This is a genomic window from Chimaeribacter arupi, from assembly GCF_002858805.1.
GTDB lineage: Bacteria > Pseudomonadota > Gammaproteobacteria > Enterobacterales > Enterobacteriaceae > Chimaeribacter > Chimaeribacter arupi.
Genome location: NZ_PJZI01000011.1, coordinates 57,410 through 115,080, shown reverse-complemented (window position 1 = coordinate 115,080; position 57,671 = coordinate 57,410). Strand labels below are relative to the sequence as shown.

General features: G+C 59.7%; 50 protein-coding genes (2 of these 50 running past the window's edge). 21 read left to right on the top strand and 29 right to left on the bottom strand.

What is annotated here, in order from left to right:
• Both xthA and CYR52_RS08905 read left to right on the top strand, forming a co-directional pair.
• Positions 1–306: the 3' end of an exodeoxyribonuclease III gene (gene xthA / locus CYR52_RS08910; RefSeq protein WP_101828446.1), read on the top strand. It extends 501 nt beyond the left edge of the window; only the last 306 of its 807 coding nucleotides appear in the window; its start codon lies off the left edge, out of view; the stop codon is at positions 304–306.
• Positions 307–351: 45 nt separating this feature from the next.
• Positions 352–750: a pyrimidine (deoxy)nucleoside triphosphate diphosphatase gene (locus CYR52_RS08905; protein WP_101828445.1), complete on the top strand. Its 399-nt coding sequence runs from the start codon at positions 352–354 to the stop codon at positions 748–750.
• A gap of 15 nt (positions 751–765) precedes the next feature.
• Here the strand turns inward: CYR52_RS08905 and CYR52_RS08900 are convergent, their stop codons facing one another.
• From CYR52_RS08900 to CYR52_RS08890, 3 genes are all read right to left on the bottom strand, one after another.
• On the bottom strand, positions 766–1,005 hold the full coding sequence (locus CYR52_RS08900; protein WP_079205272.1) for a DUF1496 domain-containing protein: 240 nt from the start codon (positions 1,003–1,005) through the stop codon (positions 766–768).
• 77 nt (positions 1,006–1,082) lie between these two features.
• Positions 1,083–3,011 carry a DNA topoisomerase III gene (locus CYR52_RS08895; RefSeq protein ID WP_072929852.1) on the bottom strand — a complete coding sequence of 643 codons (1,929 nt, stop codon included), beginning with the start codon at positions 3,009–3,011 and terminating at the stop codon, positions 1,083–1,085.
• A gap of 224 nt (positions 3,012–3,235) precedes the next feature.
• Entirely contained in the window at positions 3,236–3,787 is a 552-nt protein-coding gene (locus CYR52_RS08890; RefSeq protein ID WP_101828443.1) for an NAD(P)H nitroreductase, read from the bottom strand.
• A 172-nt stretch (positions 3,788–3,959) separates the two neighbouring features.
• Here CYR52_RS08890 and sppA point away from each other — a divergent pair, with 172 nt between their 5' ends.
• The 3 genes from sppA (at position 3,960) to pncA (ending at position 7,639) form a co-directional block, all read left to right on the top strand.
• Positions 3,960–5,816 (top strand): signal peptide peptidase SppA, encoded by a 1,857-nt coding sequence (gene sppA / locus CYR52_RS08885; protein ID WP_072929856.1) that lies wholly within the window; start codon positions 3,960–3,962, stop codon positions 5,814–5,816.
• Positions 5,817–5,917: 101 nt separating this feature from the next.
• On the top strand, positions 5,918–6,934 hold the full coding sequence (gene ansA / locus CYR52_RS08880; RefSeq protein WP_072929859.1) for an asparaginase: 1,017 nt from the start codon (positions 5,918–5,920) through the stop codon (positions 6,932–6,934).
• A 66-nt stretch (positions 6,935–7,000) separates the two neighbouring features.
• Positions 7,001–7,639 carry a bifunctional nicotinamidase/pyrazinamidase gene (gene pncA, locus CYR52_RS08875; protein ID WP_072929861.1) on the top strand — a complete coding sequence of 213 codons (639 nt, stop codon included), beginning with the start codon at positions 7,001–7,003 and terminating at the stop codon, positions 7,637–7,639.
• Between the two features lie 80 nt (positions 7,640–7,719).
• Here the strand turns inward: pncA and CYR52_RS08870 are convergent, their stop codons facing one another.
• Both CYR52_RS08870 and msrB read right to left on the bottom strand, forming a co-directional pair.
• Positions 7,720–7,995 carry a YeaC family protein gene (locus CYR52_RS08870; RefSeq protein ID WP_072929863.1) on the bottom strand — a complete coding sequence of 92 codons (276 nt, stop codon included), beginning with the start codon at positions 7,993–7,995 and terminating at the stop codon, positions 7,720–7,722.
• A gap of 70 nt (positions 7,996–8,065) precedes the next feature.
• Positions 8,066–8,479, bottom strand: a complete 414-nt coding sequence (msrB, locus tag CYR52_RS08865; protein WP_072929865.1) for a peptide-methionine (R)-S-oxide reductase MsrB — start codon at positions 8,477–8,479, stop codon at positions 8,066–8,068.
• A 347-nt stretch (positions 8,480–8,826) separates the two neighbouring features.
• Here msrB and gapA point away from each other — a divergent pair, with 347 nt between their 5' ends.
• Both gapA and CYR52_RS08855 read left to right on the top strand, forming a co-directional pair.
• On the top strand, positions 8,827–9,822 hold the full coding sequence (gene gapA, locus CYR52_RS08860; RefSeq protein ID WP_072929868.1) for a glyceraldehyde-3-phosphate dehydrogenase: 996 nt from the start codon (positions 8,827–8,829) through the stop codon (positions 9,820–9,822).
• A 100-nt stretch (positions 9,823–9,922) separates the two neighbouring features.
• A complete protein-coding gene (locus CYR52_RS08855) occupies positions 9,923–10,804 on the top strand; it encodes a D-hexose-6-phosphate mutarotase (RefSeq protein ID WP_101828441.1) in 882 nt (293 codons plus the stop codon).
• 62 nt (positions 10,805–10,866) lie between these two features.
• Here the strand turns inward: CYR52_RS08855 and CYR52_RS08850 are convergent, their stop codons facing one another.
• A complete protein-coding gene (locus tag CYR52_RS08850; RefSeq protein ID WP_072929872.1) occupies positions 10,867–11,718 on the bottom strand; it encodes an aldo/keto reductase in 852 nt (283 codons plus the stop codon).
• A gap of 124 nt (positions 11,719–11,842) precedes the next feature.
• Positions 11,843–12,556, bottom strand: a complete 714-nt coding sequence (locus CYR52_RS08845; protein WP_072929874.1) for a MipA/OmpV family protein — start codon at positions 12,554–12,556, stop codon at positions 11,843–11,845.
• Positions 12,557–13,198: 642 nt separating this feature from the next.
• Here CYR52_RS08845 and yeaG point away from each other — a divergent pair.
• Both yeaG and CYR52_RS08835 read left to right on the top strand, forming a co-directional pair.
• Complete coding sequence (gene yeaG, locus CYR52_RS08840) at positions 13,199–15,133, top strand: protein kinase YeaG (RefSeq protein ID WP_072929876.1); 1,935 nt, start codon at positions 13,199–13,201, stop codon at positions 15,131–15,133.
• Positions 15,134–15,186: 53 nt separating this feature from the next.
• The gene (locus CYR52_RS08835; protein ID WP_072929878.1) at positions 15,187–16,464 is read left to right on the top strand and encodes a YeaH/YhbH family protein; all 1,278 of its coding nucleotides are present in this window, start codon (positions 15,187–15,189) and stop codon (positions 16,462–16,464) included.
• Positions 16,465–16,634: 170 nt separating this feature from the next.
• Here the strand turns inward: CYR52_RS08835 and CYR52_RS08830 are convergent, their stop codons facing one another.
• Both CYR52_RS08830 and CYR52_RS08825 read right to left on the bottom strand, forming a co-directional pair.
• The gene (locus CYR52_RS08830; RefSeq protein WP_072930056.1) at positions 16,635–17,402 is read right to left on the bottom strand and encodes a DUF481 domain-containing protein; all 768 of its coding nucleotides are present in this window, start codon (positions 17,400–17,402) and stop codon (positions 16,635–16,637) included.
• 321 nt (positions 17,403–17,723) lie between these two features.
• Positions 17,724–26,300, bottom strand: a complete 8,577-nt coding sequence (locus CYR52_RS08825; RefSeq protein WP_206605016.1) for a glycoside hydrolase family 94 protein — start codon at positions 26,298–26,300, stop codon at positions 17,724–17,726.
• 74 nt (positions 26,301–26,374) lie between these two features.
• Here CYR52_RS08825 and CYR52_RS23005 point away from each other — a divergent pair, with 74 nt between their 5' ends.
• The 3 genes from CYR52_RS23005 (at position 26,375) to CYR52_RS08815 (ending at position 29,838) form a co-directional block, all read left to right on the top strand.
• Positions 26,375–26,503, top strand: coding sequence for a hypothetical protein (locus CYR52_RS23005; protein WP_276327358.1), 129 nt, complete (start codon positions 26,375–26,377; stop codon positions 26,501–26,503).
• A 153-nt stretch (positions 26,504–26,656) separates the two neighbouring features.
• Entirely contained in the window at positions 26,657–28,933 is a 2,277-nt protein-coding gene (gene katE, locus CYR52_RS08820) for a catalase HPII (protein ID WP_072929880.1), read from the top strand.
• 50 nt (positions 28,934–28,983) lie between these two features.
• A complete protein-coding gene (locus CYR52_RS08815; RefSeq protein ID WP_072929882.1) occupies positions 28,984–29,838 on the top strand; it encodes an SDR family oxidoreductase in 855 nt (284 codons plus the stop codon).
• A 67-nt stretch (positions 29,839–29,905) separates the two neighbouring features.
• Here the strand turns inward: CYR52_RS08815 and CYR52_RS08810 are convergent, their stop codons facing one another.
• Entirely contained in the window at positions 29,906–30,712 is an 807-nt protein-coding gene (locus CYR52_RS08810; protein WP_072929884.1) for a hypothetical protein, read from the bottom strand.
• 392 nt (positions 30,713–31,104) lie between these two features.
• Between CYR52_RS08810 and nadE the strand changes: the two genes are divergently transcribed.
• Both nadE and CYR52_RS08800 read left to right on the top strand, forming a co-directional pair.
• Entirely contained in the window at positions 31,105–31,935 is an 831-nt protein-coding gene (nadE, locus tag CYR52_RS08805) for an ammonia-dependent NAD(+) synthetase (protein ID WP_072929886.1), read from the top strand.
• A gap of 117 nt (positions 31,936–32,052) precedes the next feature.
• Positions 32,053–33,273: a multidrug effflux MFS transporter gene (locus CYR52_RS08800; RefSeq protein WP_101828440.1), complete on the top strand. Its 1,221-nt coding sequence runs from the start codon at positions 32,053–32,055 to the stop codon at positions 33,271–33,273.
• A gap of 30 nt (positions 33,274–33,303) precedes the next feature.
• Here the strand turns inward: CYR52_RS08800 and dadX are convergent, their stop codons facing one another.
• From dadX to CYR52_RS22385, 3 genes are all read right to left on the bottom strand, one after another.
• On the bottom strand, positions 33,304–34,377 hold the full coding sequence (gene dadX, locus CYR52_RS08795) for a catabolic alanine racemase DadX (protein ID WP_101828439.1): 1,074 nt from the start codon (positions 34,375–34,377) through the stop codon (positions 33,304–33,306).
• An 81-nt stretch (positions 34,378–34,458) separates the two neighbouring features.
• Complete coding sequence (locus tag CYR52_RS08790; RefSeq protein ID WP_072929891.1) at positions 34,459–35,763, bottom strand: D-amino acid dehydrogenase; 1,305 nt, start codon at positions 35,761–35,763, stop codon at positions 34,459–34,461.
• 103 nt (positions 35,764–35,866) lie between these two features.
• Positions 35,867–36,235: a hypothetical protein gene (locus CYR52_RS22385; protein ID WP_146001339.1), complete on the bottom strand. Its 369-nt coding sequence runs from the start codon at positions 36,233–36,235 to the stop codon at positions 35,867–35,869.
• Between the two features lie 109 nt (positions 36,236–36,344).
• On the opposite strand from CYR52_RS22385, the gene CYR52_RS08785 reads away from it, so the two are divergent.
• Complete coding sequence (locus CYR52_RS08785; RefSeq protein WP_394853970.1) at positions 36,345–37,874, top strand: SpoVR family protein; 1,530 nt, start codon at positions 36,345–36,347, stop codon at positions 37,872–37,874.
• A gap of 69 nt (positions 37,875–37,943) precedes the next feature.
• Here CYR52_RS08785 and fadR read toward each other — a convergent pair whose 3' ends face one another.
• The gene (gene fadR, locus CYR52_RS08780) at positions 37,944–38,666 is read right to left on the bottom strand and encodes a fatty acid metabolism transcriptional regulator FadR (RefSeq protein WP_072929897.1); all 723 of its coding nucleotides are present in this window, start codon (positions 38,664–38,666) and stop codon (positions 37,944–37,946) included.
• Positions 38,667–38,947: 281 nt separating this feature from the next.
• Between fadR and dsbB the strand changes: the two genes are divergently transcribed.
• The 3 genes from dsbB (at position 38,948) to CYR52_RS08765 (ending at position 42,818) form a co-directional block, all read left to right on the top strand.
• Positions 38,948–39,478: a disulfide bond formation protein DsbB gene (dsbB, locus tag CYR52_RS08775; RefSeq protein WP_072929899.1), complete on the top strand. Its 531-nt coding sequence runs from the start codon at positions 38,948–38,950 to the stop codon at positions 39,476–39,478.
• A gap of 919 nt (positions 39,479–40,397) precedes the next feature.
• On the top strand, positions 40,398–42,356 hold the full coding sequence (locus CYR52_RS08770) for a methyl-accepting chemotaxis protein (protein ID WP_101828451.1): 1,959 nt from the start codon (positions 40,398–40,400) through the stop codon (positions 42,354–42,356).
• Positions 42,357–42,569: 213 nt separating this feature from the next.
• Entirely contained in the window at positions 42,570–42,818 is a 249-nt protein-coding gene (locus CYR52_RS08765; RefSeq protein WP_072929903.1) for a hypothetical protein, read from the top strand.
• A gap of 63 nt (positions 42,819–42,881) precedes the next feature.
• Here CYR52_RS08765 and CYR52_RS08760 read toward each other — a convergent pair whose 3' ends face one another.
• From CYR52_RS08760 to CYR52_RS08715, 11 genes are all read right to left on the bottom strand, one after another.
• The gene (locus tag CYR52_RS08760) at positions 42,882–43,313 is read right to left on the bottom strand and encodes an OsmC family protein (RefSeq protein ID WP_101828438.1); all 432 of its coding nucleotides are present in this window, start codon (positions 43,311–43,313) and stop codon (positions 42,882–42,884) included.
• A gap of 401 nt (positions 43,314–43,714) precedes the next feature.
• A complete protein-coding gene (locus CYR52_RS08755) occupies positions 43,715–44,572 on the bottom strand; it encodes a manganese catalase family protein (RefSeq protein WP_072929907.1) in 858 nt (285 codons plus the stop codon).
• 300 nt (positions 44,573–44,872) lie between these two features.
• Positions 44,873–45,037, bottom strand: coding sequence for a hypothetical protein (locus CYR52_RS22635; protein WP_165698441.1), 165 nt, complete (start codon positions 45,035–45,037; stop codon positions 44,873–44,875).
• Between the two features lie 277 nt (positions 45,038–45,314).
• Positions 45,315–45,545 carry a YebO family protein gene (locus CYR52_RS08750; protein WP_101828437.1) on the bottom strand — a complete coding sequence of 77 codons (231 nt, stop codon included), beginning with the start codon at positions 45,543–45,545 and terminating at the stop codon, positions 45,315–45,317.
• A gap of 192 nt (positions 45,546–45,737) precedes the next feature.
• Positions 45,738–46,253, bottom strand: a complete 516-nt coding sequence (locus tag CYR52_RS08745; RefSeq protein WP_072929911.1) for a hypothetical protein — start codon at positions 46,251–46,253, stop codon at positions 45,738–45,740.
• Positions 46,254–46,605: 352 nt separating this feature from the next.
• A complete protein-coding gene (locus CYR52_RS08740; protein ID WP_101828436.1) occupies positions 46,606–47,382 on the bottom strand; it encodes a glycosyl hydrolase in 777 nt (258 codons plus the stop codon).
• A gap of 485 nt (positions 47,383–47,867) precedes the next feature.
• Positions 47,868–48,356 carry a hypothetical protein gene (locus tag CYR52_RS08735; RefSeq protein ID WP_101828435.1) on the bottom strand — a complete coding sequence of 163 codons (489 nt, stop codon included), beginning with the start codon at positions 48,354–48,356 and terminating at the stop codon, positions 47,868–47,870.
• Positions 48,357–48,786: 430 nt separating this feature from the next.
• The gene (locus CYR52_RS08730) at positions 48,787–49,233 is read right to left on the bottom strand and encodes a YcgN family cysteine cluster protein (RefSeq protein ID WP_072930017.1); all 447 of its coding nucleotides are present in this window, start codon (positions 49,231–49,233) and stop codon (positions 48,787–48,789) included.
• A 92-nt stretch (positions 49,234–49,325) separates the two neighbouring features.
• Complete coding sequence (locus CYR52_RS08725; RefSeq protein ID WP_072930019.1) at positions 49,326–49,982, bottom strand: fumarylacetoacetate hydrolase family protein; 657 nt, start codon at positions 49,980–49,982, stop codon at positions 49,326–49,328.
• A 67-nt stretch (positions 49,983–50,049) separates the two neighbouring features.
• Complete coding sequence (locus tag CYR52_RS08720; protein ID WP_101828434.1) at positions 50,050–51,141, bottom strand: lytic murein transglycosylase; 1,092 nt, start codon at positions 51,139–51,141, stop codon at positions 50,050–50,052.
• Between the two features lie 140 nt (positions 51,142–51,281).
• Positions 51,282–51,554, bottom strand: a complete 273-nt coding sequence (locus tag CYR52_RS08715) for a YcgL domain-containing protein (protein WP_072930023.1) — start codon at positions 51,552–51,554, stop codon at positions 51,282–51,284.
• Between the two features lie 135 nt (positions 51,555–51,689).
• On the opposite strand from CYR52_RS08715, the gene minC reads away from it, so the two are divergent.
• Genes minC through minE form a run of 3 tightly spaced genes read left to right on the top strand, consistent with a single transcriptional unit; the run spans position 51,690 to position 53,485 of the window.
• The gene (gene minC / locus CYR52_RS08710) at positions 51,690–52,376 is read left to right on the top strand and encodes a septum site-determining protein MinC (RefSeq protein ID WP_072930025.1); all 687 of its coding nucleotides are present in this window, start codon (positions 51,690–51,692) and stop codon (positions 52,374–52,376) included.
• Between the two features lie 23 nt (positions 52,377–52,399).
• Positions 52,400–53,212 carry a septum site-determining protein MinD gene (minD, locus tag CYR52_RS08705; protein ID WP_072930027.1) on the top strand — a complete coding sequence of 271 codons (813 nt, stop codon included), beginning with the start codon at positions 52,400–52,402 and terminating at the stop codon, positions 53,210–53,212.
• A 3-nt stretch (positions 53,213–53,215) separates the two neighbouring features.
• Positions 53,216–53,485, top strand: coding sequence for a cell division topological specificity factor MinE (gene minE / locus CYR52_RS08700; protein WP_072930029.1), 270 nt, complete (start codon positions 53,216–53,218; stop codon positions 53,483–53,485).
• Positions 53,486–53,756: 271 nt separating this feature from the next.
• On the opposite strand, the gene rnd is transcribed toward minE, so the two are convergent.
• The 4 genes from rnd to tsaB form a co-directional block, all read right to left on the bottom strand.
• Positions 53,757–54,878, bottom strand: coding sequence for a ribonuclease D (gene rnd, locus CYR52_RS08695; protein WP_101828433.1), 1,122 nt, complete (start codon positions 54,876–54,878; stop codon positions 53,757–53,759).
• 81 nt (positions 54,879–54,959) lie between these two features.
• Entirely contained in the window at positions 54,960–56,648 is a 1,689-nt protein-coding gene (gene fadD / locus CYR52_RS08690) for a long-chain-fatty-acid--CoA ligase FadD (protein WP_101828432.1), read from the bottom strand.
• 188 nt (positions 56,649–56,836) lie between these two features.
• Positions 56,837–57,442, bottom strand: coding sequence for a Slp family lipoprotein (locus CYR52_RS08685; protein WP_101828431.1), 606 nt, complete (start codon positions 57,440–57,442; stop codon positions 56,837–56,839).
• 62 nt (positions 57,443–57,504) lie between these two features.
• Positions 57,505–57,671 carry the 3' portion of a tRNA (adenosine(37)-N6)-threonylcarbamoyltransferase complex dimerization subunit type 1 TsaB gene (gene tsaB, locus CYR52_RS08680; RefSeq protein WP_072931049.1) on the bottom strand. 532 nt of this gene lie beyond the right edge of the window, so the window shows 167 of its 699 coding nt (coding positions 533–699); the start codon falls outside the window, past its right edge; the stop codon is at positions 57,505–57,507.

Here is a 57,671-nt window from a genome sequence, read left to right as displayed (position 1 = left end):
CGCAAACGCTGGCTGCGCACCGGCAAGTGCTCTTTCCTGCCGGAAGAGCGCGAATGGCTGGGCCGCCTGCACGGCTGGGGGCTGGTGGACACCTTCCGTGCCGCCAACCCGGAGGTGAACGATCGCTTCTCCTGGTTCGATTACCGCTCACGCGGCTTTGACGAAAACCGCGGCCTGCGCATCGACCTGGTGATGGCCAACGCGCCGCTGGCTGCGTGCTGCACCGACACCGGCATCGATTATGAGATCCGTGCGATGGAAAAACCCTCCGACCACGCGCCGGTCTGGGCCACCTTTGACCTCTGATCCTGCCTGCTGCCCCGCCGGTGCGGGGCTTTCCCGGAGAGCACCATGACGCCGATTGATGTGGTAGCCGCGATCATTGAACGTGACGGCACCATTTTGCTGGCACAGCGGGATGACTCGCGCGATCAGGCCGGGCTGTGGGAGTTCCCCGGCGGCAAGGTGGAAGCCGGTGAAAGCCAGCCGCAGGCGCTGGCGCGTGAGCTGGCAGAAGAGCTGGGTATTGTGGCCGACATCGGCGGCTTCGTCGCGAGCCAGAGCTGGCAGAGTGGTGAGCGGCTGATCCGGCTGCACGCCTGGCGCGTGCCGCAGTTTTGCGGCGAGCTGCGCCCGACCTGCCACCAGGCGCTGGTGTGGGTGACACCGGAGGCCGCCGCCGGTTACGCCCTGCCGCCGGCGGACCTGCCGCTGCTGGCCGCCTACCGGGCGCAACGCGGCATGAAATGACTCAGGCGCGGGGGGCTATTTCACCCGCAGCCAGATCAGGTCATTGGTGCCGACCACTTGCGGGTCACGGGTGCACTGCAGGGTGCCGCCGTCCACTTTCAGCAACGCCCCTTCCGAGTAGTTCTCATTCTGGTAAATGCAGCAGCGGCGGCATGGCGGCGCAGTATCGCGGCCTGCCCCGCTCCAGCCATCCAACGAAACCATCGCGTCCACATTGCCGCCGCTGGGCTGGGTCTCCGGCACCGGCTCATGCATCCGGTGGGCCTGAACCGGCAGGGCCAACGCGGCACTGACGGCGATACAGAAGGCAAGAGACTGCCGGCTGAGGTTTTTCATGATCTCTCCTTGGGTTTGGCGGGCTTGGCCGCCCGCCGCTTACGGGCCTTCCCGGCGGACGGTGCCGGTGACAGGCCGCGAAACGCCGGTGATGCCCCATTCTGTTTGGCCTGCTGGATCAATGCGTGCAAGGTCGATTCCAGCGGCTGCATAAACTCCTGGTAACGGCAGCTCTTCTCACTGATTTTGGTCAGCGTCGCTTCCCAGTTGGCCGTCATATCCGGCCGCGCGGCGATGTCCGGCAGCGAGTGGATCAGCGCCCGCCCGGTCTCGGTGGCGTGGATGTTACGCCCCTTCTTGACCAGGAACGCCCGCTTGAACAGCAATTCAATGATGCCGGCGCGGGTGGCTTCGGTGCCCAGCCCGTCGGTGGCGCGCAGGATTTTCTTGAGGCTTTTGTCCTGCACGAAACGTGCGATGCCGGTCATGGCTGAAAGCAGGGTCGCGTCAGTGAACGGCCGCGGCGGCTGGGTCTGGCGTTCGACCACCTCACCCCGTTCGCACAGCAAACTGTCCCCTTTTGCCACTACCGGCAACGGCGCGCCCTCGTTCTCATCGTCACGCTCTTTCGCCCCCAGCAGCGCCCGCCAGCCCGCCTCGGCCAGGAAACGCGCCTTGGCGATAAAGTTGCCGCCGGCAATCTCCAGCTCAATCACGCATTTGCGGTAGACCGCATCGGCGCAGAACTGCATCAGGTACTGGCGCGCCACCAGGCTGTAAACCCGGCTCTCATCCTGGCTCAGCGACACGGCGCTGCTGCGCGCGGTCGGGATGATGGCGTGGTGGGCATCCACCTTTTTGTCATCCCAGCAGCGGTTGCGGCGGTTGCTGTCCACTGCCGGCTGCGGCAGCAGATCCGCCGCATGCACGCCAATCGCTTTCAACACCGCCTGACGGCCGGAGAAGTGCTCCTCAGGCAGGTATCGGCAATCTGAGCGCGGATACGTAATCAATTTGTGCGTTTCATACAATCGCTGGCAGGCATCCAGCACATTCTGGGCGCTCATGCCGAAGCGGCGTGCCGCCTCAATCTGCAACGTGGAGAGCGAAAACGGCAGCGGCGCAGTTTCGGCTTCGCGTTTGTCGCTGTAACCGGTGACGTTGGCCGGCTGGCCGCCGATGCGTTTCACCACATGCTCCGCCAGCGGCCGGTGCAGCAGCCGCCCCTCTTCGTCCTGATAGGGCTCGCAGGCGTCACTGGGTTGCCACAGGGCGGTGAAGCGCTCGTCGGCCGGGGTCACCACATGGGCTTTCACCTCGAAGAAATCTTTCGGCACGAAGTGCTCAATCTCTTCATCACGCCGCACCACCAGCCCCAGCACCGGTGTCTGCACCCGGCCCACTGACAGCACGCCGTCATAACCGGCATTGCGCCCCAGCAGCGTATAGGCGCGGGTCATGTTGATGCCGTAAAGCCAGTCGGCCCGCGAGCGCGCCAGCGCCGAGACGCAGAGCGGCACGAACTCCTGGTTGTCACGCAGCCGCTCCACTGCCCGCGTTACCGCCTGCGGGTTGAGGTCGTTGATCAGGCAGCGGCGCACCGCGCGACGTTTGTCCGGGGCCAGCGCCAGATAGTCGAGCACCTCATCCACCAGCAATTGCCCCTCGCGGTCCGGGTCACCGGCGTGGATCACTTCATCCGCCTGTTTCAGCAGCCCTTTGATCACATTGAGCTGCTTGCTTACCGACGGTCGCGGCTGCAACAGCCACTTCTGCGGGATGATCGGCAAATCCGCCAGCGACCAGCGCGCGTAGCGGCCGTCATAGGCATCCGGCTGCGCCTGCTCCAGCAGGTGGCCGACGCACCAGGTCACTACCTGATCGTTACCGCAGGCAATATAGCCGTCACCGCGGCGGTGCGGTTTCGGCAGGACATCAGCAATGGCGCGCGCCAGGCTGGGTTTTTCAGCAATAAACAGCCGCATCAGGCACCTGCGACTCGGCAGGACGCCGCCTTCAACGGCAGGCTCAGGGCAGACAGGGTCATCGAAGCTCCTTCAGGATCGGTCACTTGGCCGTTATGGTAACGGCTGTCAGGCGGGTTGGTAAGGGGCAAGCCGGAAGCACGGGACAGGTCGCTCATTTCGCCAGCGGAAACCCCTGCTTATCAGAGGTTTTACCGCCGGCGACAGGGCCAGGACGGGCAGGATCAGAAATAGCTGACGAACAGGCTGCTGTCCGGCGCGACGACCTGGGTCGCTGATTTCAGCTGCGGGGTGCCGAGATAAAGGAACCCGACGATTTCATCTTCCTCTTCACAGCCAAAGGCCGCGCGCACGCCCTCATCTTCCGTCCACGGGCCGGAGCGCCAGATGCCGTTGAAGCCCTGCGCCAGAGCGGCCATCTGCATCGCCTGCACCGCACAGCCGGCGGAAACCACCTGTTCCCATTTCGGCACTTTCTGGCTCTCTTTGCAGTGGGCCACCACCGTGATGATCATCGGCGCGCGGAACGGCGCCTGGGTAGCCTTCTCAATCCCTTTCTCATCCAGGTTTTCCGCCACGGCGGCAGCGCGCAGTACCTGGCTGAAGCGGCCCAGCCCCTCATTTTCCACAATCACAAAACGCCAGGGTTGCAGTGCCCCGTGGTCCGGCGCACGCAGCCCGGCTTTAATGATATTTTCCAGCACCTCACCGGCCGGGGCCGGGGCCGCCAGCCGGGACGCCGAGCGGCGGTTCAACAGCAGATCTAAAGCATCCATGGGTTTCTCCTGATAACCATTTGCAGGAGTGTCACGTTAACATAGGTTATAAGCGTGTTGCCACCGGTCACCGGTTCGCTGCACCCCTGCAACAGGAAGAGATGATTTAAAGCTGACTTTTCTCCGGCGGGTCATTAGGATAGCAACACTTTTTCCCCTTTTTGGAGTTCCCATGCGCACATTGTGGCGAATTATCGCCGGTTTGTTCCGGTGGACCTGGCGCCTGCTCAATTTTATCCGGGAATGTATTCTGAACCTGTTCCTGATCCTGCTGATCGTGGTCGCAGTGGGCATCTACTTCCAGCTCCAGCCGAAACCGGCAGAGACCGCCGCCAAAGGCGCGCTGCTGGTTGACCTCAGCGGCACGGTGGTGGACAAGCCGTCCGTGAACAACAAGCTGCGCCAGTGGGGGCGCGAACTGCTCGGTTCAAACAGCAGCCGTTTGCAGGAGAACTCGCTGTTTGACCTGGTGGAGACGCTGCGCCGCGCCAAAAGTGACCCCAACATCACCGGCATCGTGCTGTCGCTGAATGATTTCACCGGCACCGACCAGACCTCACTGAACTACATCGGCAAAGCGTTGCAGGAGTTCCGTGACGCCGGGAAGCCGATCTACGCCGTGGGCGACAGCTATAACCAGATCCAGTACTACCTGGCGAGCTACGCCACCAAAATTTTCCTCTCGCCGCAAGGCACGGTGGATCTGCACGGCTTTGCCACCAATACGCTCTACTATAAGACGCTGCTGGAGAAGCTGAAGGTCTCTACCCATATCTTCCGCGTCGGCACCTATAAGTCTGCCGTGGAACCGATGATCCGCGATGATATGTCCCCTGCCGCGCGCGAGGCGGACAGCCGCTGGGTCGGCGGGCTGTGGCAGAACTACCTGAGCACCGTGGCCGCCAACCGCCGCCTGACGCCGGAACAGCTGTTCCCCGGCGCACCAGGGGTGTTGCAGGGGTTGCAGGCCGTGAACGGTGACACCGCCGAATACGCGCTGAAAAACAAACTGGTGGATGCACTGGCCTCACGCCCGCAGGTGGAAGCGGAGCTGAGCAAGGCGTTCGGCTGGAACAAGCAGGACAACGATTTCAACTCCGTCAGCATCTATGACTACGAACCGGCCGCCAAACCCACCAACCAGAACCCGCAGATTGCGGTGATCTTCGCCAACGGTGCCATCATCGACGGCCCGGAAGAGCCGGGTTCGGTCGGCGGTGACACCACGGCGGCGCAGATCCGCCAGGCGCGCCTCGATCCGAAGATCAAAGCCGTGGTGCTGCGGGTTAACAGCCCCGGCGGCAGCGTCAGCGCCTCTGAGGTGATCCGCGAGGAGCTGGCCGCCGTACGCGCAGCCGGCAAACCGGTAGTGGTATCGATGGGCGGCATGGCAGCCTCCGGCGGTTACTGGATCTCCACCCCGGCCAACTACATTGTGGCAAGCCCCAGCACCCTGACCGGCTCCATCGGCATCTTCGGCGTGGTGAACACTTATGAGAACTCGCTGGACAGCATCGGCGTGCACACCGACGGCGTGGCGACCTCCCCGCTGGCCGATCTGGCAGTGACCAAGGCGCTGCCGCCGGAGTTCGCGCAGATGATGCAGCTGAACATTGAGAACGGTTACCGCACCTTCCTGGGCCTGGTGGCGCAGTCACGCCACAAAACCCCGGAGCAGATTGACCAGATAGCCCAGGGCCATGTCTGGCTCGGCCTGGATGCCAAAAGCAACGGGCTGGTGGACGAGCTGGGTGATTTCGATGACGCGGTGAAGAAAGCGGCGGAGCTGGCGAAACTGCCGGCCTGGCAGCTTAACTGGTTTGTGGAAGACCCCAGCGTCAGCGATCTGCTGTTCTCCCAGATGAGTGCCTCGGTGCAGGCGGCGTTGCCGCAGGCGTTGCAGGCATGGGTGCCCGCCCCACTGACCCGGCTGGCCGAGTCGATGAAAGATCAGCCGGGCCTGTTCGGCACCCTGAACGACCCGCAAAACCGCTATGCGCTCTGCCTGACCTGCGGTGAGGTGAAATAGCGGCGTTTTCCTGCTGCATAAGCCCGGGCAACCGGGCTTTTTTTCGCAGCCCGGTTCCCTATACTTGGGTTCATTCCCGTAAGCGTAATAAAGATTGCCCTATGAATAAAAAATCGATTTACGTCGCCTATACCGGCGGCACCATTGGTATGCAGCGCTCTGAACAGGGCTATATCCCGGTCTCCGGCCACCTGCAACGGCTGCTGGCCGCGATGCCGGAGTTCCACCGCCCGGAAATGCCGGATTTCACCATCCAGGAGTATGCGCCGCTGATGGACTCCTCCGACATGACGCCGGAAGACTGGCAGCATATCGCCGATGACATCCGCGCCCATTACGATGAGTATGACGGCTTCGTGATCCTGCACGGCACCGACACCATGGCGTTCACCGCCTCCGCGCTCTCATTTATGCTGGAGAACCTGGACAAGCCGGTGATTGTCACCGGTTCGCAGATCCCGCTGGAAGCGCTGCGCTCTGACGGCCAGCCCAACCTGCTGAACTCGCTCTATCTGGCCGCCAACTACCCGGTCAAAGAGGTCTGCCTGTTCTTCAATAACAAGCTCTACCGCGGCAACCGCAGCACCAAAGCCCATGCTGACGGCTTTGACGCCTTCGCCTCGCCGAACCTGCCGCCGCTGCTGGAAGCGGGCATCCATATCCGCCGTTTGCCGACGCCGTCACTGCCGGTGCCGACCGCCCCGCTGGTGGTCCACCGCATCACGCCGCAACCGGTGGGCGTGCTGACCCTCTACCCCGGCATTTCCGGCGAGGTGGTCGGCAACTTCCTGCGCCAGCCAGTGAAAGCGCTGATCCTGCGCTCTTACGGCGTCGGCAACGCACCGCAGAAACCGGCCCTGCTGGAAGCGCTGCGCCAGGCGTCTGAGCGCGGTATTGTGGTGGTCAACCTGACCCAGTGCATCTCCGGCCGGGTCGATATGGGCGGCTACGCCACCGGCAACGCGCTGGCCCACGCCGGGGTGATCAGCGGCTTTGACATGACGGTGGAGGCGGCGCTGACCAAGCTGCACTTCCTGCTGAGCCTGTCGCTTTCTGCCGATGAAATCCGCGTGCAGATGCAACAGAACCTGCGCGGTGAACTCACCGATATGCCGTAACCCCTGTTACCGGGGCAGAGGCTGCCCCGGCCCCTTTCCGCTGTGCTGAATCATCAAGGAGAGCCCATGAGTACCGCCCTGTTACTGATTGACTTACAAAATGACTTCTGCCCCGGTGGCGCGCTGGCCGTCCAGGAAGGCGATCAGGTGATCGCCGTGGCCAATCAGGCGATCGCCGTGTGCCGCCGCCGCGGCTGGCCGGTCGTCGCGAGCCAGGACTGGCACCCCGCCGCCCACCGCAGTTTTGCCGTGAATTCCGGCCAGGCGCCGGGCACGCTGGGCGAACTGAACGGCCTGCCGCAGGTGTGGTGGCCGGTGCACTGTGTGCAGGAGCAGCCGGGCGCCGCATTCCACCCGGATCTGGCGCAGGACGGCATTGATGAGGTGTTCCGCAAAGGGCAAAACCCGGACGTTGACAGCTACAGCGCCTTCTTTGATAACGGCCGCCGCACTGAGACGGAGCTCGACAGCTGGCTGAAAGGGCGCGGCATCACCACGCTGGTGGTGATGGGGCTGGCCACGGACTACTGCGTGAAATACAGCGTGCTGGATGCGCTGGCGCTGGGCTATACCACGTCAGTGATCACCGACGGGTGCCGCGGGGTGAATTTGCAGGAAGATGACAGCCTGGCTGCGTTTGAAGAGATGCAGCAGCATGGCGCACACCTGATCGCCCTGAAGACCTTTGAAATGGGCGCACACTGAGCCACTGCCGGACGCAATAAAAAAGCGCGCCCTTTCCGGTCGCGCTTTTTTTATGTCAGCCTGCTTCAGCAACCCACAGATTACTGCGGCTTCAGGGTCACCAGCGGCGAGGTAATGCCGAATTCCTGCTTCAGCTCCTGCTTGCTTTTCATCACCATCTGGCCCTGGGTATTGATGGTCATATGCTGGGCGTCATGGTTGTGACGCGCCTGATAGAGCATGACTGCCTGTAAACTGTGCGCTTTTTGTGCCTCGGTCAGGGCCACGCCGTCCGGCCATTTGCCGGTCTCCACCGCCTGCTGCAGACGCTGGTAAATTTCCGGGGTCATTACCGCGATCAGCTCATCTATTTCCACAGGATTATTCCTCTTTTTGCTGCGCCAATGAATAATTTGCTGAATCGATTCTATAACCGCAATTTATCAATTAACCTGCGGTTTTTTCGCCGTTTTCACCGTCAATAAAGCTGAGTGAGGCAGAATTGACACAATAGCGCTCACCGGTGGGTTGCGGGCCGTCCGGAAAAACGTGGCCGAGGTGGGCATCACACTGCGCACAACGGATTTCTATCCGGTGCATATTGTGGGAGTAATCATCAATATATTTTATTGAATCATCCCGCACCGGCTCGTAAAAACTCGGCCAGCCACAACCGGAATCATATTTGGAATCGGAGTAAAACAGCGGGGCATTACAGCACAGGCAGTGGTAAATCCCTTCGCGTTTATTGTGCAGCAATTTACCGGTGTAAGGGGCCTCGGTGCCGCGCTCCTGGGTGACGTAGCGCTGTATCTCGTTGAGTTGTACAGGATTTTCTGCGCGTTCAATCTCTTTCGTCATGGTCATGGGTCTCGCGTTGGCGACGTTACAAAATAAATAACGTTTAATTATAACAAAAAATTAACAACCATGCGGATTATTTTGGCCTAAACTTGATGCCATAAAGGCCGCGCTTGACTATTGTGTGACAGCGATCACATATATAGCCCAGGTGGGGTTTAGACAGGGGTTCACCGCCCCCATGTGACCAGAGAGACGGCAGAAAACGGAATGGGTAATAAGCGTACAATTGGTGTTGGCAGCTTTGACTTATAGCAACAATTGACACGATTCCGCTTGACGCTTGATAAGGTTTTTGTAATTTTACAACCAACCTTTTATTCACTAACAAATAGCTGGTGGAATATATGACTATCAAAGTAGGTATCAACGGTTTTGGCCGTATCGGCCGCATTGTTTTCCGTGCTGCTCAGGAACGTTCTGATGTTGAGATCGTCGCAATCAACGACCTGTTGGATGCAGAGTACATGGCTTACATGCTGAAGTATGACTCTACTCATGGTCGTTTCAACGGGACTGTAGAAGTAAAAGACGGTCACCTGGTTGTGAACGGCAAAACCATTCGTTGTACCTCTGAAAAAGATCCGGCTAACCTGAAGTGGGACGAAGTCAACGTCGACGTGGTGGCTGAAGCAACCGGTATCTTCCTGACTGACGAAACCGCGCGTAAACACATCACCGCCGGTGCCAAGAAAGTCGTGCTGACCGGCCCGTCCAAAGACAACACCCCGATGTTCGTGATGGGCGTGAACCACAAGTCTTACGAAGGTCAGGACATCGTTTCCAACGCATCCTGCACCACCAACTGCCTGGCACCGCTGGCGAAAGTCATCAACGACAACTTCGGTATCGTTGAAGCGCTGATGACCACCGTTCACGCGACCACCGCCACCCAGAAAACCGTTGACGGCCCGTCCCACAAAGACTGGCGCGGCGGCCGCGGCGCATCTCAGAACATCATCCCATCCTCTACCGGTGCAGCTAAAGCGGTAGGTAAAGTGATCCCTGAGCTGAACGGCAAACTGACCGGTATGGCGTTCCGCGTTCCGACCACCAACGTGTCTGTGGTTGACCTGACTGCCCGTCTGGAAAAACCAGCGACCTATCAGCAAATCTGTGACGCGATCAAAGCGGCTGCAGAAGGCGAGCTGAAAGGCGTTCTGGGTTACACCGAAGACGAAGTGGTGTCCACTGACTTCAACGGCGAAAAACTGACTTCCGTGTTCGACGCGAAAGCCGGTATCGCCCTGAACGACAACTTTGTGAAACTGGTTTCCTGGTACGACAACGAAACCGGCTACTCCAACAAAGTTCTGGACCTGATTGCCCACATCTCTAAATAAGTGCGCATCAGAGCAGAGTAAGAAAAGGCGACGCTGAGTCGCCTTTTTTATTGGGTGCAGTTTCCACACCGGGCATTTTCCTGTTAAGAAGGCCACGATCATGAATGAGAATATTTTTACCCTTCCCGTGACACAACAGATTACCCCTACCCTCAGCGAACGCCAGATTGGCCAGTTACCGGTCATTGTGGTGGATCACCCGGCCTGCCGTGCCGCCATTACCCTGCAGGGCGCACACCTGCTGGCGTGGCAGCCTGCCGGGGAACAGCCGGTCATCTGGCTCAGCGGCAACACCGCGTATGACCCAGGCACCGCCATCCGCGGGGGGGTGCCGATCTGCTGGCCGTGGTTCGGCCCGGCGGGTACGCCGTCGCATGGTTTTGCGCGCAATATTCCGTGGGAATTGAGCGGCCACACTGAAAATGACGAAGGCGTGACGCTGACCTTTACCCTGACGGATAACCCACAAACCCAGGCGCTCTGGCCGCACGCCTTTACCCTGGTGGCGCGCTTCACGCTGGGCGTGGAGTGCCATATTGAGCTGGAGTCCACCGGTGATTTCACCACCACCGCCGCCCTGCACAGCTACTTCCAGATCGGTGACATCGACACCGTGGCGGTGCGCGGGTTGGGCAGCCACTACGTGGATAAAGTGCTGGATGGCGCAAAAGGCGAGCATCAGGGCGAGTTGGTGTTTACCGGCCGTACTGACCGCGTCTATACCCAGCCACAGGCGGTCAGCACCATTGTTGACCCGACCCTGAACCGTGAGATTGAGGTTGAGCACCATCACCACAGCGATGTGATCGCCTGGAACCCCGGTGTGGCGCTCTCCACCAGCATGGGTGACATGACGGATGACGGCTATAAAACCATGGTTTGTGTTGAAACCGGCTGCGTCAGCACGCCGCAGGTCAGCAAACCGGGTGCACCGGCACGCCTTGCCACCACGCTGCGGGTACGCGCCCTGAATCAGGCGTAATGGCGTTATTGATAAGCCTTACACCCGTCTGAAAAAAGGAGCCGCCCGGCTCCTTTTTTATGTCACACGATATCCAAAGGCTGTTTGCGCGACGGCGGCGGAAACGCCTGATCGAGCGCCGCCAGGTCATCCGGCGAGAGCGTCAGCGTCAATGCGCGCGCATTCTGCGCCACATGCTGCGGATGCACCGCTTTGGGAATCGCAATCACCCCGCCGCTGCGGGTCACCCATGCCAGCGCAATCTCCGCATTGCTGACGCCATGTTCAGCGGCCAGCCGGGCGACAGTGCTGTCGTCGAGCAGGTGATGCCGCAGTTTTCCGGCCTGGGCCAGCGGGCAGTACGCCATCACCGGCAGGGCGTGCGCCCGGCACCACGGCAGCAGGTCATATTCAATCCCGCGTGAGGCCGCATGGTAAAGCACCTGATTGGTCTGGCACTGGTCGCCGCCCGGCAGTTGCCATAACTCCTCCATGTCGGCGGTATCGAGATTAGAGACGCCCCAGCGCGCAATTTTGCCGCTGCGTTGCAGGGTTTCCATCGCCTCAATGGTCTCATCCAGCCCAAAGCCGCCGCGCCAGTGCAACAGGTAGAGATCGATCTGCTCCGTGCCCAGCCGTTTCAGGCTGTTTTCACAGGCAGTGACCGCTTTTTTGCCGCCCGCGTGGTGCGGGTAGACTTTCGACACCAGAAACACCTGGTTGCGCCGCCCGGCGATGGCCTCGCCCACCACCTGCTCTGCCCCGCCGTCGGCGTACATTTCCGCAGTATCAATCAGCGTCATGCCGGCATCCAGCCCCTGTTGCAGGGCGCGGACCTCGGCGGCACGTTGCGCCGGGTCTTCGCCCATATACCAGGTGCCCTGCCCGATAGCCGGGACGCGGGTGCCGTCCGGGAATAACACGTGCTCTGCCATAGCCTCTTCTCCATGTTCAGCGTAGTTGCCCGGCCACCGCCTGCGGCCGATAAAAGGTGAAGCGTAGCAATAAAAAACGGGGCCTGCGCCCCGTTTGCTGTGCTGCTGAGGATGCCGTCCTGCATCAGAAGGTGTAAGTGGCCCCTGCCCAGAGCACGCCGGTCCAGGATTTATCCACCATCGGGCTGTTTTTGACTTCGTCTGCCAGGCGCACATAGCGCGCCATCGCAAAGGCATTCCACTGCGGCGCGAACTGATAGTTGGCAGAGAGTTCAGCATACGGGGCGAAACTGTCATCCGGGTGGTAGCTGTCCAGCCCGCTGCGGCGGGCTTCCGCATTGCTGACGCCGTAGTAGTAACGGTTCTGGTTTTTGCTGTTCCAGGTCACGCCTACGCCTGGGGTCAGGCTCCAGTTGTCCTGCTTGAGGCGGTAGAGGTACGCGACGTCCCCTACCAGGCCGTTGCTGTTGTCCAGCACATCGCCGGAGAACAGGGTACGGATGCTGCCCCACTGCGCGTTGTAGGTGTAGCCGAGTCCGGCCATCACGGTGCTGCGGCGCTTGTTCAAACGCTCCATCTCTTCATTGTCGCTGTCATCCGGGGAGAAATGCAGCGGCGAGTAGAAGGCGTTGACACTGAGCTGGTGGGTATCATCTTTCCACAGGTAGTAACCGGCCATCAGGCTGCGGAAGAAGAAATTCTCTCCCTCGTAGTTGATTACCGGCACCGGGGTTACGCGGTCCTGTTCACTGCGGTAAGGATCAGGGCTGACCAGCGCACCGGCACCGAGGGAGAAAGTACCGGCGGTCGCCATCTGGCTGCACAAGAGGCCGGTCATCAGGGGTAACAAGGCTAAACGAGTAATTTTCACACTTCATCCATTAATGTTATCAATAAATCCTTGAGGATTTTAAGCCAAACTGAATGAGTGTGCGAACAGAGGATGCCCTTCACGGCACCCTTTACTAAAAAAACGTGATGGGCCGGTGCAAAAAAGCAGTAAAAACGGTGTCATCAGGTTGTCACCCGGCTGTTATAGCCTGCACCCTGCCGGTAAACCGGTCATCCGCAGAACGCGGTATGCCTGAAGCCCTTGTGCCGCTTGGCTTGGCCCGGATAAGCGGAACGCGGGCCTAAGAAGAATCCTAAACGGAAGCACTGCAAACCGGGTGTGATGGAGGCCGCTAAACTGGTGTCCGGGGAAAAATTTACGTAGGAAAAAATCTTTCGATTGGTCAGCGTATTTCCATAAATAAGGATGATATTACGGAGCTATTCTCTGAAACCCTGCCACATTGCAGCTTTATTGACCATTTTTTGCTGATTTAATCGGCAACACGCCTACTTTATCGCCAGAAAAGCCACTTGCTCTTTAGCCGATAGCCGTCCATAACAATAAGGTAAGAGTTTCATTATTTTACTCAAAAAAGAGAAGCTCTTAATTTTTGTTCCCAACCAAAACAACAGGACGGGCATCGCTATGAACATATTTGACCACTACCGTCAGCGCTATGAAGCTGCCAAGGACGAAGAGTTCACACTGCAGGAATTTCTTACCATTTGCCGGCAAGATCGCAGTGCTTATGCCAACGCGGCGGAACGCCTGCTCATGGCCATCGGTGAACCAGTCATGGTAGACACCGCGCTTGAGTCACGCTTATCCCGCCTGTTCTCCAACCGTGTGATTGCGCGATACCCGGCGTTTGAAGAGTTCTACGGAATGGAAGAGGCGATTGAGCAAATCGTTTCTTACCTCAAACACGCCGCACAGGGTCTGGAAGAGAAAAAACAGATCCTCTACTTATTGGGGCCGGTGGGTGGCGGTAAATCGTCACTGGCTGAGCGTCTGAAAGCGTTGATGCAACGGGTTCCTATTTATGCGCTCAGTGCCAATGGCGAGCGCAGCCCGGTCAACGACCATCCCCTGTGTCTGTTTAACCCACAGGAAGATGCCAATATTCTGGAAAAAGAGTACAACATCCCGACCCGCTACCTCGGCACCATCATGTCGCCGTGGGCCGCGAAGCGCCTGCATGAGTTTGGCGGTGACATCACCAAATTCAAGGTGGTAAAAGTCTGGCCGTCCATTCTGGAGCAGATCGCCATCGCCAAGACGGAACCGGGCGATGAGAACAACCAGGACATTTCCGCGCTGGTGGGGAAAGTGGACATCCGCAAACTGGAAAACCACGCCCAGAACGACCCTGATGCCTATGGCTATTCCGGTGCGCTCTGCCGTGCCAACCAGGGCATCATGGAGTTCGTGGAGATGTTCAAGGCCCCGATCAAGGTGCTGCACCCGTTGCTGACCGCCACCCAGGAAGGGAACTACAACGGTACGGAGGGGATCTCCGCCCTGCCGTTCAACGGCATTATCCTGGCGCACTCCAACGAATCGGAGTGGGTACAGTTCCGCAACAACAAGAACAACGAAGCCTTCCTCGACCGCGTCTATATCGTTAAGGTGCCCTACTGCCTGCGCGTCTCGGAAGAGATCAAAATCTACGACAAGCTGCTTAACCACAGTGAGCTGACCCACGCGCCGTGCGCGCCGGGCACCCTGGAGACGCTGGCACGCTTCTCGATCCTGTCGCGCCTGAAAGAGCCGGAAAACTCCAGCCTCTACTCCAAAATGCGTGTCTATGACGGCGAAAGCCTGAAAGACACCGATCCCAAAGCCAAGTCGTACCAGGAGTACCGCGACTACGCCGGGGTGGATGAAGGGATGAACGGCCTCTCGACCCGTTTCGCCTTTAAGATCCTTTCGCGGGTCTTCAACTTTGACCATGCGGAAGTGGCGGCCAACCCGGTGCACCTGTTCTATGTGCTGGAGCAGCAGATCGAACGCGAGCAGTTCCCGCAGGATCAGTCCGAGAAATACCTGGAGCACCTGAAAGGCTACCTGATCCCGAAATATGCTGAGTTCATCGGCAAAGAGATCCAGACCGCGTACCTGGAGTCCTACTCTGAGTACGGCCAGAACATCTTTGACCGCTATGTCACCTATGCTGATTTCTGGATCCAGGACCAGGAGTACCGTGACCCGGATACCGGCCAGTTGTTTGACCGCGAATCCCTCAATGCCGAACTGGAGAAAATTGAAAAACCGGCGGGCATCAGCAACCCGAAAGACTTCCGCAATGAGATCGTCAATTTTGTGCTGCGCGCCCGCGCCAACAACAGCGGCCGCAACCCGAACTGGACCAGCTATGAAAAATTGCGCACGGTTATCGAGAAAAAAATGTTCTCGAATACTGAGGAGTTACTGCCGGTTATCTCGTTCAATGCCAAAACCTCGACCGATGAGCAGAAAAAACACGATGACTTTGTCGACCGGATGATGGAGAAAGGGTATACGCGCAAACAGGTGCGTCTGCTGTGCGAATGGTATCTGCGGGTCAGGAAGTCATCATAACCGCAGCGGCCGCTTCATCGTGAAGAGGCAGGGCAACGTCGTTTGGGGGAGCTATGGGCTACTTTATTGACCGACGGCTGAACGGCAAGAACAAGAGTATGGTGAACCGCCAGCGCTTTTTACGCCGCTATAAGTCGCAAATCAAACAGTCGATTGCCGAAGCCATCAACAAGCGTTCGGTAACCGACGTGGAGAGTGGGGAGTCCGTCTCGATCCCCACGGATGATATCAACGAGCCGATGTTCCATCAGGGACGGGGTGGCCGCCGCCACCGCGTCCACCCTGGGAACGATCACTTTGTACAGAATGACCGCATCGAACGCCCGCAGGGAGGCGGGGGTGGCGGCGGCAGCGGCCAGGGCAATGCCAGCCAGGACGGCGAAGGCCAGGATGAGTTCGTTTTCCAGATCTCCAAAGATGAGTACCTCGATCTGCTGTTTGAGGATCTGGCCCTGCCGAACCTGAAGAAAAATCAGTATAAGCAGCTGAATGAATTCAAAACCCACCGTGCGGGCTTCACCTCCAACGGGGTGCCGGCCAACATCAGCGTGGTGCGTTCGTTACAGAACTCACTGGCGCGCCGCACCGCCATGACGGCCGGCAAACGCCGTGAACTGAAGGCGCTGGAATCCGATCTCAGCGAGCTGGAAAACCAGGAGCCGGTACAGCTGCTGGAGGAGGAGCGGCTGCGTAAGGAGATCGCGGAGCTGCGCCAGAAGATCGAGCGGGTGCCGTTTATCGACACCTTCGATCTGCGCTACAAAAACTACGAAAAACGGCCGGAACCCTCCAGCCAGGCAGTGATGTTCTGCCTGATGGACGTCTCCGGTTCAATGGACCAGGCCACCAAGGACATGGCAAAACGCTTTTATATCCTGCTCTATCTGTTCCTGAGCCGGACGTATAAAAACGTGGATGTGGTTTACATCCGCCACCATACCCAGGCCAAAGAGGTGGATGAACAGGAGTTCTTCTACTCACAGGAAACCGGCGGCACCATTGTCTCCAGCGCCCTGAAACTCATGGATGATGTGGTGCAGGAGCGTTACGACCCGGCCCAGTGGAATATCTATGCGGCGCAGGCGTCAGACGGCGATAACTGGGCCGATGACTCCCCGCTCTGCCATGAATTGCTGGCGAAGAAAATATTGCCGATGGTGCGTTATTACAGCTATATCGAAATAACCCGCCGCGCCCACCAGACGTTATGGCGGGAATATGAGGCATTGCAGGCGAAGTTTGATAATTTCGCCATGCAGCACATCCGTGAGCAGTCCGATATTTACCCGGTGTTCCGTGAATTGTTCCACCGCCAGACGGTCGATAATTGATTTTTACCGCCCGGCCAACGGGTTAGCCATTAAAAACCGGCGCACAAACGCCGGTTTTTTTATTTTTTGCGGGCCATCCGGCGGCGGCTATTTTGCTGAATGGCGGTGAGCGGCCATAAAAAAACCGCCGGTGTTGCGCGGCGGTTTGTCCGGTCATCCCCTGACGGGCATTACAGGTTATACACCAGCGATACCGTGGTGGTGGTGTCGGTTTTTTCCGGGGCGCTGGCCGGCGGCTCGGTGTTGTAGGTGACGTTATACGCCAGCTTCAGCGCGAACGATTTGTTGATCGCCACGTTCAGCGCCGTTTCGGAGTTGAACGTGGTTTCGTCGTTCGCCAGCACTGACAGGGCCTGGGTGAACTTGGCGTTGTCAGAGAGCTGGTAGTCATAAGTCAGCGCGCCGTAGGCCAGTGCGCGCGTCTGGTTGCCGCCCTGCTGGAATTCGTCATGGCGCACACCCGGACCGGCTTCCATACGCAGCGTATGGATCGGGCCGTTCAGGATCTGGCGGCCGTAACCCAGGGTCGCCACACTGCGGGAACGGTAGCCGTTGTAACGGTCGCTCAGCCAGCTCGCCTGGCCAAACAGGTAGTTGTCGGCGGACAGGTTATAGCGGGTACGGCCGCCAATCTGGTATTTCTCGGAGGAGCGCTCATCATTGGAGGAGGCGTTACGCGCCGAACCCCACAGGCTGTAGGCGGTGTCCGGGTGGAACCAGGTCATGGTGGTGTCCGCACTGAGCACGGAGTTTTTGGTGTTGCCGGTCTGGGCGCTGTAGCCCGCCTGCACGTTGCCTTCAAAGCTCTTTTTCGCGGTGGAGGGATCGTCCAGCGCCGTAAAGAGTGTGTTGTCCGCAAAGCTGTTAACGCTGAACAGTGTGGCACCACACACTAAGGCGTAGCGTGGTAATGCACGTAAAACCCGACTGGCAATCATGTCTTCCCCAATAAAAAAACGCAGTATCAAAATATATTTGCAGGCCCGGCCTGCGCGGCGCGTATTTTCAAATTTTCGCCCCGATAAAGTCAATGGCGGAATATAGCGCAGATTAGACCGAATAATGTAAATAACGGTTCTTTTTAGATTAATCTTAATTAACCGCCTTTTCCTGGGCCAAATTTGACTTAATTTTTACACGCCCTGCTCTTGACTGGTTAAATAACAAACACACTTACCGGTTGCCTGCCCAATAATAAAGGGCAGCGGGACGATATTCCCCCTGCCCTTTCTACGGTAATTCACGCCTGCCTTAGCGGGTTACAGAAAAACCTCCACCTGGTGATCGCCGTCAGTCAGCGGGATCAGCAGTTTTTCTCCGGCGGGCCAGGCCAGCAGCCCCCCATCCAGCGTGGCATGGTGCTGCCCATGCCGCTGGTTATGCAGCGTGATCCGGCAATGCCGCCCGCCAAGCATCACCATCAGCGTGGCCCCCGGCCAGGCCACGGGCAGGCAAGGGGCGAGAACCAGCGTATCCCCTGCCCGCGTCAGCCCGAGAATGCCCTCCAGCCCCGCCCGGTACATCCAGCCTGCCGAGCCGGTATACCATGTCCAGCCGCCCCGCCCCTGATGCGGTGCCACCGAGTACACATCGGCCGCCATCACATACGGCTCGGTCTGATAGGTGGCGACCTGTTGCGCGGTGGCGCTGTGGTGGATCGGGTTAAGCAGGGAGAACAGGGAGGCCGCGCGCTGGCTGTCGCCCAGCGCCGCATAAGCCAGGATATTCCACATTGCGGCGTGGGTATATTGCCCGCCATTTTCCCGCAGGCCGGGCGGATACCCTTTGATGTAACCGGGGTCGTGCGCCGTCTGGTCAAACGGCGGGGTAAACAGCAATGACAGGCCCGCATCCGGCAGGATCAGCTGTTGCGACAGCGACGCCATCGCGCGGCGCATCCGCGCCGGGTCAGCCTTGCCGGAGAGCACCGCCCAGCTCTGGGCAATGGCATCGATGCGGCACTCCTCACTCTGCCGGCTGCCCAGCCAGGTGCCGTCATCAAAGGTGGCACGGCGGTACCACTCGCCGTCCCAGGCATGGGTTTCAATCGCCTGCAGCACCGCCTGCGCATGGGCCTCCCAACGCGCCACGCGCGGGGCATCGTAACGGCGGGCATAAGGCGCAAACAGCGCGACAGCCCGGATAAACAGCCACCCCAGCCAGACGCTCTCCCCTTTGCCCTGCTCGCCCACGCGGTTCATGCCGTCGTTCCAGTCACCGGTGCCGATCAGCGGCAGGCCGTGTTGGCCGGTCAGCGTGATGCACTGGTCCAGCCCGCGGGCGCAATGTTCAAACAGCGACGCCTGTTCAGCCGAGAGGCCGGGTTGCAGGAAGGCGTCATGCTGGCCCTCCGCCAGCGGCGGCCCGTCGAGGAACGGCAGGCGTTCATCCAGGATCGCCTCATCCTGCGTCACGCCCAGATAGGTGGCGGTGGCAAAGGCCAGCCAGACCCGGTCATCAGAGATGCGGGTGCGCACCCCCTGGCCGGAATGCGGCAGCCACCAGTGCTGCACATCCCCTTCCGGGAACTGCCGCCCGGCCGCGCGCAGAATGTGCGACCGGGTCTCCTGCGGCCGTGTCAGGGTCAGCGCCATGCCGTCCTGCAACTGGTCGCGGAAGCCGTAGGCCCCGCTGGTCTGGTAGAAGCCGCAGCGTGCCTGGATGCGGCAGGCACGCGTCTGGTAGAGCAGCCAGCCGTTGAGCAGAATATCCATGGCCCGGTCGGGGGTCTGCACATGCACAGCCTGGGTGACCTCCAGCCAGTGTGCGGTGACCTCCCGCAGTACTGCATCCAGATCGGTTTTCCGGTAATAGGCAATCAGCCGCTGGGCGTCCTCCTCATTGCTGCCCTGGCCGAGCAGGAACACCACCTCCGCACTGCCGCCCGGCGGCAGATCCAGCGAGTGCTGCAAGGCACAGCAGGGATCGGTGCGCGCGCCGGTAAACCCGGAGAGCGGCGTGCCGCTGATTAACGCCAGCGGCTCACCGGTATGGCCGTTCCGGCCGAGAAACTCCCGGCGGCTGGCGGTCGAGGCCTCTGCCGGTTCACGCAGGCAGCCGAATGCCACCCGGCCGGGGAACTGCATCCCCCACAGGTTGCGGGCGCGGATGGCCCCGCTGTGGGCATCCCGGTCGGTTATCACAAACGGCGCGGTGGCCCCCCGCTGGCTGCCCAGCACCCATTCCGCATAAGCCGTGACCTGGATGACACGCCGCCGCTGGCTGAGGTTGCGCACCGTCAGCCGCGAAATTTTCACCGCATCCGCCAGCGGCACATAGTGCAACAGCGTGGTTTCAATCTGGTTGGCGCGGTGGCGGAAGCTGCTGTACCCCCAGCCGTGGCGCGACTCATAACGCCCGCCGTCATCAATCGGCTGTGCGGTCGGGCTCCACAAGGCCCCGCTTTCGCGGTCAAACAGATAGAAGGCCTCGCCGGACGGATCGCAGACCGCATCGTTGCTCCAGGGGGTGAGCTGGTTATCCCGGCTGTTTTCCGCCCAGGTGTAGCCGCTGCCGCGTGCCGACACCTGGAAGCCAAAGGCGGGGTTGGCCACCACATTGATCCAGGGTAACGGCGTCATCTTGCGGCCCTCCAGCCGGCAGACGTACTCCCGCCCCTGGTTGGCAAAACCGCCGATGCCGTTGAAAAACTCCAGGGCTTCCTCCTCCGGCAGGGGATCAGGCTGGCCGTGGTACGTCCCGGTTTCTGCATACGCCTCTGTGGCAAGGGGCGGCATAAAGGCCAGCTGGCGCTCCAGCGGCCCGTTACGGGCATGCAATACCACCCGCGCCGCCGAGGCCAGCAGCGCATGGGCCGTACTGCTCATCAGATCGGCCCGCAGCGTATAGACCTGCCCCTGCACCACCGCCCCCAACCGCGGCCGTGACTGGCTGCTGCGCACCGCGGTATCAATGGCGATTTGCAGATCCTGGATATAGGAGGAGGCGCGGTCGTTGACGATCACCAGATCAACGCTCAACAACTTCAGCCGCCAGTATTCATGCGCGCGCAGCAGCTGTTTGACCTGGGCAATATCCGCCGCGTCATCAATACGCAGCAGCACGATCGGCAGATCGCCGGAGATGGCGAGCGGCCACAAGTCAGACTGCGGCCCGGCCCCGCGGATGATCTCCGCCGGCGGCGCGCCAAAGCGCGGATCGGCATACAGCAGCGGCGCGGTCAGCCGCTGGAAATCGGCCGCCTCGCTGTGTTTCACCGCCAGGTGGCGTAATTGCACCTGCGCCTGCGTCCAGGCCAGGGTTTTGGCGCGGTCAAAGGCGTGGCGGTCATGGTGCTTGTCAATCAGGCTGATCAGGGCGTCGCGGGAACCGGCGACCACCGTCCAGAACGCCACCCGCACGGTTTTCCCGGCCCCGATCCTCACCTTGCGCCGCAGGGAAAAGATCGGATCAAGCACCGTGCCGGTGGTGCCGGAGAGCGCCTGATCCGGCTGCATCGCCTGCGCCTCAAACACCGAAAAGCCGTTGCCGATAAAGCGTGCGCGGTCGCTCTCATAGCCAATCTCATGCTGCGTATCGCCCTCCACCACCACAAAATGCCCGGCCCAAATCACCGGTTCATCCGGCGTGCGGCGGCGGCGGGTGGCGATCAGCGCGCCATACTCCGGCAGGAACGCCGTCTGCACAAACATCCTGGCAAAGGCGGTATGGGCATTGTCAGTGGCGGCCTGGGTCAGCACCAGCTCCATATAGGAGGTAAAGTCCAGCTCACGCAGCCGGCGCCCGCGGTTGGTCAGGGTGATGCGCCGCACCTCACTGTCATCCTCACCGGACACCAGCATCTCCAGCCGCGACGTCAGCCGCTGCTCGTGGCGGGTAAAGGCCGCATGATCCTCCCCAAACAGCACCGCATGGTGTTTATCCGGCTGTTGCGTCCGGCGTGACGGCGTCAGCACACGCGCCGGGCGGCCGCCCTCCCGCTGCGCCTCTTCCGGGGATTGCAGGGCTGCACAGGCTGACCAGATGCGGCCGCTGCGCAGATCGCGCAGCAGGATCAGCGATCCCCAGTTGTCACGGGTGCTGTCCTCACGCCAGCGGGTGACGGCGATGTCGTGCCAGCGGCTGTAACCGCCGCCGGTGGCGGAGATCATCACCGCATAGTTACCGTTGGAGAGCAGATGGGTGACGGGTGCGCCCGGCGGCGTGCCGGTAAAGTGGCGATACGCCCCGCTCTCTTCCTCATTGCTGCCTGCGGACGCGCGCACTTCATCCGCCAGCGGCCGGACGAGTGCCGGTGCCTGCGGCAGGCGCTCCTGCAGCAGCAGCGCCACGGACTGGATGGCCGGTTCCCGGTGGAAGCGTTCCCGCATCAGCCCGTTGTGCAGCACGTTGGCCAGTGCCACCAGCGTCATGCCCTGGTGGTGGGCCATGTAGTTATAGACGACGGCGACGCGCTCCCCACGCGGCAGGCGGCTCGGGGTGAAGTCGAGCGCCTCATAAAAGCCGTAGCGGCCATAAGCGCCCAGCCGCGCCATGCGCCGGTAGTTCTCCGCGGCCCCGGCCGGGTCGACCATCGATGCCAGCCCGCTGGCATAGGGGGCGATCACGGTGTTTTCCGCCAGCCCGCGTTTCAGCCCCAGCCCCGGCACGCCGAAGTTGGAGTATTGGTAAGTAAACTCGAGATCCCGTGCATTATAGGCGGATTCAGAGATGCCCCAGGGAATGCCCAGGCGGCGGCCATAGGCCTGTTGCTGGGCCACCACCAGGCGGTTTGTTTCCGCCAGCAGGCTCTCTTCCGGCGCACGCAGCACCAGTGACGGCATCAGATACTCAAACATCGACCCGGACCACGAGAGCAGCGCCGCCTGGTGCTGCAACCGCACGGTGTTGCGCCCCAGCCGGAACCAGTGGCGGGTGGCAATATCCCCCTTGGCGATGGCAAACAAACTGGCCAGCCGCGCCTCGGAGGCCAGCAGGTCATAACAACTGCCGTCTAGCTGGTTATCCGCCACGGAAAAACCGATGGACAACAGCTGGCGTTCGGGGTTGACCAGGAAACGGAAATCCATGCCATAGGCCAGATCGCGCGCCTGTTGCGCCAGGCGCAGCAAACGCGGGGCCAGCCAGCCTGGGCCGTCCTGATGGCGGCGATCGTAGTCGTGTTCCTGGAGCATGTCATGCAGCGCCCGGCAGGCAAACAGCAATGCCGGCTCCTCACCGTCCGGCGTGCCGGGGGCGGCCTGGCGCGCCGACTGCAGCAGCGGTTCGCTTAACGGCAGCAACGCCGCCAACAGCGCCGGCCACGGCTGTGCCAGCGCCACATCGGCGCGCAGCTCCGCCAGCCGGGAATGGAACGTCTCCGCCGGGCTGCCGGCAGGCAGCGGGGCCGCCGCCAACGCCTGTTCCATTAACCGCAGGTGGTCGTCAACCGCACTGTACGGGTCTTGCACCTCATTCTGGTGGCACCAGGCCTCACAGGCTGCCGCCACCACCAGCAGATGCCCGGCCAGGTTGCCGCTGTCCACGGCGGAGACATACGCCGGTTGCAGCACCTGTAAATCACGGGTGCCGTACCAGTTAAGGAAGTGGCCGTTATGGCGCGGCATCTGCACCAGTGTGCCGAAGGTCTCTTCCAGCCGCGCAACGGTGCGCGCCAGCCCGGTCCAGCCGAAATCACGGGCGGCCAGGGTGGAGAGCAGATAGAGGCCGATATTGGTGGGTGAGGTCCGGTGGGCGATCACCGGCTTAGGCTGCTCCTGAAAATTATCCGGCGGCAGCCAGTGCTCTGCGGCCGTGACATAGGTTTCAAAGTAGCGCCAGGTCTGGCGGGCAATCAGGCGCAGCGCGTGGCGGTCAGGCGCGCTGAGGGCCTGCCGCCGGGCCTGCGCCGGTTCACGGCTGACCCAGCAGGCCACCGCCGGGGCGGCCAGCCACAGCGCACCAAACAGCAGAACCAGCCCGCTGTTCCAGGGGGCGGTAAGACCGGCCAGCAGGCAGAGCGCCAGCGCCAGCAGGGTGCCGGGCATCATCAGCCGGTAAAAACCGGCAAAGGTGGGTGACGGGTTGGCGGCCAGTTGCGCGGCCGGCACCCACTCCAGCAGGTGTTTGCGTGACACTGTCACGCGATAAAGGGTGCGCACAATCGCATCCAGCATCCGCCAGGCATTATCCGGCAACAAACAGAGGGTCAGTAACGCCTGCTGGCAGGAGAGGCGCCCCTCCTGCTTCATTAACCGCAGGTTATCCGCTGCGGATAACGCCGGCCGGCGGCTGCGCAACAGCGCCTCCCACCACGGCGGGACAATGGAGGTTAACAGCAGGGTAGCCAGCAGCGATAAGGTCACCAGCCAGGCCGCCGCCGCCGGCAGTGTCCAGCCCGCGGCCAGGGCCAGCAGCAAGGCCGGGCTGACCAGCGAACGCCGCAGGTTGTCGGTCATCTTCCAGCGGCCGACCGCATCCAGCCCGCCCCGGCCGTCAGGTGTCTCTGCCCCGGCCGGGCCGTTACCCACCAGCCACGGCAACAACTGCCAGTCACCGCGCGTCCAGCGGTGCTGGCGGCGGGCAATCACGTCATAGCGCGCAGGCGGTGCCTCGACCAGCTCAACATCTGAGGCCAGCCCGGCGCGGGCGCACGCCCCTTCGAACAGGTCATGGCTCAGCAGGGTGTTTTCCGGGATCCGCCCGTGCAGGGCCTGCTCAAAGGCATCCACGTCATAAATGCCTTTCCCGGTGTAGGAGCCTTCGCCAAACAGATCCTGGTAAACATCGGACACGGCCGCCGCATAGGGATCAATGCCGCCCTGCCCTGAGAAAATACGCTGGTAAGGTGATCCCTCCCGGCCCATCGGCAGCGCCATGGTGACGCGGGGTTGCAGGATCGCATAGCCGGAGACGAGCCAGGTGTTCCCGGCGTCCCAGCGCGGCTGGTTCAGCGGGTGGGCCATTTTGCCAATCAGTTTTTGCGCCACATCACGCGGCAGGTGGGTATCTGCGTCCAGGGTGATGACGTAGCGGACATCCGGCGGCACCCAGGGGGCCTGCCCCTCTTCTGCCATAAAATGGGTGTCTGTGGCACCGCGCAGCAGCCGGTTCAGCTCATGCAGTTTGCCGCGTTTGCGCTCCCAGCCCATCCACACCCCTTCAGCCGGGTTGTAATGGCGGCGGCGGTGCAACAGCAGGAAACGCGGCCCGTGGCTGCCCGGCCCGTAACGTGCATTCAGCGCCGCCATCGCCTGGCGGGCGCCCGCCAGCAGCTCGGCATCCTGTTGGGTGGTTTCGGTCGCGGCGTCTATGCCGTCGGTCAGCAGGGCGAAAGTCAGATCGCCGGAGACACCGGTCAGGTAGTGCACTTCCAGCTGTTCAATCTGCTCATTGATGTCCTCTGCCCGCGTCAGCAGGGTCGGCACCACCACCATGCTGCGCAGCGCGGCGGGTACCCCCTGCTCCAGCGACATCGCCGGCAACGGTTTGGCGGCAAACAGGCTGTTGATCGTCCGGTTGACCAGCACCGCCGCCAGCCCGCTCAGGGGGAACAGGCTCAGCAACAGGGCCGCCCAGCCCGCCGCGCCGACACCGCCGGGCATCAGCGCGGCCAGCCCGGCCCAGAGGGCAGCGGCCCCGGCCAGGGTGACCGCCAGTTGCGCCAGCAGGTAGCCGGTCAGCCCGACCCGCCGGAAGCCGCGCTGCAGCCGCAGCGTCAGGGAAGGGGTAAAGCCGATCCGGGTTTCAAGCTGATGGCGCCCGTGGTCAATCAGGTAGTAACCCGGCTCGTTCTGCTGCGGCAAGCGCGCGTCGCCGGGCGCGGTGGCCAGCGCCACTGCCTCAGCCGCCACTTCCCCCTCCGGCCGGCCGGCACCGCGGGCCAGCTGTTCAATCGCACCGCGGTAGCGGTTGCGGGTCGGGAAATCCATCGCGGCAAACGCCCCGGCCTGCCGCAGGGTGCGGTCGACCAGGCTCACGCTCTCAAACATCACGGCCCAGTCGAGATCGGAGATCATCCGCATACTGGTTATCACATTGCGCACCGACACGTTCGATGCCCCCAGCCGCTGTTGGGCATGCAGCACCACCTCATCCGGGGTGGTGCCCTGCTGTTGCAGGCGGCGCGCCAGCCAGCTCAGCGCCGGGGTGGTTTCCGGGTCCTGGCCGCGCAGGTTTTTCACCAGTTGCGCGGCGTATATCTCCGGCAACGGGGCATTGCCCAGGGCGGCAGAGGCCGATGCCAGCGCCATCAGCGCATCCTCCTGGGTCATCAATTGGGCGGTCAGCCGGTCGGCCTCATTACGCGCCTGGCGGCCCTGGGTTATCTGTTCCGCCAGCCGCCGCAGGTTCTCAATCAACACGATACGCAGCGTGATCGCCACGGCCCACAGTTCCCCAATGGTCAGGGGTTGAACCTGCTGATAGGCATTGATAAAGCGGCGCAGGGTTTCCGGGTCAACATGGCTGTCAGTGTGCGTCACATAGGCCCAGGCCAGCCCGAAGACCCTGGGGTAACCGGTAAACGGGCCATCTGCCAGTTTCGGCAGTTGCCGGTAATAGCCAGGCGGCAGATGGCGGTGAATGTCGGTGATTTGCGCCGCGACCAGGTGGTAGTTGTCCAGCAGCCATTCCGCCGCCGGCACGACCTGACGCCCCTGCGCCAGCTCTTGTGCATTGGACCGGTACGCCGACAGCAGGATGGCGGCGTTCTGGTCGAGCCGGGCCTGTAATGACCTGACGGACGGCGGGCGGGCGGCCACCGGCTGCGCGGCGGCCAGCGAGGCGGCGTGCTGCTCCAGCCGTTCAATGCCGAACATCTCGCCGCGCACCGGACGGAGATCGTCCCAGGGCCCGCGGCTTTCGCGGCCGGCGAACAGTAATCCGGATAACATCATACTTTCTCCTTTCAGGATGCGCCGGGCCGTAACCACAGGCCGGGAAAAGACGCGCGCCGCGCAAGGTGGCGGCCATGAAACAGGTGAAGAGCGGGCATCTGGCCCTGAAGGAACCCGGCAATACTGCCGGTCAGCGGCGTATCGGGGGGAGCGGCGTGAAAAAAGGTGAACGGTCAGAAAGCAGGCCGGGCGAGCCGGGATAAGGGTGATTAAAAATTAACCATACCTATAAGATAACATGATTTGTCCGAGAATTCCGGTTAAGTGGGCATGATGTCCTATAGTTAGTGGTTGCACCATCTGAAGGTCACCCAAAAGCTCAATGATAAGAGCGTCGCCCCGAGGAGTATTGCTCAATGTCGAAAATAACAGGTCATCAGACAACCCTGAAAACCGCCTCTCACCCGGCCCCGGCCACGGACGGCAAAGCTGCCCAGCCCGGCCTGGGAGATCTTGCCCCGGCAGATAATTCGCATCAGCCCTCCCCTGCACCGACACCGCCCGGCAAGGAACCGACTGCCCCCGGCAGCCAGAAAAGCCCGGACATCCACAACGCCAAGATCGATGCGCTGGAGATTCACCGCAAGCAAGGGGCCAACCAGCCGCTGACCACCGATCACGGCACCAAAATTGCCAACGACCAGAACTCCCTGCGCGCCGGCGTCCGCGGCCCGACGCTGCTCGAAGATTTCATTATGCGGGAGAAGATCACCCACTTTGACCACGAGCGTATCCCGGAGCGCATCGTGCATGCGCGCGGCTCGGCGGCCCACGGTTACTTCCAGCCCTACCGCTCAATGAGTGACGTCACCAAAGCCGCCTTTTTGCAGGACCCGGCGAAACAGACCCCGGTTTATGTGCGCTTCTCCACGGTGCAGGGGTCACGCGGTTCGGCCGATACCGTGCGTGACATCCGCGGCTTTGCCACCAAGTTTTATACCGACGAGGGCAACTACGACCTGGTCGGCAACAATACCCCGGTGTTCTTTATCCAGGACGCCCATAAATTCCCGGACTTTGTCCACGCGGTGAAACCGGAACCGCACAATGAGATGCCGCAGGGTGCCAGCGCCCACGACACCTTCTGGGATTACGTCTCGCTCCAGCCGGAGACGCTGCATAACGTCTTCTGGGCGATGTCTGACCGCGGCATCCCGCGCAGCTACCGCACCATGGAAGGGTTCGGCATCCACACCTTCCGCTTTATCAATGCCGAGGGGAAATCGACCTTCGTGCGTTTCCACTGGAAACCGCTGGCGGGCAAAGCCTCGCTGCTGTGGGATGAGGCGCAGAAACTGGCCGGTAAAGACAGCGATTTCCACCGCCGTGACCTGTGGGAGTCGATTGAGGCCGGGGACTACCCGGAATATGAGCTGGGCGTGCAGCTGATCCCGGAAGAGGATGAGTTCAAGTTCGATTTCGACCTGCTCGACGCCACCAAATTGATCCCTGAGGCGCTGGTGCCGGTGGAGATCATCGGCAAGATGGTGCTGAACCGTAACCCGGACAACTTCCACGCCGAGACTGAGCAGGTGGCCTTCCACCCCGGCCACGTGGTGCCCGGCATCGACTTCACCAATGACCCGCTGTTGCAGGGGCGGCTGTTCTCCTACACCGATACCCAGATCAGCCGCCTGGGCGGGCCAAACTTCCATGAGATCCCGATTAACCGGCCGGTCTGCCCGTACCACAACTTCCAGCGTGACGGCATGCACCGGATGGACATCGACACCAACCCGGCCAGCTACGAGCCGAACTCCATCAACAACAACTGGCCGCGCGAAACCCCGCCGGCAGCCTCGGGCGGCGGGTTTGAGAGCCACTACGAGCGCATCGACGGCCATAAAGTGCGCGAACGCAGTGAATCCTTCGCGGATTACTACTCGCAGCCGCGCCTGTTCTGGATGAGCCAGACGCCGGTGGAGCAGGAGCACATCATCGGGGCGTTTTCCTTTGAGCTGAGCAAGGTGGGCCGCACCTACATCCGTGAGCGGGTGGTGGATCTGCTGGCGCGCGTGGACATCAACCTGGCGGAAGAGGTCGGTAAAAACCTCGGCTTCCGGCTGCCGGATGACGCGAAAAAATACCCGCTGCCGCACAGCGTCAACGGCCTGCAAAAGGATGAGACCCTGAGCCTCTATGCCACCGGGGACGGTGTGCTGAAAGGGCGTTGCGTGGCGGTGATGCTGAGTGACGGCGTACACGCGGCGGACGTGCTGGAGATCCTCCAGGCGCTGAAAACCGAGGGGGTTCACCCGAAACTGCTGGCCCGCCATATGGGCGAAGTGCTGGCGGATGACGGCTCCTCCGTGCCGGTGGACGGCACCTTCAGCAACACGCCGTCGGTGACGGTGGATGCGGTGCTGGTGCCGAACGGCAACATCGACTCGCTGCTGCTGGACGGCGACGCCCGCCACTTCCTGCTGGAAGCATACAAGCACCTGAAAGTGATTGGCCTGAGCGGTGACGCCTCCCGCGTCAAACCGCTGCTCGGCATTGATGACAGCGCCACGGAAGAAGGCATTGCGGAAGGGGCGAAAGCCGAGGGGCTGCTGCTGCAAAGTTTCCTCGACGCGCTGGAGCAGCACCGCATCTGGTCACGCAGCACCAAGGCCGCCGCCGTCCCGGCCTGATTGTTACCGGGGAGGCGCGCCCTCCCCGTTTATTTCTTTAAGGAGGAACCATGAGCGAACAGACCCTGCCCAAACAGCACCAGGACCAGCAACCCGGCCGCGAGGCCCCGATGGAGCCGAAACCGCTGTATGACGATCCGGACTACTGCGCCGCGGGCAAGCTGAAGGAGAAAGTGGCGCTGGTCACCGGCGGCGACAGCGGCATCGGCCGCGCCGTGACCATTGCTTACGCCAAAGAGGGGGCGAAGGTCGCGATTGTCTACCTGGAGGAGGATGAGGACGCCCGCGAAACCCAGCGCCTGGCGGCCCAGTATGGCCCGGAGCCGCTGCTGATCCGCGGTGATCTCGGCGATCAGGCGTTTGCCACGGAGGCCGTGGAGAAAACCGCGGCCCATTTCGGTGGGCTGGATGTGCTGGTGAACATTGCCGGGGAGCAGCACCCACAAGAGACGCCGGAAGAGATCAGTGCAGAACAGCTGGAGAAAACCTTCCGCACTAACTTCTTCTCGATGGTTTACCTGGTGCAGGCAGCGCTGAAGCACCTGCCGGAGGGCGGCGCGATCATCAACACCAGCTCCATTACCGCCTTCCGCGGCAACCCGACCCTGATTGATTACTCCTCCACCAAAGGGGCGATCACCGCCTTTACCCGCTCGCTCTCCACCAACCTGCTGGAGCGCGGCATCCGCGTCAATTCTGTGGCCCCCGGCCCGATCTGGACGCCGCTTATCCCGTCCACCTTTGATGAGGATCACGTCTCGAAATTTGGCCTGGAGACGCCGATGAAACGCCCCGGCCAACCTTCGGAACTGGCGGCGGCCTATGTTTACCTGGCCTGCAAAGACGCCTCGTACGTCAGCGGCCAGACTCTCCACATCAACGGCGGCGTCGTGATCAACGGGTAACCCCCGGACGGCTGACGCAGGCATAAAAAAAGCCGGGCGCGTTGCCCGGCTTTTTTGTGGCCGCAAATTATGGAATGCGGTTTTTCAGGGCCTCGTCCTGCTCATCCTCTTTGCGCTCGCGCTCGGCCAGCGCCTCAAAGGCCGTGGCGGTGGCCGGGTCAAACAGCGACAGCGTCTCGATCTGGTTCAGCATAATCACCTTACGGAAATAGAGCGCAGAAACCGGTTCTGAAGTGGGCGTAATACCGTGCTGCTGGTAGTAACTGGCGTAATTATGCTCGACTTGCATCTTCTGGGTTTCCGGGTCGCGGTAGCCGCTGACCATCGGGATCAGCACGACGTTGTCCGTGGTGCCGCTTTCGCAGCGCAGGGTATGCACCATGCCGATGTAGACGCGGCGCGAGCGCAGCGTGACAAATACCAGATCGCCCTGGTCCATACACTGATAAAGCAGCCCTTCCACGCCGTTGGAGCGGGTCAGTTGCTGGTAGAGGCTTTTGCGCCCGGCCGGGTCAAGCTGCATATTGCGCGACCAGGAGGTGCAGGAGAGGCACAACAGCACCGACACCGCCAGCATGATCACCACCGGGGCCTGGATGCCTAAGAAACTCCACATAATGAAGTCCCGTTGCAGCTGGAGGTCATGCCCGATAATCCACGGGAACTGGTTCATCAGCCCGGAGAAGCCCCACAGCACCAGGTAGACGATGGCGATCACCAACAGCCCCTGCAACACGAAAATACAGCCGTACAACGCCACCACAAAATAGACGTCCCAGCCAAAGGTGCGCTTGAGTTTGAAACGCGAGGAGACATCGCGGGTGGTGTACCAGTAGCCGCACACCATCAATACCATAAAAATTGCCGTTGCCATCAGTACGCGCCCTCCCCGTTGCCGGCGCGAACCGGTGAGTCAAATGGCGCGGGTAACGCTCTCTGCATAAATCCTCCTTGTTATCAGGTTGTCTGGCCCCATCATGGGCGATCGTGTCATCACCCCTCAGTGAGACGCCGGAAACCGGCCGGGGTTGCCCCGGATTAATCCGGAAATGGCCGCCCTCCACGGACCGGCCCCGGTTAAGCATAGCTAACTGTCTGGATAAACGGCGGATTTTCTGCTCAATGCGCACGCGCTCAACCGCCTGACACGCGATCGCGCCTTGTCCTTTATCCCCCGCCGGGGTAGTTTTATCTCCGGGATGAATGATTTTATGTCTAGAATTAACAGAGATATCCGCAGTTAACCGGCACTCAGGAGGCGTGGCAATGGCATTGCAACAAGAGATTATTGAGGCACTCAAGGTAAAACCACAGATTGACGCGCAGGAGGAGATCCGCCGCAGCGTTGACTTCCTGAAGGAATATCTTCAGGCTAACCCGGCGCTGCGCACGCTGGTGCTGGGCATCAGCGGCGGCCAGGACTCTACCCTGACCGGCAAACTCAGCCAGATGGCCATCACCGAGCTGCGTGAGGAAACCGGCGACAACAGCTACGAATTCATCGGCGTGCGCCTGCCGTACGGCAACCAGGCGGATGAAGCCGATTGCCAGGACGCCATCGCCTTTATCCAGCCCAACCGCGTGCTGACGGTGAACATCAAGGAATCGGTGGTCGCCAGTGAAGCCGCCCTGCGCAAGGCCGGCATTGAGCTGTCCGACTTTGTCAAAGGCAATGAAAAAGCGCGTGAGCGGATGAAAGCGCAATACAGCATCGCCGGGATGACGCGCGGGCTGGTGGTGGGCACTGACCACGCGGCCGAGGCCGTTACCGGGTTCTACACCAAATACGGCGACGGCGGCACGGACATCAACCCGATTTTCCGCCTCAATAAGCGCCAGGGTAAGGCGCTGCTGGCGGCGCTGGGCTGCCCGGAGCACCTGTACAAGAAAGTGCCGACGGCGGACCTGGAAGAGGATCGCCCCGGCCTGCCGGATGAAGTGGCGCTGGGCGTGACCTACGAGATGATCGACGACTACCTGGAAGGCAAACCGGCAGAGCCGAAGGTGGCGGAGATTATTGAACGCTGGTACACCCGCACCGAACACAAGCGTCAGTTGCCGGTCACGGTATTTGACGACTTCTGGAAAACAACGTAAGCGCACGGTGCCGCCGCCCGGCACCCTCCCGCTCTGTGATTGACGCGCCGCCTGTTAGGCGGCGCGTTTCTTTTGCCGGTTACGGCACGATCGTCATGAGGATGTTACTCGTACACTATGCAAACCTTTTTACTGCTGTTGCTTTCTATTGTCTTGCTTGGCCCTCTGGGCATTGATCTCTACCTGCCGACCATCCCTGCCATTGCTGCCGGGCTGGGCAGCCCGCAGGCGGTGATCCAGGCGACGATTTCCCTGTTTATCCTGGTGCTGGGTGCCGGGCAGCTGGTGGCCGGGCCACTGGTGGACAACTACGGCCGCAAACCGGTGGCGCTGGCCGGGATTGCCCTTTATCTGGCCGGGGCGGTATTGGCGGCGCTCTCCGTCAGCCCGGCGATGTTTATTGCCTCGCGCCTGGTGCAGGGGCTGGCGGTCTGCTGTACCGCCGTGGTGGCGTTCAGCGGCATCCGTGACCGCATGAACGGCGAAGAGGCCGCCCGCGCCTTTGGTTTCCTCAACGGCACGCTGAACATTGTGCCGGCGATGGCCCCGCTGCTGGGCGGCTTGCTGGCCGAGGCCTTTGGCTGGCGCGCGCCCTTCTGGTTCCTGGCCGGTTATGCCGCCGTGGTGTTTGTGGTGATCGCCACGCTGCTGCCGGAAACCCGCCCGGCAGACACCCAGCCGGTGCGCGGCCTGCCGTTGCGGCAATACGGTGCCATCCTGCGCGATCACCGCTTCCGTACCTTCAGCCTGGTGAACGCCGGGGCGATGGGCATGGCGCTGACCTATGTGTCGCTCGCCCCCACGGTGCTGATGGGCACCGGCGGGCTGTCGCCGCTGCACTTTTCGCTGGCGTTCGGGGCCAACGGCTTCTGGATTTTGTTTGTGAGTTTCTTTGCCAACCGCGTGATCCATAAACTCGGCCGCCCGGTCTGCCTGGCTGTCGGCAGCCTGCTGATGCTGCTGGGCGCGCTGGGGCTGGTGGCAGGGGTGCTGCTGTTGCCGCAGGCGGTGCAGCCGCACTGGTGGGTCTATATGCTGCCGGTGGCCGCGGCCTGTGCCGGGCTGGCGTTTATGATGGGCCCGGCCACCAGCTACGCGCTGGAGCCGTACGGCAGTGAGGCCGGGGTTGCCTCGGCGCTGGTGGGCTTTGTGCAGATGGCGGGCGGCTCGGTGCTGGGGCTGGCGGCGATGGCGCTGCCGCTGTCACCCAAGCTGTCGCTGGCGGTGATGATGCTGGCGGGTTGCCTGCTGGCGCTGCGTGCGCGCCTGCTGAGCAAGCAGTTGCGCGGCACGCTGACCTCCCTGAATAAAAACACCTCCCCAGATCAGGGCGCGTAACCGCGCCCTCTCCCTCAGCAGGTGCCTGCGTCAGTTTTCGTAGCGGAAAGGCACCCGCGCCGTCACCGCCGTCAGCAGTTCATAACCTAATGTCCCGGCGGCGGCGGCCACCTCATCCACCGGCAATTGCGCGCCCCACAGCTCGACCGGCGTGCCGATCCCGGCCTGCGGGCACGGGGTGAGATCCACCGCCAGCATATCCATCGAGACGCGCCCCAGCGTGCGGGTCATCACACCGCCCACGCAGACCGGGGTGCCGGTCGGGGCATGGCGCGGGTAACCGTCCGCGTAGCCGCAGGCCACCACACCCATGCGTTGCGGGCCGGCGGCAGTGTACGTCGCGCCATAGCCCACGCGGTCACCGGCGCGTAACTGCTGGAGGCCGATGACCTCACTGGTGAGGCTCATGCCCGCTTTCAGCCCGGCCGGGGCGATATCCTGCGCCACGCCGCTCGGTGACGCCCCATACAGGATGATGCCCGGCCGCACGGCCGCGTGGTGGGTGTGCGGGTGCCAGAGGGTGGCGGCTGAATTGGCGAGGCAGCGCGGCAGCGGCACCTCTGCCCCCACCCGCTCAATCACCGCGTACTGCTGGTTGACGCCCTCCGGGCCGTCGGCCACGGCGAAATGGCTCATCAGCGTTATCGTGCCGACCTGCGGCAACGCCCTGAGTTGCTGCCAGGCGGCGGTGAGCTGTTCCGGCGGGAAGCCGAGGCGGTTCATGCCGCTGTTCAGCTTCAGGTAGACGTCGATCGGCGCATCCGGCCGGGCGGCGGCCAGCGCCTCAATCTGCCAGGCGCTGTGCACGGCGGTGGTGAGCCGGTAACGGTCCAGCAGCGCCAGATCCCCGGCATGGAAAAACCCTTCCAGCAGCAGGATCGGCCCCTGCCAGCCCGCCTCGCGCAGGGTGATGGCCTCTTCATAGTTGAGCAGCGCATAGCCGTCGGCCTGATCAAACGCCTGCCACATCCGTTGCAGGCCGTGGCCATACGCATTGGCTTTGACCACCGCCCAGAGGTGGGCGGACGGGGCGTGGCGGCGCACGGCGGACAGATTATGGCGCAGGGCATCAAGGTGCACGGTGGCAACGATAGGACGGGGCATGGCAAAGCTCTCAGTTAACACTGCTCAATGAATAAAAGGGCGTACATTGCCGCGCGCGGGCACGCGCGGCAGGGTGCCGGTTCAGCTGACCGGGTGGATGCGCGGGCGGCCGTGGGCCGGGCTGGCCGCAAAGCCCTGCTGGTAACGCGCCACCGAGAGATCCTCATACGGGATAGCCGGGGTCACGCCGGAGATGATGTCCGCCAGCAACTGGCCGGAGCCGCAGGCCATCGTCCAGCCCAGGGTGCCGTGGCCGGTGTTGAGGTAGAGGTTTTTCAGCGGGGTTTTGCCGACGATGGGCGTGCCGTCCGGCGTCATCGGCCGCAGGCCGGTCCAGAAGGTGGCCTGCTCCACGTTGCCGCCGTGCGGGTAGAGGTCTTTCACCACCATTTCCAGCGTGTCGCGCCGCGCCTGCGCCAGCCCGGTGTTGAAGCCGACAATCTCCGCCATGCCGCCGACACGGATGCGGTTATCAAAGCGGGTAATGGCGATTTTGTAAGTTTCATCCAGCACGGTGGAGTGCGGCGCGCCCGCCGGGTCAGTGATCGGGATGGTCAGCGAGTACCCTTTCAGCGGATAAACCGGGATAGACACCAGCCCTTCCAGCAACGCCGTGGAATAGGAACCAAACGCCACCACATAGCTGTCGGCGGTGAGGGTTTCATTGCCGCACTGCACGCCGCGCAGGCTGTTTCCCTCCACCAGCAGGCGATCCACACTGCGGTTAAACAGGAAGGTGACCCCGGCCTGCTTCGCCATCTCCGCCAGCTGGCGGGTAAAGAGCTGGCAATCCCCGGTTTCGTCATTCGGCAGGCGCAGGCCGCCGGTCAGCTTGTGCGCCACCCCGGCCAGCGCCGGTTCCACGCCGGCAAGCTGGGCGGATTCCAGCAACTGGTACGGCACCCCGGCGTCCTGCAATACCGCGATATCTTTGGCGGCGTTCTCATACTGCTGGGCGGTGCGGAACAGTTGCAGCGTGCCGCCCTGCCGCCCCTCGTAGCGGATGCCGGTGTCACGGCGCAGGGCTTTGAGGCAGTCGCGGCTGTATTCGGACAGGCGCACCATGCGCCCTTTGTTGGTCTGGTAGTGGCGCATGTCACAGTTACGCAGCATCTGCCACATCCAGCGCAGCTGGAAGCTGCTGCCGTCCAGGCGGATGGCCAGCGGCGCGTGGCGCTGGAACATCCATTTGACGGCCTTGAGCGGCACGCCGGGGGCAGCCCAGGGTGCGGCATAACCGGGGGAGATCTGGCCTGCGTTACCGGCGCTGGTCTCTTCTGCCGGGCCGGGCTGGCGATCCACCACCGTGACGTCATGCCCTGCTTTCGCCAGATACCAGGCGCTGGCCACGCCCACTACGCCACTTCCCAATACCAAAACCCGCATAGCGACTCCACCTCAAGGTATTAAAAGCACAATCTTCTGTTAACGTTAAATTAACCCAACAGAAATGACCGTCCAACAATATCCGCAATAGTCGTGATAATTTTCACAAATATTTATCCTTTATCCCCCGGTTTTTTTCAATAGGCGTAACGAAATAGCGATAAGATCCCGTGAACTGCCCATTCAGGCAGAAAAAAGCCCGCATTTTGACAGCAATGACAGCATTGCTGTCGACAAACAGATCGCCATGCGCCGCCCCCTCTTTCGCCACATATCGTGCCTGAACAGGCCGTTTATCGCAGACGAAAATCCTGTGCTTATCCGTTAATCCCTCACACTTCGCAGCAAAGAGGCTGGGCACCCCGCCGGCAGAGGGCGTAGGATAGGCTCTGGCCCGTCCGGGTGCGGGCTGCCGCGCCGTGGGTGCCGCCGCTGCTGCCGCACTAAATGGCTGCTTTTGCACGGCAATCACGCCCCGGCGCGCCGGTTTAGCGGCAGGCGGCCTGCCCGATGCATAAAGTTTGAGCTACGATTGATAGGAGGCCGGAACGATCAGGCCTGACAACAATGAGGGTGCGCTGATGACTATGACGCAAGAGCAGATTAAGCAGGAACGCCTGAGTGATGGCCCGGACTGGACGTTTGAACTGCTCCAGACTTATCTCGAGCAGATTGACCGGGTAGCCAAACATTACCGGCTGGATACCTACCCGCATCAGATTGAGGTGATTACCTCTGAGCAGATGATGGACGCCTACTCCAGCATCGGGATGCCGATCAACTATACCCACTGGTCGTTCGGCAAAAAATTCATCGAGACAGAACAGCGCTACAAACATGGCCAGCAGGGGCTGGCGTATGAGATCGTGATTAACTCCGATCCGTGCATCGCTTACCTGATGGAAGAGAACACCATGACCATGCAGGCGCTGGTGATGGCCCACGCCTGCTACGGCCACAACTCCTTCTTCAAGAACAACTACCTGTTCCGCAGCTGGACCGATGCCGGTTCCATTGTTGATTACCTGCTGTTTGCCCGCCACTACATCAGTGAGTGCGAGGAGCGTTACGGCGCGGTGGAGGTGGAGAAGCTGCTCGACTCCTGCCACGCGCTGATGAACTACGGCGTTGACCGCTACAAACGGCCGCAGAAAGTCTCCCTGCAGGAGGAGCGTGCCCGGCAGAAAAGCCGTGAGGAGTACCTGCAAAGCCAGGTGAATTCACTGTGGAAAACCCTGCCGCGCCGTGAGCGTGAGGAAGTGCCGGAAGTGGCGCGCCGCTTCCCGGCCGAGCCGCAGGAGAATTTACTCTACTTTATGGAGAAGAATGCGCCGCTGCTGGAGCCGTGGCAGCGTGAGGTGCTGCGCATCGTGCGTAAAATCAGCCAGTATTTCTACCCGCAGAAACAGACACAGGTGATGAACGAAGGCTGGGCGACTTTCTGGCACTACACCATCCTTAACCACATGTATGACGAGGGGCTGGTGACGGAGCGCTTTATGCTGGAGTTCCTGCACAGCCACACCAACGTGGTCTACCAGCCGCCCTACAACAGCCCTTATTACAGCGGCATCAACCCTTATGCACTGGGCTTCGCGATGTTCCAGGACATCAAGCGGATCTGCCAGAACCCCACCGAGGAAGACCGCTACTGGTTCCCGGACATCGCCGGGTCTGACTGGCTCGACACGCTGCATTTTGCGATGCGTGACTTCAAGGACGAGAGCTTTATCAGCCAGTTCCTGTCGCCAAAAGTGATGCGTGATTTCCGCCTGTTCACCGTGCTGGATGATGACCACAACAACTTCCTGGAGATCTCGGCGATCCACAACGAAGAGGGCTACCGCGCCATCCGCCAGGAGCTGTCGGCGCAGTACAACCTCAGCAACCACGAGCCGAACATCCAGGTCTGGAACGTTGACCTGCGCGGTGACCGCTCGCTGACGCTGCGTTACATCCCGCATGAGCGCGCGCCGCTGGACAAGAGCCGCCGCGAGGTGATGAAACATATCCATCGCCTGTGGGGCTTTGATGTCTATATGGAGCAGAAAAGCGAAGACGGCAGCATCGAATTGCTGGAGCGCTGCCCGGCACGCACCACACCGCTGTGAGCCGGCTGCGCGCGGCATAAAAAAAGGCACCCTGGGGGTGCCTTTTTGCTGCGCTGTTTGCCTGGCGGCTCAGCGGCGGGTTTCGGTGGTCAGCGTGCTTGGCATGGTGCCCTGCATACTGTGCCAGATCGCCCCGCTCTCTTTGCCGTAGTTACGCACACACTCCATCACCTGATCGTAGAGTTTGTCCTGGCTCAGCTCGGCCAGCCGGGCATAAAACGCCAGCGCCAGTTTGCGCGCATCCGGGTTGGAGAAGTAGTAACGGCCGACCCGCATATACAGCCCGCGCAGCCCGTTCAGGATCAGGCCGTAAATCGGGTTGCCGGAGGCAAAAGCCAGCCCGCGGAAGATGCCGTAATCCAGCTCGCTGAAGGCGTCAGCGTGGTCATCAACGTGACCGGCCTGCGCCAGGATCTCCAGCGTCTTTTCCGGGTGCTGGCGCACGGCGGTGCGGATAAAGATCGAGGCGATATTGGTGCGCACCGCCAGCAGGTTATCAATCAGTTGCGGCACGCTGTCATGATCCAGCCGTGCCAGCGTCTCAAGGATGTTCAGCCCGGAGGTTTCCCAGAAATTATTGACCCTGGTCGGTTTGCCGTGCTGAATGGTCAGCCAGCCATCACGGGCCAGGCGTTGCAGAACTTCACGCAGCGTGGTGCGGGTCACCCCGATCAACTCTGATAACTCACGCTCCGCGGGCAAAATAGAGCCAGGGGGGAAGCGATTATTCCAGATACTTTCGATAATGTACTCTTCCGCGAAACCGGCAGGACTTTGCGCCTTAATAACCATGTGTTTAACGTTCCGTAGCGACGAATGTAAGCCATAAAATTCAGCTCATCATACCAGACGTCTTTAGCAGGTTATAGCACCAAAAGCTAACATTCAGGTAACCTGCGCAGCCATTGCCCGATTTTGTGCGGCCAGCCCCGCTTTCCGTGGCGCGCCCTCCTGCCCCTCCCGCACGGCTATGTCCCCCCGCTTTTTACGCATATTTGCTTTGCGGTAGCTGGCAGCGCCGCTGAATTGGTTTACACTGCCGCTCAGGCATTTACTGCAGGGATAAACTCGATATGTTGCAATTTCTTAACCAATGCTCACGCGGGCGCGGTGCCTGGTTACTGCTGGCACTGACGGCGTTGGCCCTGGAGCTGGCCGCGCTCTATTTTCAGCATGTGATGCTGCTGAAACCCTGCGTCATGTGCATTTATGAGCGCTGCGCCCTGCTGGGGGTTTTCTTCGCCGGGGTGGTGGGTGCGCTGGCCCCGGCCACGCCGTTGCGTTATGTGGCGCTGCTCGGCTGGATTTACAGCGCCTGGGAAGGGCTGCGCCTCTCCTGGGAGCATACGATGATCCAGCTGCACCCTTCCCCGTTCACCACCTGTGATTTTGCCGCCCGCTTCCCCAGCTGGCTGCCGCTGGACAAATGGGTGCCGGGCATGTTTGTCGCCACCGGCGACTGCGCGGAGAAACAGTGGGAATTTTTGTCACTCGGTATGCCGCAATGGCTGGTGGTCATTTCGGCGGGCTACCTGCTGGTCGCGCTGCTGGTGCTGCTGGCCCAGTTCTTCCGGCCGCGTAAACGTGACCTTTTTGGCCGCTAAGCCCCAAAAACAGCACAATGACGGCACCCTATGGGTGCCGTTTTTGTTACGGCTGTTTTTCGCCCTGCGGGGCGCTGATTCACTCAGCCTATTAAATCAATAGCGTGAACCGATTTACGCCCCACCGGGCAATATGCGATTGTAGTGCCAGACAACCAGAACACGCGATGTCTGCACCACACCAGGTTTTAAAAAAAGCAGTACTATAAAAACAATAACCCGCCGATGAGCGGGTTTTTACTTTTATTTCTGCCCGGTCAGCCGATTTTTGGCCGGAAAGGGCAAAAAAAAGCCGGAATTTTCCTAAAAGACTTTTATTTTCAAAAGGTTATTGATTTAAAAATGACATGCGTTATTATTTCGCAGTGATTATTACCCCCTTTTGATAATCACGCTATAGGAGCCTCTTGTAGCGGATAACGTTCCGGCCCGCCCTGGTGGCGGGCTTTTTTTTGAGATTTCTACCAGTTCCAATCTCAGGGTAAGCTGACTACTATCAATGGGGTGGGCGCAGATCCACAGTAATGATCGGTACTATCCCTACGCCCGCTCTCCGTTGTGGGCTTTTTTTCGCCTGAAAAACGTGGCGAGCCTGCTGAAATATTCCTCCGCTTTTGGCCCTTAATCCAAATTCCCCTGCCAGCGTGCAAAGCTTTCTAAACAAACACTTAACATACGAAAATAAATCGCCTGCCGACGCAGATTTTACTCACGTTACTGAACTATTTCGCCGATACCCCTGTTGTCACCTGTAAGGATGACGCCATGACGAGTACGTATTGCCGGCGAAGAAAGGATGCGTTTGTGTCCGCAAGGCGCCGCCGGCTTTACGGGTATCCCGAGAGACAGACACTGTATTCGGTAAGGATTTGCTCTCTTTTTTTGCGCTTTACTAAAAATAGGTAACACCATGGGCATTATGCCGACACCCCGCACCCGCTCTGATTTTTTTGGCTCAATGCTGCCCTTCGGGCGCAGCCGGCCGGCCAGCGGTGTTTTTGATTGCGGCGCGTTACCCGCCTCACTCAGTGCGTTGGGCCTGCCGAATAAAGGCGGCCTGTTAATGGCATTTACGCCACCCGGCGCGGATTTCCACCGCGTCAATGCGGCCTGGCAACGCCTGGCCTCCGCCAACCGCACTGTGCTGGCCCTCTCCTCTTACGGGGCGCTCGGCAACCAGGCGCAAGGCTCCACCTATTGTGACCAGAACAGCCGCCAGGGCAGCTGGCTCTGGCTGCCGCAAAGCCTGATTACCCGCCATGAAGTGCATGTGGTGGATTTACAGGTGCGTGCCGGGATGTCTGCCCAGCAACGGGTCGCGGCCATCCGTGGCGAGCTGGATCGGTTGCGCGTCAGTATGCCGCTCTCGGCTGACCGGACGTTCGCGATGGTGTATTGCGACGGCCTCTCCGCTTCGGAAGGCTTCCTGATGCAGGCCTGGTACGCGTCCGGCCGTTTCCCGTGCCTGGCGATCGGCGGTTCGGCCGGTGGCTCGCTGGAGTTTGACGGCACCTATATCGGCACCGGTGACGCGGTGTTGCAGGGCAAAGCGGTGATTGTGTTCTGCGAGATGGCCGAGGGGAAATCCTTTGCGCCGTTCAAAAGCCAGAACTTTGAGCCGACCGCGCAAAGCTGGCTGGTGGCCCAGGCGGACCCGGTAGCCCGCACCCTGACGTCGGTGTTTGATGCCAACGGCCGCCCGCAACCGATCCTTGAGGCATTGGCGAACTACCTGCGCTGTGCGCCGCACCAGGTCAGCGAACGGCTTACCGGGCTGACCTTTGCGGTGAAGGTCGACAATGAATACTTCATCCGTTCAGTTGCCACCTTCCAGCCGGACCATCTCACCTTTTTCTGCGATCTGGAATTTGGTGACCGGCTCTACCTGCTCAAGGCCACGGATTTCAAAGGCACCACCCGGCGCGACTGGCAGGCGTTTGTCACCCAGCACGGCAAACCTTCCGCCATGCTGCTGAATGACTGCATCCTGCGGCGGGTCGGCAACACCGCGGAGCTGCCCGGCGCACGCTTCTTTGAGGGGGTGCCGGCGGCCGGGTTCTCAAGCTTTGGTGAGATCCTCGGGGTGCCGATCAACCAGACGCTCTCGGCGCTGGTGTTCTTCGATCACCAGGTCAACGCCATGACCCGTTTCCCGATTGAGTACGCCAACTTTGCGGCGCACTATACCCAGCGCGCCTTGCGCCGCTGGGAGGCGCTGCATGGGATCCAGTCAAAAGTGATTGGCCGGGTGGTGGAGTACCAGCATGGGCTGGCCCCGCTGATGACCACGCTGCCGCAACTGGAGCAGGCCACCGTCAGCCAGAGCGAGACACTGTCGCTGGCAGAAAGCAGCATCCGCGCCATCAGTGATGCGGCAATTGCAAGCCGCGAGGCGCAAGGCCGGCTGGAGAGCGGGCTGGACTCTCTCGAGCAGATCTCAGCCGGGATCACCACCATCACCGGCGGCATCAGTACCATTGCGTTCCAGACCAACCTGTTGGCACTGAACGCGGCCGTCGAGGCAGCCCGTGCCGGTGAGGCCGGACGCGGCTTTGCGGTAGTGGCGGGCGAGGTGCGGCGGCTGGCGCAGTCTGCCAAAGAGCAGGCTGATGCCACCCGCAAGCATATCAATGAGGCGGTGGTGACCATCTCCCATATCCGTTCCGTGGCCACCACCACGGTGGAAACCACCCAGGGGATGGCGGACCAGAGCATTTCCGCCGCCGACCGGATTGCCGCCATGAGTGCCGATACCGGCCGTGAACGCAATGACATTGCCGCTAACCTGGGGCAGCTGAAAGCGCTGGCAGGAGGGATGGATGCCATGGATGAGGCCGTCACCCAACTTACCCTGCTGCAAAAACTGGCTTCCAGCTAAGCATAACCTTTCCAAAACCGCCCTCCGGCGGTTTTTTTATGCCCGCCTTCCCCGCCCGGTGCTTTTTAAGTCTTTACTCTTAACCCATTGAATTTCAAGTTTTATCTTTCCAAGCCTTTACGCCTGCCTGCCGGATTGATCAAATCAAATATTCGATTGAAACCATAAATATCAGGCATATACTCCCCCCCTACCTAACAAGAGGTAATAAAAATGTTAAGAGATCACCTGCAATTAACCGATAGCGATACCCTTGAACAAATTGATTATGTCCGGCTGGCGAACCAGGGCCAGGAAGAGATCCGGGTCTACCAGATAACCGATCGGCATGGCGTTGTGAAAGGGAAAGTGTCTGTGTTTGATAAGCTGAATACGCGCCGCTCTTACCCGGCAGATTGCCGGATTACCCAGCATGATGCCCAGGGGCGGGTGGTTGTCGATAAGTTAACGGCGTCGTGGTAACGCGGGGAAAGGCGTGAATAGGGCCGGCTGAACACCCCGCCCGGCGGGCGGGGTTCACGCCACTCAGTTTTGCAGTTGGTAATCCAGCGTAATCTCGGCGCTGATTAACTGGGAAACCGGGCAGCCCGCTTTGGCTTTGTTGATGATTTTATCGAATGTCTCTTTTTCAATCCCCGGCAGCGTCACGTTGCTGTTGAGCGCCACTTTGGTAATCGCATAGCCGCCGCCCACTTTGTCCAGGGAGACGTCTGCGGTGGTATCAATGCTCTCTGGCGTATACCCCTCTTCCCCCAGCATCAGTGACAGCGCCATTGAGAAACAGGCCGCGTGTGCTGCGCCGATCAGCTCTTCCGGATTGGTCCCGGCTTTTCCTTCAAAACGGGTATTGAAGCCGTAGGGTTGCTGATTCAGCGCCCCGCTCTCCGTGGAGATGTGCCCCTTACCCTGTTTGATATCGCCTTCCCAGTGTGCCTGACCTTTCTTATGAATCGTCATCGTTATCCTCCGGTGTGTGATACGCAAATGAAGTGTATACAGGTGATAAGTATAGTTAATTTTCCCCTTTGTACCGGAAGCACGGCAAAAAAGCGCGGCCCCTGCCCGGTTCAGCGCCCGGTATGCCGCGGCCGGCGCGCCCTGCGCCGGGTAGAATAAGAATGCAACAAGACGTAAACAGCCCACCGCCCAGACGTGATGCGCACTTTTTTGCAGCTTGTCATCAGGCTGTCATGCACAGTGCCTATTCTGCCGCAGCGCTACGGCGCCTCGTCTAATTATAAAATGATGATAGCAACCACCTGACCGGTCTTCGCGCCGGTTTTTTTTATGGCAAAACGCCGGAAATAAAAAAGGCCACGCTATCGCGCGGCCTGAGGCGGGAGCGGCACACCGCCGCCTTATACCGGCTGGTCCGGCGGCAGGCCGGTGGTGCTCATCTGCTCCTGTTGTGCGCCGGAACCCGGCCGGGCATTGCCCAGCAGCGGCTCGTCGCCCAGCAGTTCCGGTTCCTGTTTGGCCGTGAACTGGCCACGCCCATCGTAAGACGGCCCCTGGCTCCAACGGCCTTCCGGCAGCGGTTTGTCCAGCGAGGTATTCAGGCAGTAGTAAGAGTGCTCGGTGGCCTCCCCTTCCTGCGGGAAACTGTTCGGGATCGGCAATGACGCGCCAATGCCGCCCATATCCTCAATCACCGCCAGCCACTGCTGCTGGTGCATGGTGTCACGGGCAATCAGGAACGAGAGGAAATCCTTCATCCCTTTATCTTCCGTCATGTTATACAGCCGGGTCGCCAGTACCCGCCCGGTGGCCTCAGCGGTGACGTTGGCCAGCATGTCAGCCGCCACGTTGCCTGACGCATAGATATGGCTCATATCAAAAGGAACGCCATTGGCGTTAACCGGCATGGCTGACAGCCCGGAAGAAAGGATATGGCGCGGGTTCATGCCACCCAGAATGGCGTTAACCACCGGGTCCTGTGCTGAGGCTTCCTGATAAGAGAGCGGCGCGCCTTCAAGATTTAATGCGACAGCGTAGCCAAGCATTTCAATGTGGGCTAACTCCTCGGTTGCTGTCGAAATCAATAAATCTTTGATTCTGGCGTCGCCACGGGCACCCATCGCCTGGAAGAAATACTGCATCGCCACGCGGATTTCCCCCTCCACCCCGCCAATAGCCTGTTGCAGCAGCATGGCAAACTCAGGATCGGGCTTTTCTACGCGTACCGGATATTGCAGCTTCGATGAATGGTGAAACATACCAACCTCCTCTCGTTGCGTTGATTGAATGTTGCACAACAAGCATGGAAGCGGATGTGAAAAAACGCAAAAATAAAAGAGAAAGATTCTCATTGAGATTTATTATGTGATGCCAGCGCCTTGTTCTGACAAGAAAAACAGGGATGGGCGGCTTTGCAGACTGAGAGGCAGGCCGCTTGTTACGCCGCCAACGCAGCGCCGGCAACACGGGGAAACAGAAGCCCTCCTGATAGGTTATTCCATTTGATGTTTTCAGCCTGAATCACATTACCCTTTATTCATGTTTCCGCCCGACAGGGATCATAGAACGGCATTGAAAAGAATAAAGGCCCCAAACCCCCAGGAAATAAGCGTCGTTATCCAGAATGCTGTACCGCTTTCACCGGCTACCCCTTTAACGACCTGATAAATAACCGCTGAGGAGATAAGCCAGGAGATGATTGCCGTTACTAAGAAACTTGTCATAAGACCTCCTGATAATATCGCGAACGCATTGATAGCGTAGCAACGCCAATAAACTCAGCAATATAAAAAACCTCATTATTTCACCGTATTTATCCTTGATATTTTATAGGCAGTCTCGTTGAGTTTTCTTATTATAAAAAATAGCGGCATCATCCCGAAAACACATGAATTATTCTGGTGATACACCGCCCCGCACACCCTTAAATGGCCGGCCCAGGCCGCGTTGCGGCGATAAAAAACCCGCCGGAGCGGGTTAATAGCGGTTCGCTGTACAGCGTTATTTCTCGTCCTTAAGCGTCTCGCCCCTTTTCTTCGCCACCGATGCCGTGGTGAAAGGGTAAACATTGGGTGTTTTGGAGAGCATGAAAATAAGCGTCTCCTGGTTTTCCACCATCTGTTTCAGTAATTCCATATGTTGATTGGCACGCACTGCCGCGCGAATCAAATAAAATACCGTGAAAAGAAGTGCCACCCATGAAAGTACCGTTAAAAAGCCGTTTCCAGTCATAAAACCCCCTGCTTATATAAGACAACCTGATGATAGCAAGCGGGTAACCAGGCGCTATTTTTGGTACATCACAAACGGCCATATTCTCTTTATGAGATTTTTTAGGGCTGCGTGGCCTCAGCCACCGCGGCATGATGGCCTGTGACTGCACCGTCAGCGGAAAAGCGGGGCGCTGCCCTGCCCCTTTCTGCCTTAGAAATTAATCTGTACGCTCAGCACGGTAATCACCGGCAGGATAAACCCGGCCCGCAGGCCGACATAACGGTTAACGTTGTATTTAACCCCGTGATAAATGTAGGGGGCAAAGCCGACGCCCGTGACCTTTTGTATATCGTGATAGGCACCGGAATCGCCGCAGTGTGAGAAGGATTTAAAGAAGAACTCCCCGGCATACAGGTAAATTCCCTCAACCGTCCAGTTATTGTATTCCGCCCACTTTTTATCGACCCCGAGCAAAACGCAGCGGTCACCTTCACTGTTGATCATGGTGCCGGCGTAGAGGCTGTAGTCTGAGGTGCTGTCCATGCGCCGTTCGACGGCGAACAGCTCATTTTTGAAAAATTGCTCATAACGATCTTTGGGGGCAAAGGCGTGATACACAAAGGAGGCAGTATGGATGGAGTAAAGATCCAGATCGTCGGCAAACGAGGTTGATACGGGGCAAAAAACAGCAGCGAGCGATATGAGCCTGACAAAAGAGCATTTCATCGTCACGTCTTCCTTACCAGCAATGGCGGTATAGTGATTTTGTTAACGGCCCGCCGTGTGGCACGCTTTTGCACCGGCGATGGAAGTTAACAGCGCTTTTTTTGAAATTAATCGACGTTTTTCCGTCGCTTATCCCTAACCGTAATGTGCATAAGATAATAGGGGTGCGTTTTACTGTTAACAAGCAGTTAATCTGCGTTTGCTGATCTGTGTCTTTTCAGCACGTAAAAAAGGCCGCCGGGGGCAGCCTTTTTGTGATTCACGTTGCCGGTATTCTCTGGCCTGCCGCTCTCACCCAGCGGCAGGGCGATGTTTTTGCCGGGTGCGGCGTGTTGCCAGCAGGGCACGGTTTTTAGTGGGGTAAGGAAATATAGTGCTGCCCCAGCGCAGACAGCTCACCGTCGCCCTCAAACAAGCGCTGAAAATGGGGATCGGGATTGACCCGCCCGGTGAACCACGCATAGCGAAACACATCCTCCCGCCGCTCACATAACGCGACCATCTCACTCATCTGGGCTTTCTGTTTTTCCAGCGAGTCGATCTGCGCCCCATCCTGCCGGCTGTGGGCGTTGGCAAATTCCGTGACCCAAAACGGCTTCCCAAACCGGGCGAGCAGGTTCAGCTGGTCTTCCAGCCCGTAGTCGTACCAGTGGAAGCCCAGAAAATCGATTTGCGGCGGTTTGCCGTTGTTGGTGATATAGGCCGCGATAAAGGCGTCCAGCCAGTCAGCCGGTGCCTGATAGTCCGGCATGGTTCCCCAGGTCACTTGCGGGCCAACGATGCTCACCCCCACCTGACGGGCGATATTCTCAAACCGGGGCCAAAGCTCCGCCGCCCGTTGCGGCTCGGTATAGGCCTGTAATCCGATGGTAGGCTCGTTCAGCACCAGCATATATTTTATGCCGGGGTTTTCCCTGAAGAACCGTAATACCGATGCCTCATGGAAATTCTCATTCCACAGCATCGGAATATAGTCAACGCCGTGCACGGCGGAGAGGGAAAATGGCAGGCTGCTATGGGGAGAGGCCCCCCAGTTGTAATACCAGGAAATCCCCGCCGAAATAGCCTTGAGATCGTTAACTGATGAGAGATCGTAAGCAATGCCGCGCTTTTGACTTTTAGATACCATAATGGAACTCCTTCTGCGATAAACGGGCGGCCATCATGTACGGTTATCCCTGACGGTCATCACCCGGCTGCGAGGAAATTATTTTGTTATGGCCGGGATAATCCCTAATCTTTTTTATTCTCTATTTATCATCCGTGACGTCTTCGGCAGATGATATTTCCTCAGCCGTATCATTTAGCATTATTGAGGCGTCCCAGCGACGTTTTTAAAAAAGAAAAACCCTGCCGGAGGCTTAATCAATTACCCCCTGGCCGGGGGTATTATCTGACAGTGCGGCTTACGGGTGGGGTACAGGGTCAGGGGGAAAGAGACAGGAATCTATAAGGGCCTGGGGGTATAAGGGCGCGGTGTTATGGCGGTTACCCTGATGACAAAGACCGGCATTCCGTCCGTTGCCGTTTTATAGTGCCCGGCGGTATCAGATGACGCCGCCACAGCCAATGGCAATGGCAATGGCCTGCCGGCCTTTATCAGCACCCGGCTTTTCAGGCCAGCGTTTCGATGGTCTGGAAGAATACCTCTTCCGTCAGGGGTATACTGTCGGCTGAAGCCTGGGACGCATCACGGATAAGCCAGCCGCTCTCAGGCGCCATGCGTAAACAGAATTTCTGCTTACCGGCTGCGCCTGCGGCGGTGTCAATGGTCAGTGTCACACAGCCTTTGTCCCCCGCCCGCCAGAGCTGTTCCGGCATAATGGTGACGCTCCGCAGCCCATGCTGCAGTGTGATCGTGGTGATTTCATAACAGACAGAGCCGCTGTTAAGGCTGAATCCAATGGTGCTCAGGTCATGCAGATATTTCTGCGAGACAATCACCTCAATCGCGGAGCCTTCAAACCATTGGCGCACTTGCCGGGCCAGCGCGTCCATCCGCCGGCAAAACGCCTGAATATCTGCTTCTACAGAGCGCTCATCCGACACGGTAATCGTGCTGTTTTGTTGCACCTTTTTAAAAAAACGCGCTTTGGTTGACATATTTCCCTCCTTGTTCTGACTCTGTTTATCCGATACCCGTTATGCAACCTGCTCACTAAAAAACTGCCGGTTAATTTACCACTCTCACTCGCCGGTAAAAATAATTCAGACTTAAAAAAGTTTTTGGCAGCGGTCAGGTGCAGAGAGATAAGAAAGTTCTGTACCAAATGGGATGATAAAAAAGAAAATCGGGCTGATGTCAGCCATAAAATAAGACAACATCATGCAAATGTTGCCTGTATGTCATCGCGCGCTGTAGGGAATCATTTATAAAACGTATTTATATAAATTCATTATTTTTTTGGCGAATATTTCCCAGAAAGCAAAACGGCCTCAGGTAAAGAGGCCGTTTATCGTGGGGCATATTGACAGCGTATCCGCACCGCTGCCGCCGGAGAAGAAGAGGCGCACCCCTGACAAGGTGCGTCGCTTACTGCGCCCAATCCGGTTTATTTAAAATATGGTCCTGCCAGTCCACCACATCGCTTTCGCGCACGGCAATATTCCGCACCGAGATACGTTCGCCATGCATGGCTGATTTGGAGCCGGTCAACAGCGGGTGCCACGGCAACAGCTTTTTGCCTTCACCAATCAGGCGATAGGCGCAGGTGGGCGGTAACCAGTCAAAGGTGGTGAGGTTTTCCCGCGTCAGTTTGATGCAGTCCTCTTCCAGCGAAAAACGCCGGTCATAGTTACGGCACTGGCAGGATTTAATATTGAGCTGGTTACAGGCCACATTGGTGAAATAGATTTCGTCCGTGTCTTCATCAATCAGCTTGTGCAGGCAGCATTGCCCGCAGCCGTCACACAACGATTCCCATTCGTCGTCCGACATTTCAGACAAGGATTTTTGCTGCCAAAAGGGAAGTTGGGACATATGCGATACCTGATAAGTAAAAAGACGCAGCCTGTATAGACCTTTTACCCGGCAGATGCAAGTTTTCCGCCCGGTCACCGGGCGGAGGCGGGTTACAGGACGCGGGTGGTCAGTGTCTGGCCGTTCAGGGAAATCTCCAGCGTGTCGCCGCCGGCCATCGGCCCGACCCCTTCCGGCGTGCCGGTCAGGATGATATCGCCGGGGCGCAGGGTGAAGAATTTGCTCATATAGCTGATAAGCGGCAGGATCGGGGTGATCATATCGGCGGTGCTGCCGTGCTGGCGTACCTCGCCATTGACGGTCAGTTTCAGTTGCGCCTGCTGCGGATCGCCAAATTCCGCCACCGGAATGAAACCGGAGACCGGGCAGGAGTTATCAAACCCTTTGGCTTTCTCCCAGGGCTGGCCCGCTTTCTTGAATTCAGCCTGCAGATCGCGCAGGGTCAGATCCAGCGCAACGCCATAACCGGCGACAGCATTGGCGACCCGCTCCTCACTCGCCTGCTTCAGCGGCGAACCAATCAGCACCGCCAGCTCAACCTCATGATGCACCGAGCCGAACTCTTTCGGGATTGACAACGGCTGGCGCAGGTCACACAACGCGGTTTCCGGCTTGATAAACACCACCGGCTCAGCCGACACCTGATTACCCATCTCCTTGATATGTTTCGCATAGTTACTGCCAACACAGACTACTTTGCTGACCGGGTAGTCCAGCAGGCAACCCTGCCAGTCACGATGTTGATACATGCCCTTCTCCTGCGTAAACGCGTTCATGATGAGGCCCGCCCGGCCCACCGGGCAGACAGTTCCGGATTTACCCGGCCACGCCGTCGGCCATCATGCCGATGCTGATGGCAAAGTAGTACGAGCGGTTCCAGTGCATAATGGTGCGGAAATTATCGTAAACCATAAATGCCCGGCCCTGCAGGTCATCCGGGGTGATAATCCAAGCGCGGGTGGTGTTGCCCGGTAACGCTTTACTGTCCGCCGGGGTGATGCCCAGTTGCTGCCACTGTGCCACGCTTTTGGCCTGGTTCGTTTTTGTTCCGGCCAGATCGGCGCTGAAACCCGCTGGCAGGCGCACCTCCTGGCCCCAGCTTTGCCCCGGTTTCCACCCTTCGGTCGCCAGGTAATTGGCGGCGGAGGCAAACACATCACTTGGGTCATTCCAGATGTCGATGCGGCCGTCGCCGTCGCCGTCAGCGCCGTAATTCAAAAACGAGGTCGGCATAAACTGTGACTGCCCCATCGCCCCGGCCCAGGATCCTTTCATCTGATCGGCGGCAATGTGGCCCTGCTGGATAATGTTCAGCGCGGCCATCAGCTCTTTGGTAAAGAAGGCTTCGCGCCGCCCCTCAAAAGCCAGGGTGGCAAGGGCGGAGATCACATCCTCTTTCCCCTGGATTTTGCCGAAGCTGCTCTCCATGCCCCACAGCGCCACAATATAGTTCGCCTGCACGCCGTAGCGTTGCGCGGCGGCATCAAGTTGCGCCTGGTGGTCATGGTACTGGGTTTTGCCCTGCTCAATTTTCCAGGCCGGCAGCACGCGGGCCAGGTAATCATCCAGGGTGACTTTTTTCTCCAGCTGATTGCGATCGGATTTTATCACCCGGTCAACAAAATGGATGTTGGCAAAGGCGCTCTCAAGGGTGGCTTCACTGATGCCCTGCGCCCGTGCCTGCTGTTTCAGCTGTTCGACATAGGCCGGGAATTCTGCCGGGTCACGCCCCTGGGCGGCCAGCGTGGTCTGCGTGGCCGCTTTCGGGGCCAGCATCCTGTCTGAGGGGGCAGCCGGCTGGGCGGCCGGTGTTGCCGCCGGAGCAGCGGCCGGGGCAGCATGGTTCTTACCGGCGCAACCGGCCAGGGTCAGTGCGCCGATAAGCGCGGCCACAGCTCTCTGTTTCATACGTGTCGTCCTTTTTATGCCAATCTGATCCTTCAGGATAGACCAGTGCCGGCCCTGCGGAAATGTGCCGCGTGCGATCGCTCAATGCGTCACCGTTCACATTTTCCGCAGAAATTACACTGCAAGCTGCTTATTGCCCATTATTCCGGCTTATTATCCAGGGGCTGTTTCAATAATGATTCAACCGGCGGCGGCAACTGCAAATAATAGCCCTGCTCTGCCAATGCCTCGCGGACTTTTTCAATATCCGCGTTGGCTAATTTTTGACGATTCGCCAGATTGATGGTCATCGCAAACTGAGGTTGGCCAAAACTTTTCATCAACTCCTCCGGCACACGGGAGAAATCGTCTCTTTTTTCGATGTAAAGATAAGTTTGGTCGCGTTTTGAACTTCTATAAATCATGCAAAGCATTTTTTTAACTCTTTTTAATGGGGGCGGTGTCTTGCCTAGATATACCGGTGACTATAACATGCTTAGCGTACATCGGAATATCGCCCCCCGGGTGCTGTTCCGGGGATTTACGTTGCTGAAACTGAGTCAGGATAGATGTCACAATCGCCCATTGAGCTAAAAGGCAGCAGTTTTACCCTGTCGGTGGTTCACTTACACCATTCGCAGCCTGAGGTTATTCGTCAGGCACTACAGGATAAAGTCGATCAGGCCCCGGCTTTCCTCAAGGATGCCCCTGTTGTCATCAACGTGGCCTCCCTGAGCGGTGAGGTTAACTGGAGAGAGATTCAACAGGCTGTTGCTTCTGCAGGTCTGCGTGTTGTCGGCATCAGCGGCTGTAAAGATGAGCAGTTAAAACGCGCCATCACGCGCGCCGGGTTGCCGCTACTGAGTGAAGGCAAGGGCCAGAAAGCCGCGCCGCCACCGGCCCCCGCCGTGCCGGAGAATGTGCCGGCAAAAACGCGCATCATTAATACCCCTGTCCGCTCCGGGCAACAGATTTACGCACGTAACAGTGATTTAATCGTCACCAGCAGCGTCAGTGCCGGGGCTGAACTTATCGCCGACGGCAACATCCATGTTTATGGAATGATGCGCGGCCGCGCACTGGCGGGCGCGTCAGGCGACGCGCAATGCCAGATTTTCTGCACGCATCTGAGTGCTGAGCTCGTGTCTATTGCCGGGCAGTACTGGCTGAGTGACCAGATCCCGCCGGAATATGCCGGCCAGGCAGCGCGCCTCAGCCTGATAGAGAACGTGTTAACCATACAACCTTTAAACTAAGCCCTTTTACAAGGAATCTTTTCATGGCACGCATTATTGTTGTTACATCGGGTAAAGGGGGCGTTGGCAAGACTACATCAAGCGCGGCCATTGCTACCGGCTTAGCCCAGAAAGGGAAAAAGACCGTTGTCATCGACTTTGACATCGGGCTGCGTAATCTTGATTTGATCATGGGGTGTGAGCGCCGCGTGGTCTATGATTTTGTCAATGTTATCCAGGGCGATGCGACGCTGAACCAGGCGCTGATCAAAGACAAGCGCACCGAACAGCTCTACATCCTGCCTGCTTCACAGACCCGCGACAAAGATGCCCTGACCCGCGAAGGCGTGGAAAAAATCCTTAACGACCTGGTGGCAATGGACTTTGAGTTCATCATCTGTGACTCACCGGCCGGTATCGAAACCGGTGCGCTGATGGCGCTTTACTTCGCGGATGAGGCGATCATCACCACTAACCCGGAAGTCTCTTCCGTGCGTGACTCCGACCGCATCCTGGGCATTCTCTCCTCCAAATCCCGCCGTGCCGAACAGGGCCAGGGGCCGATCAAGGAGCACCTGCTGCTGACGCGCTATAACCCAGGGCGGGTGAACCGCGGTGACATGCTGAGCATGGAAGACGTGCTGGAGATCCTGCGTATTCCGCTGGTGGGCGTTATCCCGGAAGACCAGTCCGTGCTGCGTGCGTCCAACCAGGGCGAACCGGTGATCCTTGACCAGGAATCGGACGCCGGTAAGGCATATGATGACACCGTGGCGCGCCTGCTGGGCGAGGAGCGTCCTTTCCGTTTCGTTGAAGAAGAGAAGAAGGGCTTCCTGAAACGCCTTTTTGGGGGATAAATCATGGCATTGTTAGACTTTTTTCTGTCCCGCAAAAAATCGACAGCCAATATAGCCAAGGAACGGCTGCAAATCATCGTTGCTGAACGCCGCCGCGGGGACTCTGAGCCCCCGTATTTACCGGATCTCAAGCGCGATATTCTGGCGGTGATTTGTAAATATATCCAAATCGACCCTGAGATGCTGCACGTTCAGTTTGAGCAAAAAGGCGACGATATTTCGGTATTGGAATTAAACGTCACTCTGCCGGATACAGAAGAACCACCGAAATGAGTGAAGCGGGTTAATCTCCCCCTGTGTTGATGCAGGGGGCGGTCACCCGTCTGGCTTATCCTGTTATATTACTGTACGGACATCCAGCAAATAACAGCATCCGGTGATAACGACCCTTAATAATAGGGCGGCGACCCATTAAGACTTATCTCAAATACGCTGGCATCCTGCTGCGTTATTCTTACCTTCGCCGCCTATTCAGAATAAATTTATTCCGTGAGCCCTTTTTCAGCGGCCAAAAAGTCTCCTTCCCTTTCAGCCTGCTTAATTATTAAAAATCTTTTAATACCGCTGATAATTTTTCAGCCAATAATTCGCCCCGCCAGCCGGACATTAATTCAGGTTGATTGTCACCTTGTTTTAAGCCCCAATGCCAATTCAGCAACTGGTTAATTTGCCGCCGCGACGCAAGCAATTCCACACTCAGGCCACTGGTTTCACTCGCTTCCTGAATCACCGCTTTCAGCTCCTTAAAGGCCCGCTTATAGCCCGGCTGATCGATAAGGTTCGTGACCGGCGGCGGTAATGCCTCATCCGGCACAGCATTGCCCTCTTCCACCAGGGAAAGCAGCGTCCGCCCGTGGTAACGGATCTCCGGGCCGCTCAGCCCCAGGGTATCCAGCTCGGCCAGCGAGGTGGGCTGGTAACGCGCTACCTGCCAGAGGTTCTCCTCACGCACCACAAAGTTGACGGCTAAATCGCGCTGGCGGGCCTGTTGCAGGCGCCAGGCTGCCAGTTTTTGCAGGCACGCCAGCTGGCGGGTACGCAGCTGCCAGGCATTGCTGATTTCACGGTACGCCAGTTCCGGCGCCAGCACCTCACTGCGGCGGCGGCAGAGTGCGCGGCACTCGTCCAGCGCTGCTTCCAGCCAGCCCGCGTCTTTTGCCTCCTGCTCCAGACGCAGCGCCATCGGCAGTAAATAGAACACATCGGCCGCCGCGTAATCACACTGGCGGCTGCTCAGCGGCCGTGCCAGCCAGTCGGTGCGGGACTCGCTCTTGTCCAGCTCCACGCCCATGTACTCCGCCACCAGCTTGGCAAAGCCGCAGGAGAGCGGGCGCCCGGTGAAGGCCGCCAGGATTTGGGTGTCGATCATCGGCGTCGGCAGGGCGTTAAAGGCGTTCAGGAACACCTCCAGATCCTCACTGCCGGCGTGCAGGAATTTAATCACCTGCTCATCTTGCAGCAGGTCACGGAAGGGCTGCCACCCGGTAATGGTCAGTGGATCAATCAGGGAGAGCCGCTCACCGTCAAACAGCTGGATCAGGCCCAGTTGCGGATAGTAGGTGCGGGTACGGATAAACTCCGTATCCAGGGCGATGCGCGCATGTTGGCGGGCATGAAGGCAGACTTCTTCCAGCTCAGAATTGGTGGTGATCAACTGATAATTCAAAACGTCACTCTCTTACGGCTAAAGGATGATACGTGACAACGCCGGCACAGGCCGGCGTTGTGGGATGGATGACAAACCCGATCAGGCGGCGGCATTCTGCCTGGCTTTCACATGTTCGTCGCGCAGTTCACGGCGCAGGATCTTACCGACATTCGATTTCGGCAGCTCATCACGGAATTCAATAATTCTCGGCACTTTATAGCCGGTCAGGTGGCGGCGGCAGTGGGCCAGCAGCTCCTCTTGCGTCAGGGACGGCTCTTTGCGCACCACACAGACTTTCACCGCTTCACCGGAGGCCTCGCTGGGCACGCCGATGGCAGCGGCTTCCAGCACTTTCGGGTGCTGCATCAGCACATCCTCAATCTCATTCGGGTACACATTGAACCCGGAGACCAGGATCATATCTTTTTTGCGATCCACAATCCGCAAAAAGCCCTGCTCATCCACTGTAACGATATCACCGGTCGAGAGCCAGCCCTCTTTCAGCACTTCTGCTGTGGCATCAGGCCGTTGCCAGTAACCGCGCATCACCTGCGGGCCACGGATCAGCAGCTCGCCCGGCTCGCCCATCGGCACATCCCGCCCCTGGTCATCCACCAGCCGGATGTCCGTAGAGGGCACCGGCAGGCCGATGCTGCCGCTGTAGTGTTTGAGGTCGTAAGGGTTGCCGGTCACCAGCGGGGCACACTCGGTGAGGCCATAGCCTTCAAGCAGGTGCTTGCCGGTGAGTTTCTCCCACTTCTCCGCCACCGCGCGCTGCACCGCCATGCCGCCGCCGACCGAGAGCCGCAACGTGGAAAAGTCGAGCGTCTGGAACTCCGGGTTATTCAGCAGCGCATTGTAGAGCGTATTGACGCCGGTCAGCGCCGTGAACGGGTATTTCGCCAGCTCTTTGACCAGCCCGTTAATGTCACGCGGGTTGGTGATCAGCAGATTGCTGCCGCCGCGCTCGATAAACAGCAGGCAATTCACCGTCAGGGCGAAAATGTGGTACAGCGGCAGCGCCGTCACCACCAGTTCATGCCCGGCGCGCAACAGCGGCGCGTAGGCGGCTTTTGACTGCTCCAGGTTGGCCTGCATATTGCGGTGGGTCAGCATCGCGCCTTTCGCCACGCCGGTGGTGCCGCCGGTATATTGCAGAAACGCCAGATCGTCGTTGGTGATGTCCGGTTTGACATACTCGAGCCGGCGGCCGCGCTGGAGCGCCGTGCGGAACGAGATGGCAGCCGGCAGGTGGTATTTCGGCACCAGCCGTTTGATGTATTTCACCACGAAGTTGACCAGCGTGCCTTTGGCCGCCGAGAGCTGGTCGCCCAGCCGGGTCAGGATCACATGCCGCACCTGGGTGTTGTAGACCACTTTTTCCAGCGTATGGGCGAAGTTGGAGACAATCACAATGGCGCTGGCACCGCTGTCATTGAGCTGGTGTTCCAGTTCGCGCGGGGTGTAGAGCGGGTTAACGTTGACCACGACCATCCCGGCCCGCAGTACGCCGAACAGGGCGATCGGGTATTGCAGCAGGTTGGGCATCATCAGGGCGACGCGGTCGCCTTTTTTCAGCTTCAGGTCATGTTGCAGATAGGCAGCAAAATCGCGGCTGCGCTCCTCCAGTTTGCGGAAGGTCATCACCTCCCCCATATTGATAAACGCCGGTTGGTCAGCGTAGCGAAGCACTGCGTTTTCAAACATCTCAATCAATGAGCCGTGGCGATCCGGGTCAATCTCGGCCGGAACGTCAGAGGGATACCGTGTTAGCCAAACCTTTTCCAAGGTATTACTCCTGAATCATTATGTGTCGTCGTGTCTGCCGATCTGAATCGTCGGTTTAACAATATTTTAACTCAGCTTACCAGTTAGTTTTTAAACAATTTCCATGTTGCGAACCGGGTCACTAATTTGCTGAGGCCCCCCGCCGGGGCAAAAAAGAAGGCGGCTTGCGCCGCCTGAAAGTCTGTTCTCTATTCAGTGACTACCGTCTGCACCTGGGCAGGTGCCGGGGAGTACCAGCCTCCGCCGCCGTAGAAGCCCGGCCCCCAGCCGGGGCCGCCCCACCCCGGCCCGCCCCAGCCCCACGGGCCGGTCGGGCCGGGCGGCATCACGACCTGCTGTTGCAGCCGCCAGCGTTTGTAACTGTTGGCGTTCATCACCACAAAGGTGTAATCAGTCTGGCCGATTTTCCCCTGCTCAGCCCCGGTGATCGGCCCAACGACCGTCACCAGTTGCCCGCGCAGGTCAACCGGGTCAACAAAGCCGTTGATGTACGCCACCAGCCGCCCGGTAGAGCGCTCACCCAGCACCGGCCGGGCAGCCGAGTCGAGCGGGACCGCCGCGATTTCAAGGCGCGTGCGGTTTTTTTCATTGGTCATATTGACCACCGACCCGCCAAAGCGCGCCTCCTGCCCGACATAGAGCTGGGGGGCGTTCTGCACGGCCGCCAGGTTCTGCTGCGGCGTGGCAGTGGTACCTTTAATCACATCCGGCACCGTGACGCACCCTGTCAGCGACAGGGCAGCCAGGCTGAGGATGGCGACAACGATCGGGCCTTTCATAGACGGCTTACGCATGACCTGCTCTCCGGGTTGAATCTGACTCTTTGACCACATCACCAGGTATAAGTTGCCGTATCTCAGCGGCCGGGAAGTTTCTTCCAGGTCACTTCATTGCGCAGATAGACCGGTTCAGCCTGGTCGACCGCCACGGTACGCTTTGCAGACCAGGCCTCCAGGGCCGGCGGCAGCATATCCTCAGCATGGGGCAACTGCATGTCGCCATCGTTCAGCGTCAATGCGGCAC

Coding starts and splice junctions, on each gene's coding strand:
- CYR52_RS08905 (WP_101828445.1), top strand. CDS start 352: ATGACGCCGATTGATGTGGTAGCCGCGATCATTGAACGTGACGGCACC.
- CYR52_RS08900 (WP_079205272.1), bottom strand. CDS start 1,005: ATGCATGAGCCGGTGCCGGAGACCCAGCCCAGCGGCGGCAATGTGGAC.
- CYR52_RS08895 (WP_072929852.1), bottom strand. CDS start 3,011: ATGCGGCTGTTTATTGCTGAAAAACCCAGCCTGGCGCGCGCCATTGCT.
- CYR52_RS08890 (WP_101828443.1), bottom strand. CDS start 3,787: ATGGATGCTTTAGATCTGCTGTTGAACCGCCGCTCGGCGTCCCGGCTG.
- sppA (WP_072929856.1), top strand. CDS start 3,960: ATGCGCACATTGTGGCGAATTATCGCCGGTTTGTTCCGGTGGACCTGG.
- ansA (WP_072929859.1), top strand. CDS start 5,918: ATGAATAAAAAATCGATTTACGTCGCCTATACCGGCGGCACCATTGGT.
- pncA (WP_072929861.1), top strand. CDS start 7,001: ATGAGTACCGCCCTGTTACTGATTGACTTACAAAATGACTTCTGCCCC.
- msrB (WP_072929865.1), bottom strand. CDS start 8,479: ATGACGAAAGAGATTGAACGCGCAGAAAATCCTGTACAACTCAACGAG.
- gapA (WP_072929868.1), top strand. CDS start 8,827: ATGACTATCAAAGTAGGTATCAACGGTTTTGGCCGTATCGGCCGCATT.
- CYR52_RS08855 (WP_101828441.1), top strand. CDS start 9,923: ATGAATGAGAATATTTTTACCCTTCCCGTGACACAACAGATTACCCCT.
- CYR52_RS08850 (WP_072929872.1), bottom strand. CDS start 11,718: ATGGCAGAGCACGTGTTATTCCCGGACGGCACCCGCGTCCCGGCTATC.
- CYR52_RS08845 (WP_072929874.1), bottom strand. CDS start 12,556: ATGACCGGCCTCTTGTGCAGCCAGATGGCGACCGCCGGTACTTTCTCC.
- yeaG (WP_072929876.1), top strand. CDS start 13,199: ATGAACATATTTGACCACTACCGTCAGCGCTATGAAGCTGCCAAGGAC.
- CYR52_RS08835 (WP_072929878.1), top strand. CDS start 15,187: ATGGGCTACTTTATTGACCGACGGCTGAACGGCAAGAACAAGAGTATG.
- CYR52_RS08830 (WP_072930056.1), bottom strand. CDS start 17,402: ATGATTGCCAGTCGGGTTTTACGTGCATTACCACGCTACGCCTTAGTG.
- CYR52_RS08825 (WP_206605016.1), bottom strand. CDS start 26,300: ATGATGTTATCCGGATTACTGTTCGCCGGCCGCGAAAGCCGCGGGCCC.
- CYR52_RS23005 (WP_276327358.1), top strand. CDS start 26,375: ATGAAACAGGTGAAGAGCGGGCATCTGGCCCTGAAGGAACCCGGCAAT.
- katE (WP_072929880.1), top strand. CDS start 26,657: ATGTCGAAAATAACAGGTCATCAGACAACCCTGAAAACCGCCTCTCAC.
- CYR52_RS08815 (WP_072929882.1), top strand. CDS start 28,984: ATGAGCGAACAGACCCTGCCCAAACAGCACCAGGACCAGCAACCCGGC.
- CYR52_RS08810 (WP_072929884.1), bottom strand. CDS start 30,712: ATGGCAACGGCAATTTTTATGGTATTGATGGTGTGCGGCTACTGGTAC.
- nadE (WP_072929886.1), top strand. CDS start 31,105: ATGGCATTGCAACAAGAGATTATTGAGGCACTCAAGGTAAAACCACAG.
- CYR52_RS08800 (WP_101828440.1), top strand. CDS start 32,053: ATGCAAACCTTTTTACTGCTGTTGCTTTCTATTGTCTTGCTTGGCCCT.
- dadX (WP_101828439.1), bottom strand. CDS start 34,377: ATGCCCCGTCCTATCGTTGCCACCGTGCACCTTGATGCCCTGCGCCAT.
- CYR52_RS08790 (WP_072929891.1), bottom strand. CDS start 35,763: ATGCGGGTTTTGGTATTGGGAAGTGGCGTAGTGGGCGTGGCCAGCGCC.
- CYR52_RS08785 (WP_394853970.1), top strand. CDS start 36,345: ATGACTATGACGCAAGAGCAGATTAAGCAGGAACGCCTGAGTGATGGC.
- fadR (WP_072929897.1), bottom strand. CDS start 38,666: ATGGTTATTAAGGCGCAAAGTCCTGCCGGTTTCGCGGAAGAGTACATT.
- dsbB (WP_072929899.1), top strand. CDS start 38,948: ATGTTGCAATTTCTTAACCAATGCTCACGCGGGCGCGGTGCCTGGTTA.
- CYR52_RS08770 (WP_101828451.1), top strand. CDS start 40,398: ATGCCGACACCCCGCACCCGCTCTGATTTTTTTGGCTCAATGCTGCCC.
- CYR52_RS08765 (WP_072929903.1), top strand. CDS start 42,570: ATGTTAAGAGATCACCTGCAATTAACCGATAGCGATACCCTTGAACAA.
- CYR52_RS08760 (WP_101828438.1), bottom strand. CDS start 43,313: ATGACGATTCATAAGAAAGGTCAGGCACACTGGGAAGGCGATATCAAA.
- CYR52_RS08755 (WP_072929907.1), bottom strand. CDS start 44,572: ATGTTTCACCATTCATCGAAGCTGCAATATCCGGTACGCGTAGAAAAG.
- CYR52_RS22635 (WP_165698441.1), bottom strand. CDS start 45,037: ATGACAAGTTTCTTAGTAACGGCAATCATCTCCTGGCTTATCTCCTCA.
- CYR52_RS08750 (WP_101828437.1), bottom strand. CDS start 45,545: ATGACTGGAAACGGCTTTTTAACGGTACTTTCATGGGTGGCACTTCTT.
- CYR52_RS08745 (WP_072929911.1), bottom strand. CDS start 46,253: ATGAAATGCTCTTTTGTCAGGCTCATATCGCTCGCTGCTGTTTTTTGC.
- CYR52_RS08740 (WP_101828436.1), bottom strand. CDS start 47,382: ATGGTATCTAAAAGTCAAAAGCGCGGCATTGCTTACGATCTCTCATCA.
- CYR52_RS08735 (WP_101828435.1), bottom strand. CDS start 48,356: ATGTCAACCAAAGCGCGTTTTTTTAAAAAGGTGCAACAAAACAGCACG.
- CYR52_RS08730 (WP_072930017.1), bottom strand. CDS start 49,233: ATGTCCCAACTTCCCTTTTGGCAGCAAAAATCCTTGTCTGAAATGTCG.
- CYR52_RS08725 (WP_072930019.1), bottom strand. CDS start 49,982: ATGTATCAACATCGTGACTGGCAGGGTTGCCTGCTGGACTACCCGGTC.
- CYR52_RS08720 (WP_101828434.1), bottom strand. CDS start 51,141: ATGAAACAGAGAGCTGTGGCCGCGCTTATCGGCGCACTGACCCTGGCC.
- CYR52_RS08715 (WP_072930023.1), bottom strand. CDS start 51,554: ATGCTTTGCATGATTTATAGAAGTTCAAAACGCGACCAAACTTATCTT.
- minC (WP_072930025.1), top strand. CDS start 51,690: ATGTCACAATCGCCCATTGAGCTAAAAGGCAGCAGTTTTACCCTGTCG.
- minD (WP_072930027.1), top strand. CDS start 52,400: ATGGCACGCATTATTGTTGTTACATCGGGTAAAGGGGGCGTTGGCAAG.
- minE (WP_072930029.1), top strand. CDS start 53,216: ATGGCATTGTTAGACTTTTTTCTGTCCCGCAAAAAATCGACAGCCAAT.
- CYR52_RS08685 (WP_101828431.1), bottom strand. CDS start 57,442: ATGCGTAAGCCGTCTATGAAAGGCCCGATCGTTGTCGCCATCCTCAGC.